Source organism: Achromobacter anxifer (assembly GCF_903652925.1).
Lineage (GTDB): Bacteria > Pseudomonadota > Gammaproteobacteria > Burkholderiales > Burkholderiaceae_B > Achromobacter > Achromobacter anxifer.
The window spans coordinates 1-56590 of sequence record NZ_CAHLAR010000003.1 but is presented as its reverse complement, the minus strand read 5'-3'; the positions used below and the strand labels follow the sequence as shown (position 1 = coordinate 56590).

General features: G+C 66.0%; 50 protein-coding genes, 1 other RNA gene and 2 pseudogenes (1 of these 53 cut by a window edge). 43 read left to right on the top strand and 10 right to left on the bottom strand.

Annotation, left to right across the window (positions count from 1 at the left end; all coding sequences use genetic code 11):
• Positions 1-423: the 5' portion of a 3-oxoacyl-ACP reductase FabG gene (gene fabG / locus HWY37_RS09575; protein ID WP_176088522.1), read on the bottom strand. 330 nt of this gene lie to the left of the window's left edge; only the first 423 of its 753 coding nucleotides appear in the window; it begins with the start codon at positions 421-423; its stop codon lies off the left edge, out of view.
• A gap of 226 nt (positions 424-649) precedes the next feature.
• On the opposite strand from fabG, the gene HWY37_RS09570 reads away from it, so the two are divergent.
• From HWY37_RS09570 to HWY37_RS09540, 7 genes are all read left to right on the top strand, one after another.
• Positions 650-1615 (top strand): Bug family tripartite tricarboxylate transporter substrate binding protein, encoded by a 966-nt coding sequence (locus tag HWY37_RS09570; RefSeq protein WP_176088521.1) that lies wholly within the window; start codon positions 650-652, stop codon positions 1613-1615.
• A gap of 81 nt (positions 1616-1696) precedes the next feature.
• On the top strand, positions 1697-2680 hold the full coding sequence (locus HWY37_RS09565) for a Bug family tripartite tricarboxylate transporter substrate binding protein (protein ID WP_176088520.1): 984 nt from the start codon (positions 1697-1699) through the stop codon (positions 2678-2680).
• A 51-nt stretch (positions 2681-2731) separates the two neighbouring features.
• Positions 2732-3592: a MaoC family dehydratase gene (locus tag HWY37_RS09560; protein ID WP_176088519.1), complete on the top strand. Its 861-nt coding sequence runs from the start codon at positions 2732-2734 to the stop codon at positions 3590-3592.
• 17 nt (positions 3593-3609) lie between these two features.
• Positions 3610-5139 (top strand): AMP-binding protein, encoded by a 1530-nt coding sequence (locus tag HWY37_RS09555; protein ID WP_176088518.1) that lies wholly within the window; start codon positions 3610-3612, stop codon positions 5137-5139.
• A 30-nt stretch (positions 5140-5169) separates the two neighbouring features.
• Positions 5170-6309, top strand: a complete 1140-nt coding sequence (locus tag HWY37_RS09550; RefSeq protein WP_175206392.1) for an acyl-CoA dehydrogenase family protein — start codon at positions 5170-5172, stop codon at positions 6307-6309.
• A 37-nt stretch (positions 6310-6346) separates the two neighbouring features.
• Positions 6347-7504, top strand: coding sequence for an acetyl-CoA acetyltransferase (locus HWY37_RS09545; protein WP_175206393.1), 1158 nt, complete (start codon positions 6347-6349; stop codon positions 7502-7504).
• A 2-nt stretch (positions 7505-7506) separates the two neighbouring features.
• Positions 7507-7917 (top strand): Zn-ribbon domain-containing OB-fold protein, encoded by a 411-nt coding sequence (locus HWY37_RS09540; RefSeq protein WP_176088517.1) that lies wholly within the window; start codon positions 7507-7509, stop codon positions 7915-7917.
• Positions 7918-7953: 36 nt separating this feature from the next.
• Here the strand turns inward: HWY37_RS09540 and HWY37_RS09535 are convergent, their stop codons facing one another.
• Complete coding sequence (locus HWY37_RS09535; RefSeq protein WP_175206395.1) at positions 7954-8889, bottom strand: alpha/beta hydrolase; 936 nt, start codon at positions 8887-8889, stop codon at positions 7954-7956.
• A 36-nt stretch (positions 8890-8925) separates the two neighbouring features.
• Positions 8926-9108, bottom strand: a complete 183-nt coding sequence (locus tag HWY37_RS09530; protein WP_175206297.1) for an alpha/beta hydrolase — start codon at positions 9106-9108, stop codon at positions 8926-8928.
• Between the two features lie 100 nt (positions 9109-9208).
• Here HWY37_RS09530 and HWY37_RS34885 point away from each other — a divergent pair.
• Positions 9209-10164 (top strand): annotated as a pseudogene (locus HWY37_RS34885) (LysR family transcriptional regulator).
• A gap of 73 nt (positions 10165-10237) precedes the next feature.
• On the opposite strand, the gene ssrA reads toward HWY37_RS34885, so the two are convergent.
• The 5 genes from ssrA to ompA all read right to left on the bottom strand — a co-directional run bounded on the left by ssrA (position 10238) and on the right by ompA (position 14418).
• Positions 10238-10626, bottom strand: a transfer-messenger RNA (tmRNA) gene (gene ssrA / locus HWY37_RS09520).
• Positions 10627-10755: 129 nt separating this feature from the next.
• A complete protein-coding gene (locus HWY37_RS09515) occupies positions 10756-11934 on the bottom strand; it encodes an MFS transporter (RefSeq protein WP_175206397.1) in 1179 nt (392 codons plus the stop codon).
• A gap of 345 nt (positions 11935-12279) precedes the next feature.
• Positions 12280-12954, bottom strand: a complete 675-nt coding sequence (locus HWY37_RS09510; RefSeq protein WP_176088516.1) for an HAD-IA family hydrolase — start codon at positions 12952-12954, stop codon at positions 12280-12282.
• Entirely contained in the window at positions 12951-13679 is a 729-nt protein-coding gene (gene ubiG, locus HWY37_RS09505; protein ID WP_176088515.1) for a bifunctional 2-polyprenyl-6-hydroxyphenol methylase/3-demethylubiquinol 3-O-methyltransferase UbiG, read from the bottom strand. The genes HWY37_RS09510 and ubiG overlap by 4 nt, the downstream gene beginning before the upstream one ends.
• A gap of 157 nt (positions 13680-13836) precedes the next feature.
• Positions 13837-14418, bottom strand: coding sequence for an outer membrane protein OmpA (ompA, locus tag HWY37_RS09500; protein ID WP_175206400.1), 582 nt, complete (start codon positions 14416-14418; stop codon positions 13837-13839).
• Positions 14419-14832: 414 nt separating this feature from the next.
• On the opposite strand from ompA, the gene gyrA reads away from it, so the two are divergent.
• From gyrA to cysM, 15 genes are all read left to right on the top strand, one after another.
• The gene (gene gyrA, locus HWY37_RS09495; RefSeq protein WP_175206401.1) at positions 14833-17502 is read left to right on the top strand and encodes a DNA gyrase subunit A; all 2670 of its coding nucleotides are present in this window, start codon (positions 14833-14835) and stop codon (positions 17500-17502) included.
• Entirely contained in the window at positions 17502-18632 is a 1131-nt protein-coding gene (gene serC / locus HWY37_RS09490; RefSeq protein ID WP_176088514.1) for a 3-phosphoserine/phosphohydroxythreonine transaminase, read from the top strand. Before gyrA ends, serC begins: the two co-directional genes overlap by 1 nt.
• On the top strand, positions 18625-19710 hold the full coding sequence (gene pheA, locus HWY37_RS09485) for a prephenate dehydratase (protein WP_175206403.1): 1086 nt from the start codon (positions 18625-18627) through the stop codon (positions 19708-19710). The genes serC and pheA overlap by 8 nt, the downstream gene beginning before the upstream one ends.
• 11 nt (positions 19711-19721) lie before the next feature.
• Positions 19722-20843 (top strand): histidinol-phosphate transaminase, encoded by a 1122-nt coding sequence (hisC, locus tag HWY37_RS09480; RefSeq protein WP_176088513.1) that lies wholly within the window; start codon positions 19722-19724, stop codon positions 20841-20843.
• Positions 20840-21742 (top strand): prephenate dehydrogenase, encoded by a 903-nt coding sequence (locus tag HWY37_RS09475; protein WP_176088512.1) that lies wholly within the window; start codon positions 20840-20842, stop codon positions 21740-21742. The genes hisC and HWY37_RS09475 overlap by 4 nt, the downstream gene beginning before the upstream one ends.
• 5 nt (positions 21743-21747) lie before the next feature.
• Positions 21748-23070 (top strand): 3-phosphoshikimate 1-carboxyvinyltransferase, encoded by a 1323-nt coding sequence (gene aroA, locus HWY37_RS09470; protein WP_176088511.1) that lies wholly within the window; start codon positions 21748-21750, stop codon positions 23068-23070.
• Between the two features lie 14 nt (positions 23071-23084).
• On the top strand, positions 23085-23774 hold the full coding sequence (gene cmk / locus HWY37_RS09465; RefSeq protein WP_175206407.1) for a (d)CMP kinase: 690 nt from the start codon (positions 23085-23087) through the stop codon (positions 23772-23774).
• A gap of 200 nt (positions 23775-23974) precedes the next feature.
• On the top strand, positions 23975-25687 hold the full coding sequence (rpsA, locus tag HWY37_RS09460; RefSeq protein ID WP_026382780.1) for a 30S ribosomal protein S1: 1713 nt from the start codon (positions 23975-23977) through the stop codon (positions 25685-25687).
• Between the two features lie 3 nt (positions 25688-25690).
• Positions 25691-26050: an integration host factor subunit beta gene (locus HWY37_RS09455; RefSeq protein WP_013392394.1), complete on the top strand. Its 360-nt coding sequence runs from the start codon at positions 25691-25693 to the stop codon at positions 26048-26050.
• A gap of 139 nt (positions 26051-26189) precedes the next feature.
• On the top strand, positions 26190-26504 hold the full coding sequence (locus tag HWY37_RS09450; protein WP_175206408.1) for a LapA family protein: 315 nt from the start codon (positions 26190-26192) through the stop codon (positions 26502-26504).
• Positions 26505-26561: 57 nt separating this feature from the next.
• Entirely contained in the window at positions 26562-27776 is a 1215-nt protein-coding gene (lapB, locus tag HWY37_RS09445; RefSeq protein ID WP_175206409.1) for a lipopolysaccharide assembly protein LapB, read from the top strand.
• Positions 27773-28714 carry a D-glycero-beta-D-manno-heptose-7-phosphate kinase gene (rfaE1, locus tag HWY37_RS09440; protein WP_175206410.1) on the top strand — a complete coding sequence of 314 codons (942 nt, stop codon included), beginning with the start codon at positions 27773-27775 and terminating at the stop codon, positions 28712-28714. Before lapB ends, rfaE1 begins: the two co-directional genes overlap by 4 nt.
• Entirely contained in the window at positions 28711-29700 is a 990-nt protein-coding gene (gene rfaD, locus HWY37_RS09435) for an ADP-glyceromanno-heptose 6-epimerase (RefSeq protein ID WP_175206411.1), read from the top strand. The genes rfaE1 and rfaD overlap by 4 nt, the downstream gene beginning before the upstream one ends.
• Before the next feature lie 191 nt (positions 29701-29891).
• Positions 29892-30386, top strand: a complete 495-nt coding sequence (locus HWY37_RS09430; RefSeq protein WP_176088510.1) for a ComEA family DNA-binding protein — start codon at positions 29892-29894, stop codon at positions 30384-30386.
• A gap of 85 nt (positions 30387-30471) precedes the next feature.
• Positions 30472-31380, top strand: a complete 909-nt coding sequence (gene cysM, locus HWY37_RS09425; protein ID WP_175210912.1) for a cysteine synthase CysM — start codon at positions 30472-30474, stop codon at positions 31378-31380.
• Positions 31381-31429: 49 nt separating this feature from the next.
• Here the strand turns inward: cysM and mltB are convergent, their stop codons facing one another.
• Positions 31430-32584, bottom strand: coding sequence for a lytic murein transglycosylase B (gene mltB / locus HWY37_RS09420; RefSeq protein ID WP_176088509.1), 1155 nt, complete (start codon positions 32582-32584; stop codon positions 31430-31432).
• Between the two features lie 10 nt (positions 32585-32594).
• Here mltB and HWY37_RS09415 point away from each other — a divergent pair, with 10 nt between their 5' ends.
• From HWY37_RS09415 to aspT (HWY37_RS09390), 6 genes are all read left to right on the top strand, one after another.
• The gene (locus tag HWY37_RS09415) at positions 32595-33518 is read left to right on the top strand and encodes a histone deacetylase family protein (protein ID WP_176088508.1); all 924 of its coding nucleotides are present in this window, start codon (positions 32595-32597) and stop codon (positions 33516-33518) included.
• Between the two features lie 70 nt (positions 33519-33588).
• Positions 33589-34338: an electron transfer flavoprotein subunit beta/FixA family protein gene (locus HWY37_RS09410; RefSeq protein ID WP_042792533.1), complete on the top strand. Its 750-nt coding sequence runs from the start codon at positions 33589-33591 to the stop codon at positions 34336-34338.
• Between the two features lie 2 nt (positions 34339-34340).
• Positions 34341-35270 carry an electron transfer flavoprotein subunit alpha/FixB family protein gene (locus HWY37_RS09405; protein ID WP_176088507.1) on the top strand — a complete coding sequence of 310 codons (930 nt, stop codon included), beginning with the start codon at positions 34341-34343 and terminating at the stop codon, positions 35268-35270.
• A gap of 197 nt (positions 35271-35467) precedes the next feature.
• The gene (aspT, locus tag HWY37_RS09400; protein ID WP_176088506.1) at positions 35468-37159 is read left to right on the top strand and encodes an aspartate-alanine antiporter; all 1692 of its coding nucleotides are present in this window, start codon (positions 35468-35470) and stop codon (positions 37157-37159) included.
• A 109-nt stretch (positions 37160-37268) separates the two neighbouring features.
• A complete protein-coding gene (locus HWY37_RS09395) occupies positions 37269-39086 on the top strand; it encodes a bifunctional aspartate transaminase/aspartate 4-decarboxylase (RefSeq protein WP_175210902.1) in 1818 nt (605 codons plus the stop codon).
• Positions 39087-39123: 37 nt separating this feature from the next.
• The gene (aspT, locus tag HWY37_RS09390; protein WP_175210900.1) at positions 39124-40824 is read left to right on the top strand and encodes an aspartate-alanine antiporter; all 1701 of its coding nucleotides are present in this window, start codon (positions 39124-39126) and stop codon (positions 40822-40824) included.
• On the opposite strand, the gene HWY37_RS09385 is transcribed toward aspT (HWY37_RS09390), so the two are convergent.
• Complete coding sequence (locus tag HWY37_RS09385) at positions 40821-41756, bottom strand: LysR substrate-binding domain-containing protein (protein ID WP_175210898.1); 936 nt, start codon at positions 41754-41756, stop codon at positions 40821-40823. The two genes, aspT (HWY37_RS09390) and HWY37_RS09385, sit on opposite strands and share 4 nt — an antisense overlap.
• 95 nt (positions 41757-41851) lie before the next feature.
• On the opposite strand from HWY37_RS09385, the gene HWY37_RS09380 reads away from it, so the two are divergent.
• The 14 genes and pseudogenes from HWY37_RS09380 to HWY37_RS09315 all read left to right on the top strand — a co-directional run.
• The gene (locus tag HWY37_RS09380; protein ID WP_175210896.1) at positions 41852-43057 is read left to right on the top strand and encodes a CaiB/BaiF CoA transferase family protein; all 1206 of its coding nucleotides are present in this window, start codon (positions 41852-41854) and stop codon (positions 43055-43057) included.
• Positions 43054-43821 carry an enoyl-CoA hydratase/isomerase family protein gene (locus tag HWY37_RS09375; RefSeq protein ID WP_175210894.1) on the top strand — a complete coding sequence of 256 codons (768 nt, stop codon included), beginning with the start codon at positions 43054-43056 and terminating at the stop codon, positions 43819-43821. Before HWY37_RS09380 ends, HWY37_RS09375 begins: the two co-directional genes overlap by 4 nt.
• 65 nt (positions 43822-43886) lie before the next feature.
• On the top strand, positions 43887-44861 hold the full coding sequence (locus HWY37_RS09370; protein WP_175210892.1) for a tripartite tricarboxylate transporter substrate-binding protein: 975 nt from the start codon (positions 43887-43889) through the stop codon (positions 44859-44861).
• 10 nt (positions 44862-44871) lie between these two features.
• The gene (locus HWY37_RS09365) at positions 44872-46698 is read left to right on the top strand and encodes an acyl-CoA dehydrogenase (RefSeq protein ID WP_175210890.1); all 1827 of its coding nucleotides are present in this window, start codon (positions 44872-44874) and stop codon (positions 46696-46698) included.
• A gap of 148 nt (positions 46699-46846) precedes the next feature.
• Positions 46847-47488 carry a peroxiredoxin gene (locus tag HWY37_RS09360; protein ID WP_176088505.1) on the top strand — a complete coding sequence of 214 codons (642 nt, stop codon included), beginning with the start codon at positions 46847-46849 and terminating at the stop codon, positions 47486-47488.
• A 284-nt stretch (positions 47489-47772) separates the two neighbouring features.
• The gene (locus tag HWY37_RS09355; RefSeq protein ID WP_246302247.1) at positions 47773-48753 is read left to right on the top strand and encodes a sulfate ABC transporter substrate-binding protein; all 981 of its coding nucleotides are present in this window, start codon (positions 47773-47775) and stop codon (positions 48751-48753) included.
• A gap of 24 nt (positions 48754-48777) precedes the next feature.
• Positions 48778-49668 carry a sulfate ABC transporter permease subunit CysT gene (gene cysT / locus HWY37_RS09350; RefSeq protein WP_175210886.1) on the top strand — a complete coding sequence of 297 codons (891 nt, stop codon included), beginning with the start codon at positions 48778-48780 and terminating at the stop codon, positions 49666-49668.
• Positions 49665-50564, top strand: a complete 900-nt coding sequence (gene cysW, locus HWY37_RS09345) for a sulfate ABC transporter permease subunit CysW (RefSeq protein ID WP_175210884.1) — start codon at positions 49665-49667, stop codon at positions 50562-50564. Before cysT ends, cysW begins: the two co-directional genes overlap by 4 nt.
• A 25-nt stretch (positions 50565-50589) precedes the next feature.
• On the top strand, positions 50590-51654 hold the full coding sequence (locus HWY37_RS09340; protein WP_175210882.1) for a sulfate/molybdate ABC transporter ATP-binding protein: 1065 nt from the start codon (positions 50590-50592) through the stop codon (positions 51652-51654).
• A complete protein-coding gene (locus HWY37_RS09335; RefSeq protein ID WP_175210880.1) occupies positions 51651-52394 on the top strand; it encodes a phosphoadenylyl-sulfate reductase in 744 nt (247 codons plus the stop codon). Before HWY37_RS09340 ends, HWY37_RS09335 begins: the two co-directional genes overlap by 4 nt.
• Before the next feature lie 41 nt (positions 52395-52435).
• Positions 52436-53344, top strand: a complete 909-nt coding sequence (gene cysD, locus HWY37_RS09330; protein WP_175210878.1) for a sulfate adenylyltransferase subunit CysD — start codon at positions 52436-52438, stop codon at positions 53342-53344.
• A 41-nt stretch (positions 53345-53385) separates the two neighbouring features.
• Positions 53386-54684: a sulfate adenylyltransferase subunit 1 gene (locus HWY37_RS09325; protein ID WP_175210876.1), complete on the top strand. Its 1299-nt coding sequence runs from the start codon at positions 53386-53388 to the stop codon at positions 54682-54684.
• A 211-nt stretch (positions 54685-54895) separates the two neighbouring features.
• Positions 54896-56245, top strand: coding sequence for a PA0069 family radical SAM protein (locus HWY37_RS09320; RefSeq protein WP_176088504.1), 1350 nt, complete (start codon positions 54896-54898; stop codon positions 56243-56245).
• A 72-nt stretch (positions 56246-56317) separates the two neighbouring features.
• Positions 56318-56590 (top strand): annotated as a pseudogene (locus HWY37_RS09315) (hypothetical protein); the annotation flags it as partial.

Below are 56590 nucleotides of genomic sequence, written 5' to 3'. Positions count from 1 at the left end.
GATGTTGATGACGCGGCCCCACTTCCTTTCCATCATCGAGGGCAGGGCGGCCTTGGTGCAGTAGTAGGCGCCCTTCAGGATGGTGTCCACCACCGAATCCCAGTCTTCCACCGGCATCTTGAGCAGGTACTTGTCGCGCGTGAAGCCGGCGTTGTTGACCAGGATGTCGATGCCGCCGAACGCGTGCGCGGCCAGTTCGGCCATGGTTTGGACCTGCTCGGCGTCGCAGACGTCGAGCACGGCGCCGATGGCGTCGTGGCCCGCCTGCTTCAGGCCGGCGACCGCCTGTTCCACCGATTCCGGGTTGATGTCCGTGATGACGATCCTGGCGCCTTCCTGCGCCAGGGCCAGGGCCGAGGCATAGCCGATGCCGCGGCCGGAACCCGTGATGACAGCGACTTTGCCGGTGAGTTGCAGGTCCATCTCCATTCCCCTTCTGTAGCTGATGGGTGCCCGGCGCCCTGGGCCCGAAATCCGATATCCCGGGATGACGCCTGACGGTTCAAATTTATTCCGAGGTTCCGAACAAATATACACATCACCGGAAATATTGACAATTATTATCGGCAAGTCGTTATACTGTTCGGTATGTCGGAATAAGTTGGCCCGACATTCCCATATCTCTAAAAAAACGGAAGGAGATCGACTCATGGCAATGTTGAAGGGATTGTTGGCCGCTGTACTGAGCCTGGCTGCCGTCGGTGCAGCCAGCGGGGCCGACGCTTATCCGGACAAACCGGTACGGGTGTACGTCGGCTTCGCGCCGGGCGGCGCCACCGACCTGCTGGCCCGCCTGTACGCCAAGAAGCTGGGCGAGCGTTTCAACCAGACGTTCATCGTGGAAAACCGCCCGGGCGCCGGCGGCAACATCGCGATCCAGGCGCTGACCCTGGCGCCGGCCGACGGCTACACCATCGCGATGGCGGCCAACTACGTGGCGGCCAATGCCGCCATGAAGCGCAACCCCTATGACTGGGAGCGCGACCTGATGCCCATAGGCATGGTGGCGTCCACGCCCAACATCCTGGTGGTGCCGCCGGGTTCCAGCATCCAGAGCGTCGACGACCTGATCCGCAAGGCCAAGGCGCCAGGCAGCAAGCTGACCTTCGGCTCGGCCGGCATGGGCTCGTCCATCCATCTGGCGGGCGAACTGTTCAAGGTCATGGCCGGGGTCGACATGACCCACGTGCCCTACAAGGGCGTGACGCCGGCGGAGGTGGACCTGATGTCGGGCACGGTCGACATGATGTTCGGCAGCGTGTCCACCGCGATTCCGCTGGTGCAGTCCGGCAAGCTGAAGGCGCTGGCCGTGACCGGGCGCGAACGCATGAAGGCGATGCCGGACCTGCCCACCATCGAGGAGGCCGGCCTCAAGGGCTATGACGTGGAGGCGGTGTATTTCATGGCGGCGCCCGCCAAGCTGCCGGCGCCGGTCCTGAAGACCCTGGCCGACGCCGTCGCCGACATCAACAAGCAACCCGATGTGCAGGAGTTCATGGACCGGATCTATGCCCGGCCCCTGACTGGCGGTCCGGAAGAGGGCCGGGCCTTCCTGAAGGCCGAAGTGAAGAAGTGGCAGGGCGTGGTCGACGCCACCGGCATGAAGGTGGATTGACGCGCGGCAGCGGATCCGGTCGCCGGATTCGTCACAGCGGGCGCCACAAGCCCGCGGACACAGAACTATCAGGAGACATACATGAACACACGCAGGCGATACACGCTGGCAGTGCTGGCCGGCCTGATGACTGCAATGGCCCTGCCGCCGATGGCGCGCGCGGCCGACGATTATCCGAACAAGCCCCTGCGCCTGATCGCGCCCAGTTCGCCCGGCGGGATCCTGGACATCACCAGCCGGGTGATAGGCAAGAAGCTGTCCGAGCGGCTGGGGCAGCCGGTGGTGGTGGAAAACATGGCCGGCGCGGCCGGCATTCTGGGCATGCAAGGCCTGCTGCGCGCCGAACCCGACGGCTACACCATGGTCATGGGCAGCAGCGGGCCGAATGCGGTCAATTACACGCTGTACAGCAAGCTGCCCTACGCGATGTCCGACTTCGCCCCGGTGATCCGCATCATCACCATGCCGAACGCGCTGGTCGTCAACGCCAACGCGCCGGTCAAGACGCTGGCGGAGTTCCGCGACTATGCGCGCAAGAAGCAGGGCAACCTGTCCATGGCCGTTTCCATGATCGGCACCTCCGGCCACCTGGGCGGCGAGCTGCTGAAAAACCGGCTGGACTTCACCGCGGTCACTGTGCCGTACAAGGGCGCCGCGCCCGCGACCAACGACCTGGTGGCGGGCCAGGTCGATTTCACGGTCGAAAACGTCATCACCGTGGCGCCGCTGGTCAAGGCCGGCAGGTTGCGGGCGCTGGCCGTCACCACCCGCGAACGCAGCCAGATCCTGCCCGACGTGCCCACGCTGGCCGAACAGGGCTATCCCGACGTGGACGTCGGCGCCTGGCTGGGCGTGCTGGTCGCGGCTCGCACGCCGCCGGCCGTGGTCGCGCGGCTGAACACCGAGCTCAACGCGGTGCTGGCGGACGAGGAAGTGAGAAAGCAGCTGGCGCAGCAGGGCGGTATTCCGTTGGGCGGCACACCGGCCGAGTTCGACAGCTTCATCCGGTCGGAAAAGGACCGCTGGGAAAAAATCATCAAGGCCGCCGGTATCAAGGCGGAGTGACCCGCATGCGGGCGGCAAGGCGCCGTCCGCATGCGTAGGGAGGCATGATCCATGGCAATCGATTATCAAAACCTGCGCAACTGGAAGTTCGAAGACCGCGTCGACCGCTACGACGCGCGCGACTGCATGATCTACGCGCTGGGCCTGGGCTACGGCAGCGACCCGGCCAATGAAGCGGAGCTGCGCTACGTGCATGAGGACGGCACGGCGGTGGTGCCGACGTTCCTGGCCACCATCGGGGCGCCCAACGGCTGGGCCGCCGATCCGGCCACCGGCATCGACTGGGTGAAGATCCTGCACGGCGAGCACCGCATGACCTTCCACGCGCCGCTGGCCGCGGCCGGCGCGGTGCGCAGCCAGACCCGCGTCACGCGGGTGGTGGACAAGGGCGCCAGCAAGGGGGCGCTGGTGGTGACGGTGCGCGACATCTCGGACGCCGATAGCGGCGCGCCGCTGGCCACCGTGGAGCACGTGTCGTTCTGCCGCGCCGATGGCGGCTTCGGCCAGGGCGACGAGCCGCCGCAGGCCTTGCCGGCCACGCCAGAGCGCGCGCCGGACCAGGTGGTGCTGCTGTCGACCTTGCCGCAGCAGGCCCTGCTGTATCGGCTGAACGGCGACCTGAATCCGGTGCACGCGCTGCCGCACATGGCGCGCGCCGCCGGCTTCGACCGGCCCATCCTGCATGGCCTGTGCACCTACGGCATGGCGGCGCGCGCCTTGCTGCAAGCCTGCGCGCCCGACGCCACGCAAAGGCTGGGCGCGATCGCCGCGCGCTTTTCCTCGCCGTTCTTTCCTGGCGAGACGTTGCGCGTGGAGATCTGGCGCGACGGCGCCAGCCTGCAATTCCGCGCGCTGGCCCATGAGCGCGGCACGGTGGTGTTGAGCAACGGCGTCGCCAGCCTGGCGCATTGAGCAAACTGGAGGTCCCTATGTCCGCACTAGAAGCCCATGCCCGGGAGATGCCGGATGGCATCGCCTACCGCATGATTCCTTCCGGCATCGCCGTCACCTGGCGCGAGCTGGAGCTGCGCAGCCGCAAATGCGCGGCGTCCCTGCTGGATGCCGGCCTGCAGCCCGGCGATGTGATCGCGGTGTTCCTGGAGAACCACCCGCGCTTTTTCGAGCTGCTGTGGGCCGCGCACCGCGTCGGCCTGTACTACACCACCATCAGCCGCCACCTCAAACGCGAGGAAGCGCGCTACATCATTGAAAACTGCGACGCCCGGGTCCTGTTCTATTCGGGCCACACCCAGGCCGAAACCGATACGGCGAGCCTGGATGCGCGCGGCGTGCTGCGCGTGAGCATGGACGGCGCGGACGCCGCCGCGATGCCGTACGAGGCTTGGATCGGCCGCCACGGCGACGGCGTGGCCTTGCCTGAAACGCCGGAAGGCACGGACTTCCTGTATTCCTCCGGCACCACCGGCCTGCCCAAGGGCATCAAGCGGCCGCTGTCGGTCGCCAACCGCTATTTCCGCGTCGGCGACGCGCCCAGCAGCGCATGGAAGGCATTCGACCGGGACACGGTCTATCTGTCCACCGCGCCGTTCTATCACGCCGCGCCGGTGCGCTGGAACATGGCTGCGCTGCGCGCCGGCGGCAGCTGCGTCATGATGGAAAAATTCGACGCGGCCGCGGCGCTGGAGGCGATCGCCACCTACGGCGTCACCCATTCGCAATGGGTGCCGACCATGTTCATCCGCCTGCTGCGGCTGCCGCAGGAGGAGCGCGCGCGCCACGACCTGTCCACGCTGCGCTATGCCGTGCATGCGGCCGCGCCGTGTCCGGTCGACGTCAAGGAGGCGATGATCGCCTGGTGGGGGCCGATCCTGTACGAGTACTACAGCGGCACCGAACTGGTCGGCCGCACTTCGCTGGGCTCGGGCGAATGGCTGGCGCACCGCGGCTCGGTCGGCCGGCCGGAGTTCGGCCAGGCCCACATCATGAGCGAGGACGGACTGAACGAGTTGCCCGCGGGGCAGCCCGGCGTCATCTACTTCTCGGGCGGCGGCTCCTTCGAATACCACAAGGATCCGGGCAAGACGCGCGGCGCCTACAACGAGCGCGGCTGGGCCACCTACGGCGACATCGGCTACCTGGACCAGGACGGCTATCTCTACCTGACCGACCGCCTGTCCAACATGATCGTGTCGGGCGGGGTCAACATCTATCCCCAGGAAGCGGAGAACCTGCTGAGCACGCATCCCGCGGTGGCCGACGTGGCGGTGGTCGGCGTGCCCAACGCGGAGTTCGGCGAGGAGGTCAAGGCCGTCGTGCAGTTGCGCGACCCGGCCGCCGCCAGCCCGGACCTGGCGCAGCAGTTGATCGCCTATTGCCGCGACCGCATCTCGCCCGTCAAGTGCCCGAAGAGCGTGGACTTTTCTGTCGACATGCCGCGCACCGAGACCGGCAAGCTGCTCAAGCGCCTGGTCAAGCAGCGCTACTGGCCGCAGGCATAGGCGGCGCACCATGACAGACCAGGAGGCAACATGAACCGGCAGCGCAAGCTTTTTTCGGCGGACCATGAACTGTTCCGCGACACCGTGGCGCGCTTCATCGCGGACGAGATCACCCCCCATCACCAGCAATGGGAACACGAGGGCATGGTGCCGCGCGAGCTGTGGCGCAAGGCCGGCGCGGCCGGCATCCTGCTGCCCAGCACGCCCGATGAATACGGCGGCGGCGGCGGGGACTTCCTGCACACCATCATCGTGGTGGAGGAAATCGCCCGCGCGCTGGCCACCGGCGTCACCGGCTTCACCACGCATTCCGACATCGTCGCGCCTTACCTGCTCAACTTCGGCACCGAAAGCCAGAAGCTGCGCCACCTGCCCGGCATGGCGCGGGGCGACATCGTGGCTTCCATCGCCATGACCGAGCCGGGCGCCGGCAGCGACGTCAAGGCGATACGCACGGCGGCGGCCAGGGCGCAGGGCGGCTACGTCATCAATGGCCAGAAGACCTTCATCACCAATGGCTTTCACGCCGACCGCGTGCTGGTGGTGGCCAAGACCGACCCCGGCGCCGGCGCGCGCGGCATCAGCCTGTTCTGGGTCGACGCAACGACGCCCGGATTCACGCGCGGACGCCTGCTGGACAAGGTCGGGCAGAAGGCGCAGGACACGGCCGAACTGTTCTTCCAGGACATGTTCGTGCCGGACGAGGACATGCTGGGCGAACCGGGGCAGGGCTTCGGCTACCTGATGAAGGAACTGGTGCGCGAGCGCCTGATGATCGCGGTGCGCTGCGCCATGGCGCTGGAGAGCGCGCTGCAATGGACCGTCGACTACACCAAGGAGCGGCGCGCCTTCGACCGTGCCTTGATCGACAACCAGCACATCCGCTTCAAGCTGGCCGACATCAAGACCCTGGCCGCCGCCACCCGCGCCTTCGTCGACGGCTGCGTGCAGCAGTACCTGGACGGCGAACTGGACGCCGGCGGCGCCGCCATGGCCAAGCTGTGGGCATCGGAAGCCACCAGCGCCATCGACGACCTGCTGCAGTTCCATGGCGGCTACGGCTACATGCGCGAATACCCCATCGCCCGCGCCTACACCGACGTGCGGCCCAACCGGATCTACGGCGGCGCTTCGGAAGTCATGCGCGAGCTGATCGCCCGCACGCTTTGAACCTTTATCTTCGACTGCCACAGGAGCAGATTCCTACATGACCAAGCATCTTTCGAAATCGGTCGCCATCGTCGGCGCCGCCGAATCCGACCTGGGGAAAGTGCCCGGGATGACCTCGCTGGACCTGCAGGCGCAGGCGGCGGCCCGCGCCCTGCGCGATGCCGGACTGACGCTCAAGGACGTCGACGGCGTGTTCGCGCACGTGGACGACAAGTTCGCCGGCCTGCATCTGGCCGAGTACCTGGGCATACGGCCGCGCTATGTGGATTCGACCAGCGTCGGCGGCATGTCCAGCGTCATGCACATCCGCCACGCCATGGCCGCGATCGAGGCCGGCATGTGCGAGGTGGCGCTGGTGGCCTACGGCAGCACTCAGCTGTCCGACGGCACGCGCAAGGTGGGCGGCACGCCTGAAGACATGCGCATGCCGCGCGGGCAATTCATCACGCCCTATGGACAGCTGAGCCCCATCGGCTATTACGCGATGGTGGCGCAGCTGCACATGCAGCGCTACGGCACCACCCACAAGGACCTGGCTGAAGTGGCGGTGGCGGCGCGCAGATGGGCGCAGCTCAACCCCAAGGCCTACCGGCGCGAGGAAACCTCCATCGAGGAGGTCATGGCTTCCAAGATGATTGCCGACCCCTTGCGCCAGCGCGACTGCTGCCTGGTGACCGACGCCGGCGGCGCGGTCATCATCACGTCCGCGGCGCGCGCCCGCGAGCTCAAGCGGCCGCCGGTCTACGTCATGGGGATTGCCGAATCGTTCTCGCACCATTACACGCCGTTCAATACCGCGGACTGGTTGGACACCAATGTGGCGCAGACGGCGGACGCCGCGCTGGCCATGGCCGGCGTCACGCGCGCGGATATTGATGTGGTGCAGATCTATGACCACTTCACCATCGGCGTGATCCAGTCGCTGGAGGAACTGGGCTTCTGCAAGCGCGGGGAGGGCGGCGCTTTCGTGGCCGACGGGCGTCTGGCGCCGGGCGGGGACTTTCCCATCAATACCTCGGGCGGCGGCCTTTCATACAACCACCCCGGCCAGTTCGGCATGCTGCTGCTGCTCGAAGCCGTGCATCAATTGCGCAAGGAATGCGGCGAGCGCCAATTGCCCAAGGCGGAGCTGGCCCTGGTGCACGCGCCCGGCCTGGTTTTTTCCTGCAACACCACCCTGATCCTCGGAGTCTGACCATGGACCAAGTTCAACGCCCGCTGCCGCAACCGACCCGGATCACCCAGCCGTACTGGGACGCGGCCAAGGAGCATCGCCTGGTCGTCCAGCAATGCGCTTGCTGCAAGACGCGCCAGTTCTATCCGCGCGAGTTCTGCGCGGCCTGCCTGTCGGACGACATCGAGTGGATCGAATGCGGCGGCCTGGGCACCGTCTATACCTACACCGTCAACCGTCGGCCGAGCAATGCGGCGCTGAGCGGGAAGGTGCCTTATGTCGTCGCCATGATCGACCTGGACGAAGGCGTGCGCATGATGGCCAACATCGTCGAAAGCCCGCCCGAGGCGGTCAGGATAGGCAGCCGCGTGCGGGTGTGCTTCGAGCGGGCGTCGGACGAGATCACCTTGCCGCAGTTCAGGCTGGAGGCCTGAGTATCGCGCCGGCCAGTGGCCGGCGCTGCCGGGCGGCTACAGGTGCTGCTTGAAGAAGGGCGTCAGTTCGGCCATGGCCAGGGCCACGGGTTCGGGCTTGTCATAGAGGTCGTAGTGCGACCAGCCTTCGGCCAGGACCATGCGCTTGTCCTTGGAGCCGGCGCGGCCATAGATTTCCCAGCCGTCGCGGTAGGCGCCGAAGCCGCCCGGCTTGCTGCCCATCACCACCATCAGCGGCTGGGTCAGCAGGACCTCGGCATTGATGAAGGCATCCCAGCCCATGGCCGCGCTATTGAAGGAGAACAGGCCACTGCTGGCGCCATTGGGCTGTTGGCCGCGCGGCGTCTTGTAGTACTCGGTGGCTTCCAGCACGTCGATGTCGCTGATGCCGGCCTGCTTGCCTGCTTCCACCGAGTCCGGCAGGTAGCTGATGACGTGCCGCGCGGCGCCCGCGGCTTCCGCCGTGCGCTGCTTGGCCATGGCTTCGATCGCGGCCACCGGATCGAAATTGGAGAAGCCTTCCCGCATCAGGCGGCCGAAGTTCACGCCGGTGATCGAGGCCAGGGCCTTGATGCGATGGTCGGTGATGGCGGCATGGATCGTATAGGCGCCGCCGCCGCAGATGCCGATGGCGCCGATGCGCTCCGCGTCGACGTAGGGCAGCGACTGCAGGTAGTCGATGGCGTAGCGGATGTCCGACACGCGGATGGCCGGGTCTTCCATGTAGCGGGGCTCGCCGCCGCTGGCGCCCTGGAAGCTCGCGTCGAAGGCGAGGACGATGAAGCCCTCTTTCGCGAGTCCGGCGCCGTAGACGTTGCCGCTGGTCTGTTCCTTGCAGCTGCCGATGGGATGGGTGCTGACGATGGCGGGATATTTTTTCTTTTCGTCGAAGCCCGGCGGCAGGTAGAGGTCGGCGGCGCTGTCCCAGCCCAGGTTCCTGTAGCTGACGTGCTTGATCGTGGTCGAGGTCATGATGGATTCCTTGCGGTGTTGTTGCGTGTAGGGGGATTACTTCAGGACGCGGGCATCCTGCACCGTGTTCTCCCTGCCGTTGGGGAACACACCGCCGCCAGGATGCGATACGACGATGGCCGGGTACTTCGCGCCGGCGTCGAAGCCTGCCGGGAAGTGGATGACGGCGGCCAGGGTGATGTCTTGGCCGTTCAGGTTCTTGATGCTGACTTTTTCCATGACGGGACTCCAGGGGGGGCGGTGGCTGAGTGCTGATGGAGCCATCTTAGGAGCCTCATTGATTCAGATAAATACGCATTAAAGACATGAGAGTTAAGCTATGCTTACCAATATGCCCATGTCGCCCACCTTACTTCCCGCGCTTGCCTGGTTCGCGCACATTGCCCGCCATCGCAGCTTCACCAAGGCAGCCTCGGAAATGGAGGTGTCGCGCGCGGCCTTGTCGCAACAGCTGAAGGCGCTGGAACAGCACCTGAACGTGCGTCTGCTGCATCGGACGACGCGCGACGTGTCCTTGACCGAGGAAGGGCAGCGGCTGTTCGATGCCCTGGGACCGGCGCTCACTTCCATCGAACGGGCGGTCGGAGAACTGGGCGAGGCCTGCGCCGAACCGGCGGGGCTGATCCGCATCAACACGTCCCGCCCGGCGGCGCGGCTGCTGCTGGAACCGTCCATGGACAGGTTCCTTGCGGCTTATCCCAAGCTGCGGCTGGAGCTGGTCATGGACGACGGCTTCTCCAATATCGTGGCCGAAGGGTTGGACGCCGGCATACGTCTGGGCGAAAGCCTGGCGAGCACATGGTTGCCGTGCCGGTCACGCCCATGCTGGAAATGGCCATCGTCGGCGCGCCGGCCTACTTCCAACGCCACGGCATTCCCGAAACGCCCGCCGACCTGATGCAGCACAACTGCCTGTCCTACCGCTACACCTCCAGCGGCACGATAGACCGTTGGTCCTTCTCTTCGCCGGACGCCGAGGGCCGCACCGTTGTGCTGGAGCCGCAGGGCAACGCCGTCTTCAACGACGACGACAGCATGTTGCGCGCGGCGGCGCAGGGGATAGGGCTGGTGCAGCACATCGACCTGTGCGTGCGCAGGCAACTGGCGGACGGAACGCTGGTGCGCGTGTTGCGCCCCTGGTGCAAGCCGTTTCCCGGCTTCTTCCTGTACGTGCCGTCGCGGGCGCAGATGCCCGCCAAGATACGGGCGCTGATGGACTTCCTGGTCGAACAGCGGCTGCAGCTGGACCAGGAAAAGCGCGACATTCTGGGGTAGACGGCGGATGTCTGCCGCCGGCAAATAAAAAAGGCCGGTCTGATTTTTGATCAGACCGGCCTTATGCGGTATTTGGTGGAGCCGGGGGGAATTGAACCCCCGTCCGCAAGCCCTCCGCAACCAGTTCTACATGCGTAGTCGATTTATTTGGTTTTAACCCTGGACTTAGCCAACCGACAGGCCGGACCAGAGCGATTCACGTAATTTAAATTTGAACCGTGTGACCCCAGTTCAAACCGATTCCTTGTGAATGTCGCTGCTGCGGTTCGAGGGTTACCCCCCTAGGAAGTTGCCTTCCCCCGCCTGACCCAAGGACAGATCAGTGCAGCGGCTCACCGCTTAAGCGGCGAGAGCGAAACGCTCGTCGTTGGCGTTTGTAGTGTTCCAGTGGTTTAACGAGCGTACTGGTGCTCGGCATGCCCTGAGTTGTTTCGCGACCCACGTCGAATCCGGATCGGCCCCAAGAAGATCTATTGTACTGGTAAATGTCATAGCCTGCTGTACCGCCTGCGCCGCCTTGCCCGGGCGTGGCGCGGACGATACAGGCGGGCCTCAGGCGCCGTTGGCGCCGAAGATGCAAGCCGCCGGCGATCAGGCGGCGTTGGCGCAGACAGCCTTGGGCTCGCGGCGCGGCCGCGAAGCCGCCATCAGCACGAAGGCCAGGACCACGGAAACGCCGACGATGACCGCCGCGGCCCAACCCAGGGACGCCAGCCCGTAGTTGTCGATGACGTGTCCGCCGACCACGGCGCCCAGGCCGATGCCGATATTAGCGCCCGAGATATTCAGGGACGCGGCAAAGGCTGGCGCTTCCGGCGCGGATTTCATCAGGCGCACGTGGCAGACGATGAACAGCGCGGCCTGCGCGATGCCCCAAATGCCCAACGCCACGGCCAGCAGCCCATGCGATTGCATGACGGGGGCGATGACCGCCAATCCGGCCGCCATCAGCGCCGAAAAAAGCGCGGTCGCGCCCAAGGGGCTGCGGTCCACCATGCGGCCGCCCAAAGTATTGCCGACCAGGCCGACCGCGCCGAACGCCATCATCGTCCAGCCCACGATCTGGCCATTGAAACCTGCCAGCCGCTCCAGCATGTCGGCCAGGTAGGTGTAGGCCGTGAACATTCCGGTGAAGACCAGCAGCGACAACAGCACGTGGCCGACCACGATGGGATTGCGCAGGATGCGCAGCTGTGTGACGAGCTTGACGCTGTCGGCGCGGATGCGAGTGCTGGGGAAGGCGAACAGCAGGAGCAGCGCCTTGGCGAACGCCACCACCGAGAGCACGGCAAAGGCGGCGCGCCAGCCGAAGGCGTCCGAGATCAGCACGCCGATGGGAATGCCGAACACCGTGGCCGCCACGATGCCGAAGGCAACCATGGAGATGGCGCGGCCGGCGCGGGCAGGGCCGACAAGTTCCACCGCCGTGGCGCTGGCCAGCGACCAGAACACCGGCAGGGCCAGGGCAGGGACGAAACGGGCCACGGCCATGATCCAGATGTTGGGCGCGACGGCGGCGAGGGCGTTGGACAGGCCGAACAGCACCAGCACGCTGATGAACAGGCGCTTGCGCTCGATGTTGGCCATCAGCGCAGTGAGCAGCGGGCCGGTGGCCGCCACCGTGAAGGCGAACAGCGTGACCAGCAGGCCGGCCTGGGACACGGTGACGTTCAGGTCGCGGGCCAGGCCGGGCAACAAGCCGACGATCAGGAACTCGGTGGTCAGGATGGTGAAGCCGGCGGCGGAAAGTAACAGGATGGGCAATAGCATAGGCATTCCTCTGGCGCAGCGCCGGATGGCGGCGCGCGTGGGCGTTGTGGGCGGTCTAAAAAAGGTCTGAGGTGCGCCGGGTCGGAGCGCCGGGCAATGCTCCGGGGCCGTAGGGCGCCGGGGCGTTGGATCAGTGGTGGTGGACGATGTTGTCCGCAACCTCCGGACTAAGCCGGAAAAGGCAATCGGGAAGCACCCGAATGCCGTGCATGAGCCACACTGTAAGTGACTTTGGTTTCAGGATAAAGGCTCTGAATCCGGAAAGATTATTCGATGGATTCAACTAATTCGCTCTAACAACTGCAAGAGCCGCGGCGAGCCGTCAGACGGCCCGCCGGGGTCAGCCTAGCGCAGGTCGCTGGGCAGCAGCGGCTGGATGGCGGGCCAGAGTTCCGCGGGGGTATTGGCGCAGGTTTCCGCTTCCCAGGTCGTGATGTTCTCGTCTTCGCCGACGTAGCCGTAGGCGGCCGCCACGGCCGGCATGCCCGCCGCGTGCGCGGCCTGGATGTCGCGCAGGTCGTCGCCGACATAGACGCAGCGGTCGATGGCGAAGCCCGCCTCACGGGCGGCATGCTGCAGCGGCAGCGGGTGCGGCTTGGCGTGCGCGGTGGTGTCGCCGCAGACCAGGACCGCGCTGTCGCGGGTGAGGTCCAGGTATTCGACGATGGGGAGGGTCAGGTAGGTGACCTTGTTGGTCACGATGCCCCACGACAATCCACGGTTGCGGATGTCCGCCAGCAATGCTTCGATGCCCGGGAACAGCTTGCTGTGGACGGTGGAGCCGGCGGCGTAGTCTTCCAGGAATTGCAGCCGGGTCGGTTCGTATTCCGCATCGCCGGGCTTCAGGTCCAACGCAACGCGCAACAGGCCACGCGCGCCCTGGGACGCGACCGGGCGCAGCGCCTCGTAAGGCATTGGTTCCAGGCCCCGGCGGGTGCGCTGGCGGTTGGCCGCTGCGGCCAGGTCGGGGGCGGTGTCGGCCAGCGTGCCGTCGAAATCGAACAGGATCAGGGCGCTCATTTGCGGGTAGCCATCAGGTAATTGACCGAGGTGTCGGACGACAGGGTGTAGATCTGGGTGATCGGGTTGTATTCCATGCCGCGCATGCTCACCGGTTCCAGGGCGGCGCCGCGCACGGCGGCCGACAGCTCGCTGGGCTTGATGAACTGGTCATAGCTGTGCGTGCCGCGCGGCAACAAGCGCAGGACATATTCCGCGCCGACGATGGCGAACAGGAAGGACTTGGGATTGCGGTTCAGCGTCGAAAAGAACACCCAGCCGCCCGGTTTGACCAGGGTCGAGCAGGCGCGCACGATCGAGGCCGGGTCCGGCACGTGTTCCAGCATTTCCATGCAGGTCACCACGTCGTACTGACCGGGCTGTTCGGCGGCAAGTTCCTCAACGGGGACCTTGCGATATTCCACCTTCACGCCCGATTCCAGGCCGTGCAGGCGAGCTACTTTCAGGGATTTGTCCGCCAAGTCGATCCCGGTGACCTCGGCTCCGCCGCGCGCCATCGCCTCGGACAGGATGCCGCCGCCGCAACCCACGTCCAGCACCTTCTTGCCCGCCAGGCTGCCCGCGCACTCCTGGATCCATTCCAGCCGCAGCGGGTTGATGGCGTGCAGGGGCTTGAACTCGCTTTCGGGGTCCCACCAGCGGCTGGCCAGGGCGCCGAACTTGTCCAGTTCGGCCTGGTCGGCGTTGATGGCGGGGCGGGCGGTGTCGTGAGTTTGCGTAGTCATGGGCAGGTTCAGCTTAAGGCGACTCTATGACTCTATATATAGAGGGGTCCGTCGCGCGAGGCGAGGGAGGGGCGCGGCCTTGCACCGGTTTGGTGCGTGGCTGGCGAAAAAAAGGGCCTCGCTATGCGAGGCCCCCTTATTGTAGCTAGTCCGGCAATTACTTGCGGCTACCCACGATTTCGATCTCAACGCGACGGTTCTGGGCGCGGCCTTCCTTCGTCTTGTTGGAAGCGATCGGGTTCTTCTTGCCCTTGCCTTCCGTGTAGATACGGTTCGGGTCGATACCCTTGCTGACCAGGTAGGCCTTGACCGAAGCGGCGCGGCGCTCGGACAGCTTCTGGTTGTAGGCGTCAGTACCGATCGAGTCGGTGTGGCCAACAGCAATGATGGTTTCGAGGTCGATACCGCGAGCTTGCTGGGCGACTTGGTCCAGCAGCTGACGGCCTTCGGGCTTCAGGTTCGACTTGTCGAAGTCGAAGAACGTGTCAGCATTGAACACGACCTTTGCCGCCATCGGGGCCGGCTTCGCCTTCTGTTGTGCAACCGGAACGCCGTCGCAACCGGGGATACCGGTGGCCGGGGTCCAGAATGCATCGCGCCAGCACAGTTCGTTCGTGCCGTTCTTCCAAACGTCACCGAACGGGTTGCGCCAGTTGTCCACGGTTTGCGCGGAAGCTACACCAGAGGCCGTGACGGCGGCGAAGGCGAGCGCCAGAGCGAATTTGGAGGGTTTGTTCATGTTTCTCCTCGTTGAGCTTGAAGCTGGATAAGTGACTCGCAGCGAACCCCCGCCGCATATCAGGAAAACGGGGCCAGTATAGCAACGCCAAGAGCTGGTTCAAAGGAATAGCTACTGGGTTTCCTGCGTGCTGGAAACAATCTTAAGGCATTTGGGGGGCTTTGGCTTCCCTGGAGAGGCGCATTGGTGCTGGATATGACGTTTTCGGCGCTCCATCCGTTTTCCATGTTGGTTTTTGACAACAGGCCCGCAGGACGCGGGCTGGTGCGCGGTCGAACCTGTCCATATGTCTTGCGGTCCGCTTGCCCGGCGAGCGACTTCAGGCAGCCCTTCTGACCGCTCCAGTAATCGGATGATAGAATTTCCTGTTTACCCGGCCCGGGTTCCTCCTTACACGATTCTGTCGTTATATATATGGATTCCTTTGCCAAGGAGACGCTTCCGGTATCGCTGGAAGAAGAGATGCGCCGCAGTTACCTCGATTACGCGATGAGCGTGATCGTCGGTCGGGCGCTACCGGATGTGCGGGACGGGCTCAAGCCTGTCCACCGGCGCGTGCTCTACGCGATGCACGAACTGAACAACGACTGGAACCGCGCCTATAAGAAGTCGGCGCGTATCGTCGGGGACGTCATCGGTAAGTACCACCCCCACGGCGACCAGTCCGTCTATGACACCATCGTCCGCATGGCGCAGGATTTCTCCATGCGCTACATGCTGGTCGACGGCCAGGGCAACTTCGGCTCGATCGACGGCGACAACGCCGCGGCGATGCGTTACACCGAAATCCGCCTGGCCAAGATCGCCCACGAACTGCTGGCCGACATCGACCAGGAAACCGTGGACTTCGGCCCCAATTACGATGGCAGCGAACAAGAACCGCTGCTGTTGCCGTCGCGCCTGCCCAACCTGCTGGTCAACGGCAGCTCGGGCATCGCCGTGGGCATGGCCACCAACATCCCGCCCCACAACCTCCAGGAAGTGGTCGACGGCTGCCTGTACTGCCTGCGCAATCCGGGCTGCTCGGTCGATGAGCTCATGGAGCTCATCCCGGCCCCGGATTTCCCCACCGGCGGCGTCATCTACGGCATGTCCGGCGTGCGCGAAGGCTACCGCACCGGTCGCGGCCGCGTCATCATGCGCGCCAAGACCCACTTCGAGGACATGGAAAAGGGCAACCGCCAGGCCATCGTGGTCGACGCGATCCCCTACCAGGTCAACAAGAAGACGCTGCAGGAACGCATTGCCGAGCTCGTCAACGACAAGAAGATCGAAGGCATCTCGGATATCCGCGACGAGTCCGACAAGGACGGGATGCGCCTGGTCATCGAGCTCAAGCGCGGCGAGGTTCCCGAGGTCGTCCTGAACAACCTCTACAAGAACACGCAGCTGCAAGACACCTTCGGGATGAACCTGGTGGCGCTGGTCGACGGCCAGCCCCGCCTGCTCAACCTGAAGCAGATGATCGACTACTTCCTGCAGCATCGCCGCGAAGTGGTCACGCGCCGCACCGTGTTCCAGCTGCGCAAGGCCCGCGAACGCGGCCACGTGCTGGAAGGTTTGGCCGTCGCGCTGGCTAATATCGACGACTTCATCGCCATCATCAAGGCGGCGCCGACTCCTCCGGTCGCCCGCCAGGAACTGATGGCGAAGTCGTGGGATTCCTCGCTGGTGCGCGAGATGCTGTCGCGCGCCGACGGCGATACGCCGGGAGGCCGCGCGGCCTTCCGTCCGGACGACCTGGGCGCCGAGTTCGGCCTCCAGGGCGACGGCATGTACCGCCTGAGCGACACGCAGGCCCAGGAAATCCTGAACATGCGCCTGCAACGCCTGACCGGGCTGGAGCAGGACAAGATCGTCGGCGAATACAAGGACATCATGTCCACCATCGCCGACCTGCTGGACATCCTGGCGCGCCCCGAGCGCATCACCACGATCATCGGTGAAGAGCTGCAGGCCATCAAGGCGGAGTTCTCGACCGGCGCGAAGGATACGCGCCGCTCGGAGATCGAACTGAACGCCACAGAGCTCGACACCGAAGACCTGATCACGCCGACCGACATGGTCGTGACCTTGTCGCACGGCGGCTACATCAAGAGCCAGCCGCTGTCCGAGTACCGCTCGCAAAAGCGCGGCGGACGCGGCAAGCAGGCCACGGCCATGAAGGAAAACGACTGGATCGACCAGTTGTTCATTGCCAATACGCACGACTTCCTGCTGTGCTTCTCCAACCGCGGCCGCGTGTACTGGCTGAAGGTCTGGGAAGTGCCGCAAGGCACGCGCAACTCGCGCGGCAAGCCCATCGTCAACATGTTCCCGTTGGCCGAAGGTGAGAAGGTCACGGTGGTGCTGCCGGTCAAGGAATTCAGCGAAGACCACTACGTCTTCATGGCGACCTCGCGCGGCACGGTCAAGAAGACCCCGCTGTCCGACTTCTCCAACCCGCGCAAGGCCGGCATCATTGCCGTGGACCTGGACGATGGCGACTACCTGATCGGCGCCGACCTGACCGATGGCAAGCATGACGTCATGCTGTTCTCGGACTCCGGCAAGGCCGTGCGCTTCGACGAGAACGACGTGCGTCCGATGGGCCGCAACGCCCGCGGCGTGCGCGGCATGATGCTGGAAGACACCCAGACCGTCATCGCGTTGCTCGTGGCCGGCGACGAAACGCAAAGCGTGCTGACCGCCACCGAAAACGGCTACGGCAAGCGCACGCCGATCACCGAGTACACGCGCCATGGCCGCGGCACCAAGGGCATGATCGCCATCCAGACCAGCTCGCGCAATGGCAAGGTCGTGGGCGCGGTGCTGGTGATGCCTTCGGACGAGATCATGCTGATCACGACCGGCGGCGTGCTGGTGCGCACCCGCGTCTCCGAAATCCGCGAAATGGGCCGCGCGACGCAAGGCGTCACGCTCATCAACGTCGATGACGGCAGCTCGCTGTCCGGCGTGCGCCGCGTCGTCGAAAGCGATGCGGACGATGATGGCGACCTGGGCGAAGATGGCCAGGACACGGATGGCGGCGACGACAACGGCGCTGCGGACTCGACGGATTCGACGGAACCTACGGAGCAATAATGGCCCGCCCCTGGAACTTCTCGGCAGGCCCCTCGGCCTTGCCCGAGGTGGTGCTGCAGCAAGCCGCTGCGGAAATGCTGGACTGGCACGGCAGCGGCATGTCCGTGATGGAAATGAGCCATCGCGGCAAGCACTTCGTGCAGATCTGCGATGAAGCAGAGTCCGATCTGCGCGACCTGCTCGGACTGCCGGCGGATTACGCCGTCATGTTCATGCAGGGCGGCGGTTCCGGGGAAAATGCCATCGTTCCCATGAACCTCATGGGACGCCGCGGCACGCCGGCGGCCGACTTCGTCGTGACGGGCCATTGGTCCAAGCGTTCGTACAAGGAAGCCGGCCGCTACGGCAGCACTCATGTGGCAGCAAGCAGCGACCAGTCCATCCAGCTGGATGGCCGCGAGCAGGCACCGCTGACCTGGGTGCCGCCGGTCGATACCTGGACAGTGCGTCCGGATTCGGCCTATCTGCACCTGTGCAGCAATGAAACCATCGGCGGCGTCGAGTTCATGGACTGGCCCGACACCGCCGCGCTGGGCGCGCCCGACGTGCCGCTGGTCGTCGACGCGTCCTCGCATTTCCTGTCGCGTCCGATGGACGTGACGCGCTGCGGCATGCTGTATGCCGGCGCGCAGAAGAACGCCGGTCCGGCGGGCGTGACCATGGTCATCGCGCGCCGCGATCTCATCGGCCACGCCTTGCCGATCTGCCCGTCCGCGTTCGACTACGCCAACGTGGCAGCCGAACACTCGCGCTACAACACCCCGCCCACCTTCGCCATCTACGTTGCCGGCCTGGTGTTCAAGTGGGTCAAGGCCAACGGCGGCGTCGCCGGCATGGAAGCCGCGAACAAGGCCAAGGCCGAGCTGCTGTACGGCTACCTGGACAGCACCAGCTTCTACCGCAATCCGATTCACGCGCCCGTGCGTTCGCGCATGAACGTGCCCTTCGTGTTGCGCGATGAGTCGCTCAACGACGCCTTCCTGCAAGGCGCGGAAGCCGCCGGCCTGACGCAGCTCAAGGGCCACAAGAGCGTGGGCGGCATGCGTGCCTCCATCTACAACGCCGTTCCCCTGGCCGGGGTGACGGCGCTGGTCGAGTACCTCAAGGAATTCGAGCGCCGTTATGGATGACGATCTGCAGCGCAAGCTGCTCCCCCTGCGTCAGCGCATCGACGCGTTGGACGCCCAGATCCTCGACCTCCTGACGCAGCGCGCGAGCGCCGCGCTGGAAGTGGGCGAGGTCAAGCATGCCGCCAATGCCGATGGCCCGGTGCTGCGCCCCGAGCGCGAAGCCGACGTCATCCGCCGCCTGCAGCAGACCAATCCCGGCCCGTTTCCGAACGCCGGCGTGGCGGCCGTCTGGACCGAGATCATCTCGGCCTGTCGCGGCCTGGAGCGCGGCATGACGGTCGCCTTCCTGGGGCCGCAAGGCTCGTTCTCGGAACAGGCGGCGCAGGAGCATTTCGGCCACGCCGTGCAGAAGCTGCCTTGCGCATCGTTTGACGAGGTGTTCCGCGCGGTCGAGGCGGGGCAAGCCGACGTCGGCATGGTTCCGGTCGAGAACTCCACCGAAGGCGCGGTCAACCGCAGCCTGGACCTGCTGCTGAACACGCCCCTGAAGATCCTGGGCGAGCGTTCGCTGGTCATCCGCCATTGCCTGATGTCGCAGTCCGGCAACATGGACGGCATCAAGACGATTTCCGCGCACCCGCAGGCGCTGGCCCAGTGCCAGGGCTGGCTGACGCGCAACTATCCCGACGTGGCCCGCGTGGCCGCGTCCAGCAATTCCGAGGCCGCGCGCGCGGCCGCGGGCGACCCCAGCATCGCGGCCATCGCTGGCGAAGTGGCCGCGCCCGCCTGGAACCTGCAGATCGTCGCCGCCGGCATCCAGGACGATCCGCACAACCGTACGCGTTTCCTGGCCATCGGCAATATCGAACCGCTGGTCAGCGGCAAGGACAAGACCAGTCTGATCCTGGCGGTGCCGAACCGCGCGGGCGCCGTCTACGAAATGCTGGCGCCGCTGGCGGCCAACGGCGTGTCCATGACGCGTTTCGAATCCCGGCCCGCCCGCACCGGCCAGTGGGAATACTATTTTTATGTGGACGTGCTGGGGCACCGCAATGACCCCAACGTCGAACGCGCCCTGGCCGCCTTGCAGGCGCAGGTTGCCTACCTGAAAGTGCTGGGTTCCTACCCGGCGCCGTGAGCCCCTCCGACATGACCACCGCATCCAAGCCCCTAGTTGCTCCCGCGCACGTCAGCGCCATCGCGCCTTACCAGGCCGGCAAGCCCATTGAAGAACTGGCCCGCGAGTTCGGCCTGGATCCGGCTGGCATCGTCAAGCTGGCGTCCAATGAAAACCCGCTGGGCATGCCCAAGTCGGCCCGCGCGGCCATGCTGGCCGCGGCCGAGTCGCTGGCGCGCTATCCCGATCCCAATGGCTTCGACCTGAAGGCGGCGCTGGCTGAACGCTACGGCGTGCCGATGAGCTGGGTCACCCTGGGCAACGGCTCCAACGACATCCTGGAAATCGCGGCGCTGGCGCTGCTGGAGCCGGGCGTGTCGGCGGTCTACGCGCAGCATTCGTTCGCGGTCTACCGCCTGGCCACCCAGGCCCGCGGCGCGCGCCACATCGTGGTGCCGGCCAAGGACTACGGCCATGACCTGGACGCGATGTTCGACGCCATCGCCGACGACACGCGGCTGCTGTTCATCGCCAACCCGAACAACCCCACCGGCACCTTCGTGCCGGGCGACCAGATCGCCGCCTTCCTGGAACGCGTGCACGCCGCTCACGGCGATCGCGTAACGGTCGTGCTGGACGAGGCCTACAACGAGTACCTCGATCCCGAATTCCGTTTCGACAGCACCGCGTTGGTGCGCCGCTATTCGAACCTGATCGTGTCGCGCACCTTCTCCAAGGCCTATGGCCTGGCGGGGCTGCGCGTGGGCTTCGCGGTGGCGCAGCCCGCGCTGACGGATCTGCTGAACCGGGTGCGCCAGCCGTTCAACGTCAACACGCTGGCGCAGGCCGCGGCCATCGCCGCGCTGCGCGACGCGGCCTACCTGGAAGAGGCCTATGCCTCGAACAAGGCGGGCAAGGCGCAACTGTGCGCGGCGTTCGAGGGCCTGAAGCTGCGCTACGTGCCCAGCTACGGCAACTTCGTGCTGGTGCACGTGGGCGACGCTCCGCGCATCAACCTGGAGCTGCTCAAGCGCGGCGTGATCGTGCGTCCGGTGGCCGGAGACGGCTTGCCGGAGTGGCTGCGGGTGTCCATCGGGCTGCCGCAGGAAAACCAGCGCTTCATCGATGCCCTGACCGCCATCCTGTCCGCATGAACGACGCGTCACCGAATTCCGATCAGGGGGCCGCTGGCCCCCTGATTCCTGTATTGGCCGTCGTGGGCGTGGGCCTGATCGGCGGATCCTTCGCCGCGGCCTTGCGCCGGGCGGGGCTGGTGGGCCGGGTGCTGGGGGTAGGGCGCAATGCGCAATCCCTGGCCCGCGCCGTTGAATTGGGCCTGATCGACGAAGCCGCTTCCGCCGAGGAAGCAGCCGCGCGCGCCGACCTGATCCTGCTGGCGACGCCGGTGGGCGGATTGGCCGACGCGTTGTCGCGCATGCGCGCCCACCTGCGTCCCGGCACCGTGCTGACCGACGCGGGCAGCACCAAGGCTGAAGTGGTCCTGGCCGCGCGCGCCGCCCTGGGCGACCGGGTGGCGCAGTTCGTGCCCGGCCATCCCATCGCGGGCGCCGAGCGCACCGGACCGGAGGCTGCCGATGCCGACCTTTACCGCAAGCGCACCGTCATCCTGACCCCCCTGGCCGAGAACGGCGCATCCTCGCTGGACTTGGTGCGCCGCGCCTGGCAGGCTTGCGGGGCGGACGTGATCGACATGGATGCCGACGCGCATGACCGCGTGCTGGCGTCCGTCAGCCATCTGCCGCACCTGCTGGCGGCGGTCTACATGGAGCAGGTGGCCGAGGCCGCCGACGCGCCGACCCGCCTGGGCCTGGCCGGCAGCGGCTTTCGCGACTTCACGCGCATCGCGGCCGGTTCGCCGGAAATGTGGCGCGACATCTTTCTGTCCAACCGCGATGCGATGCTGGCCGAACTGGCCGATGTGCGCGCGGTGCTGGACCGTGCCGAACGCGCCATCGCCGATGGCGACGGCGCGGCTTTGCTGACGTTGCTGGAGACGGCGGCCCGCGCCCGCCGCAACTGGCGCAAGGAGTAGCTGACATGGGCGCTTTGCCTTATCTCGATCTGCCGCGCGTGCGGCAAGCGCGAGGCGTGATCGCCTTGCCGGGTTCCAAGAGCATTTCCAACCGCGTGCTGCTGCTGTCGGCCATCGCCGAGGGCAGCACGGTCATTACCGGATTGCTGGATTCCGACGACACCCGCGTCATGCTGGCTGCCTTGCGCCAACTGGGCGTGCAGGTGTCCGAGCTGGACGCGGGCAGCGTCACGGTGCAGGGCGTGCGCCGCTTTCCCGTGGAAAGCGCGGACCTGTTCATGGGCAACGCCGGCACCGCGATCCGGCCGCTGACCGCCGCGCTGGCGCTGATGGGCGGCGACTATCGCCTGTCGGGCGTGCCGCGCATGCACGAGCGTCCCATCGGCGATCTGGTCGATGCGCTCAAGGGCCTGGGCGCCAGCATCGACTACCTGGGCCAGCCCGGCTATCCGCCCCTGCATATCGGCCGCGGCGATATCGCGGCGGACGCGGTCACGCGCGTGCAGGGCTCGGTGTCGAGCCAGTTCCTGACGGCCTTGCTGATGGCCGCGCCGCTGCAGGCCGGCCGCAGCGGCAAGCCGGTGACCATCGAGGTCCTGGGCGAACTCATTTCCAAGCCCTACATCGAGATCACGCTGAACCTGATGGCGCGCTTTGGCGTGCAGGTGCGGCGCGAAGGCTGGAGCCGCTTCGTCATCGACGGCGGGGCGGCCTACCGCAGCCCGGGCCGGATCGCGGTTGAAGGCGACGCCTCCACCGCGTCCTATTTCCTGGCGCTGGGCGCCATCGGCGGCGGACCGCTGCGCGTCACCGGCGTGGGCGCCGACAGCATCCAGGGCGACGTCGCCTTTGCCGCCACGCTGGCCGACATGGGCGCCGCCGTGAGCTACGGCCCCGACTGGATCGAGGTGTCCGGCGCGCGCGTGGCCCAAGGCGAACGCCTCAAGGCCTTCGATACCGATTTCAACCTGATTCCCGATGCCGCCATGACCGCGGCCGCCCTGGCGCTGTACGCCGACGGGCCTTGCCGCCTGCGCAATATCGGCAGCTGGCGGGTCAAGGAAACCGACCGCATCCACGCCATGCAGACCGAACTGGAAAAGCTGGGCGCAAAGGTGGAATCGGGGCCGGATTGGCTGAGCGTGACGCCGCCGGCGCAGGACGCCTGGCGCGACGCGCACATCGGCACCTGGGACGACCACCGCATGGCCATGTGCTTCTCGCTGGCGGCCTTCGGGCCGGCGGCCGTCCGTATTCTGGACCCGGGCTGCGTCAGCAAGACCTTCCCGGGTTACTTTGATGTTTACGCGGGCCTGGTTACGGCCTAGCGAAAGAATTGCCCATGACTTCGATTTCCTCCGCCAACTCTTCTTCCGTCCCCGTCATCACCATCGACGGCCCCACCGCGTCCGGCAAGGGCACGGTGGCGCATCGTGTCGCCAAGGCCCTGGGTTGGGCGGTGCTCGACAGCGGCGCGCTGTACCGCCTGACCGCCTTGGCGGCGCTCAATCGCGGTTTGCCTCCCGAAGACGAGGCCGGGGTCGCGCGCGTCGCTGAAACGCTGGACGTGCGTTTCGAGGGGCCCCACGTCTACCTTGAGGGCTTGGAGGTCGGCCACGAAATCCGCCGCGAGGAAGTCGGCAATTTCGCCTCCCGCGTGGCGGCTTTCCCGGGCGTTCGGCAGGCGCTGCTCGAGCGCCAGCGCGCTTTCCGGCTGGCGCCGGGCCTGGTGGCGGACGGCCGCGACATGGGCACGGTGGTGTTTCCCGACGCCCCGCTGAAGGTGTTTCTGGTCGCCGACGTGGTCGCGCGGGCGCAGAGGCGCTGTAAGCAGTTGATCGAAAAGGGAATTTCTGCTAATCTAGATGACCTTCTGCGGGATATGCGCGAACGGGACGCCCGCGATATGGGCCGAACCACCGCGCCCTTGGCTCCCGCAGCTGATGCGCACGTACTGGATTCGTCGGATCTGACGATTGCGGAAACGGTGCAGGCAATACTGGATTTCTGGAAGAACGCCACCGCGGATTGAAGCACTGGTCCCGGGCTTTCCTTCAAGAGTCCTTCCGCAGGTTTTCTGTTTTTTTTATCGGCCCTGTTCAGGCCAGGCGCAACCCCCACGGGCCACCCCGCAAGGGCGAACCGGCGAACAGGCATTTTGACTCCACTGTGGCGGGCAATCCGCTGCGGTGTGTTTTTAACGGCCATTTCGGCCCAATGGATTTCAACCCCATGTCTTCCGTTTCCACTACCGCCACCGGCGGCGAAAGCTTCGCCGACCTTTTCGCACAAAGCCTCAAGAGCCAGGACATGAAGTCCGGCGAGGTCATCAGCGCCGAAGTCGTGCGCGTCGACCACAACTTCGTCGTCGTCAACGCCGGCCTGAAGTCCGAAGCGCTGATCCCCCTGGAAGAGTTCCTGAACGACCAGGGCGAGCTCGAAGTGCAACCCGGCGATTTCGTCTCGGTGGCCATCGATTCCCTGGAAAACGGCTACGGCGACACCATCCTGTCGCGTGACCGCGCCAAGCGCCTGTCGGCCTGGCTGCAACTGGAAAAGGCCCTGGAAAACGGCGAGCTGGTTACCGGCACCATCACCGGCAAGGTGAAGGGCGGCCTGACCGTCATGACCAACGGCATCCGCGCGTTCCTGCCGGGTTCGCTGGTGGACCTGCGTCCGGTCAAGGACACCACCCCGTACGAAGGCAAGACCCTCGAATTCAAGGTCATCAAGCTCGACCGCAAGCGCAACAACGTCGTTCTGTCGCGTCGCCAGGTGCTGGAAGCCAGCATGGGCGAAGAGCGTCAGAAGCTGCTCGAAACCCTGCACGAAGGTGCTGTGGTCAAGGGCGTGGTCAAGAACATCACCGACTACGGCGCGTTCGTGGACCTGGGCGGCATCGACGGCCTGCTGCACATCACCGACATGGCCTGGCGCCGTGTGCGTCACCCCTCCGAAGTCCTGCAAGTGGGTCAGGAAGTCGAAGCCAAGGTGCTCAAGTTCGACCAGGAAAAGAGCCGCGTCTCCCTGGGCGTCAAGCAACTGGGCGAAGATCCGTGGGTGGGCCTGGCTCGCCGCTACCCGCAAGGCACCCGCCTGTTCGGCAAGGTCACGAACCTGACCGACTACGGCGCGTTCGTTGAAGTCGAAGCCGGCATCGAAGGCCTGGTGCACGTCTCCGAAATGGACTGGACCAACAAGAACGTCGATCCGCGCAAGGTCGTGACCCTGGGCGAAGAAGTCGAAGTCATGGTCCTGGAAATCGACGAAGACCGTCGTCGCATCTCGCTGGGCATGAAGCAGTGCCGCCAGAACCCGTGGGAAGAGTTCGCCACCAACTTCAAGCGTGGTGACAAGGTCCGCGGCGCCATCAAGTCGATCACCGACTTCGGCGTGTTCGTCGGTCTGCCCGGCGGCATCGACGGCCTGGTTCACCTGTCCGACCTGTCGTGGACGGAAACCGGCGAAGAAGCCGTGCGCAACTTCAAGAAGGGCGACGAGATCGAAGCCGTGGTTCTGGGCATCGATACCGACAAGGAACGCATCTCGCTGGGCATCAAGCAGCTGGAAGGCGACCCCTTCAACAACTTCGTTGCCACCTTCGACAAGGGCGCCGTGGTTCCGGGCACCATCAAGTCGGTTGAAGCCAAGGGCGCCGTCGTCACGCTGTCCGTGGACGTTGAAGGCTACCTGCGCGCTTCCGAGATCTCCTCGGGCCGCGTTGAAGACGCCACCACCGTTCTGACCGCTGGCGAGAACATCGAAGCCATGATCGTCAACATCGACCGCAAGACGCGTTCGATCCAGCTGTCGATCAAGGCCCGCGACAACGCCGAAACCGCCGAAACGATCCAGCGCATGTCCGACGCCAGCGCTTCGTCCGGCACCACCAACCTCGGCGCGCTGCTGAAGGCCAAGCTGGACCAACAGCGCAACGACGGTTAATTCGTGACCAAGTCGGAGCTGATCGCCGCCTTGGCGGCCCGCTATCCTCAGCTGGCCGCCCGCGACACCGATTACGCGGTCAAGACCGTGCTCGACGCAATGACCCAGGCCCTGGCCTCGGGTCAGCGCATCGAGATCCGCGGTTTTGGCAGCTTCTCGTTGTCGCAGCGGTCTCCCCGAATCGGTCGCAATCCCAAGTCCGGCGAGCAGGTGCTGGTGCCTGGCAAACAGGTGCCGCACTTCAAGGCGGGCAAGGAATTGCGCGAACGGGTGGACTTGGCCGGCGGCAATGACGAGGACGCTCAATCCTCTGGATCGAGTGAACCGATGCCGTCGATGGTGAGTCTGCACGCCATGCATTGACGGCACGGCAGTAAGGCCGCCTTCGGGCGGATCGGACCGAGAACCTAGCCCCTTGAGCAATCAAGGGGCTTTGTTTTTTGGCGCCAGGCGGGATCCGTCGCTTACAATTGATAGTCTTGAATTCTTTGGAGCATGCGCCATGCGCTACCTTGTCTGGGCCCTGCGATTGCTCGTGTTTGTTGCGGTACTGATGTTCGCGTTGAAAAACACGGATCCGGTCGCCGTGAAGTTCTACGCCGATTACGTGGTACAGGATGTTCCGCTCATCGTCGTCATGCTGGTGGTGTTCGTGCTGGGCGCCTTGTTCGGCTTGCTGCTGACCGTGCCCGCCGCCATGCGGCGCCGCCGCGAGGCCGTGCGCCTGCGCCGCGAATTGGACCGCGTCCAGGCCGCCGTGAACGGCACCACGCCCGCCGTGCCGCCGGAAGCCGTCGCTCCGATGTCGCCGCTGTAAGCCAGCGCGCCATTCGTCCATCCCTCTACGCACTACATAGCCGCAAGAGCCCGAATAGTGGATTTTGAACCTTGGTGGTTGATTTTCGTGCCGGTATTGTTCGCGCTTGGCTGGTTGGCCGCGCGCTTCGATGTCCGGCAAATGCTGCGGGAGACCCGCAGCTTGCCCGATTCGTATTTTCGCGGCTTGAACTTCCTGCTCAACGAGGAACCGGACCGCGCCATCGACGCCTTCGTCGAAGTGGCCAAGCTGGACCCCGAGACCACCGAACTGCACTTTGCGCTGGGCAGCCTGTTCCGTCGCCGCGGCGAGATGGAGCGCGCCATCCGCGTGCACCAAAGCCTGCTGAACCGTTCCGATCTGCCCGCCGCCGAACGCGAGCATGCGCAGCACGAACTGGCGCAGGATTTCCTCAAGGCCGGCATGCTGGACCGCGCCGAAAGCGGTTTCGAGCAGTTGAAGGACACCCGTTACGCCTTGCCGGCGCTGCGGTCGCTGATCCGCATCTATGAATCGGAGCACGATTGGCCGCGCGCCATCGAAGCCGTGAAGACGCTGCAAGGCCTGGTCGACGAGCCGGTGCCGCAGATCGTGCACTACTACTGCGAGCAGGCGCAGTCGGCGCTGGCGGCCAAGCCCGCCGACGTCGACGCCGCCCACAAGGCGCTGGACGCCGCCGATCACGCCTTGTCCACCATGGATGCCGGCTCGACCAAGGGCGCCCACGTGCGCACGGCGATGCTGCGCGCGCGCCTGGCCCTGATTGAACAGGATCCGAAGCGCGAAAGGCTGTATCTGGAATCGGTCATGACCGACGTGCCGGAATACGCCGGCCTGGTCGCCGAGCAGGTGCTGGCCAACTACCGCGCCGCCAACCAGGAAGCGGCCGGGCTCGATCTGCTGCAGAAGCAGTATGCGCGCCATGCCTCGCTGGACCTGTTCAACGTGCTGTTCCGCGAATTGCGCGTGCAGCAGGGCGCGGCGCCGTCGTGGGCCTTCGCCCGCAATGCGCTGCGCAGCCATCCGTCCCTGCTGGGGCTGGATCGCCTGCTGGAAGCCGAATTGGCCAATTCCGAAGGCAACGCCGATCAGGGGCCGGTGCCGGGCGCCGACCTGACGCTGTTGCGCAGCCTGATCCACAAGCATACGCAGCGGCTCGACCGCTACGCGTGCCGCAGTTGCGGTTTTCAGGCGCGTCGCTTTTACTGGCAATGTCCCGGCTGCAACGCCTGGGAAACCTACGCGCCGCGCCGCTTGGAAGAACTTGAATGAACTCTTTTCCCGCCGAAGCCATTTCGCATAGCCGCGTCCTCGTGGTCGGCGATGTGATGCTGGACCGGTACTGGTTCGGCGAAGTGGAACGCATCTCGCCGGAAGCGCCTGTGCCCGTGGTGCGCGTGGCGCGCCGCGAAGACCGCCTGGGTGGCGCCGCCAACGTCGCGCGCAACGTGGCGGCCCTGGGCGGCCATGTGACCCTGGTGGGCGTGCTGGGCGAGGACGAAGCGGGCGACAGCGTTCGCCGCCTGTCCGCCGAGGCCGGCATACAGGGCGAGCTGATCGCCGATCCGACCTTGCACACCACGCTGAAGATGCGGGTGCTGGGACGCCAGCAACAACTGCTGCGCGTGGACTTCGAGCAGCACCCCGGACAGGCCGCGCTGGATGGCGTGGACGCCGCCTTCGCCCGCCATTTGGCCAATCACGACATCGTCGTGCTGTCGGACTACGCCAAGGGCGTGCTGACGCGGGTCGAATCGCTGATCGCCCTGGCCCGCAACGCAGGCGTGCCCGTGCTGGTGGACCCCAAGGGCCACGACTACAGTCGCTATCGCGGCGCGACCCTGGTCACGCCCAACCGCTCGGAAATGCAGGAGGCCGTGGGCCGCTGGAATTCCGAGGCCGAACTTACCGATCGGGCGCAGCGCCTGCGCGCCGATCTGGACCTGGAAGCCTTGCTCGTGACGCGTTCCGAGCAGGGCATGACTTTGTTTACCGATGCGGGACGCGACCATACCGACGCGCAGGCGCACGAAGTGTTCGACGTGTCGGGCGCCGGCGATACCGTGCTGGCCACGCTGGCGGTGTCGCGCGCCATCGACCTGCCGTGGGTCGACGCGATGGGCTGGGCCAACAAGGCCGGCGGCATCGCCGTGGGCAAGCTCGGCACGTCCATCGTCACCGCCGCGGAATTGGCAGGAGAACCCTCATGATCGTCGTTACCGGAGCCGCTGGCTTCATAGGCAGCAACCTGGTGCGCGGGCTCAACCGCCGCGGCATCACGGACATCATCGCGGTCGATGACCTGACCGAAGGCGACAAGTTCGTCAATCTGGTCGATTGCCAGATCGCGGACTACCTGGACAAGGACGACTTCCGCCGCCGCGTGCTCGACGGCAGCCTGCGCGAGGTGCGCGCCGTGCTGCACCAGGGCGCATGCTCGGACACGACCGAGCGCAACGGCCGCTACATGCTCGACAACAACTACCGCGTCACGCTGGAACTGTTCGAGCTGTGCCAGGAACGCCGCATTCCGTTCCTGTACGCCTCGTCGGCGGCGGTCTACGGCGGTTCGTCGGTCTACGTGGAAGATCCCGCCAACGAAGGTCCGCTGAACGTCTACGGCTACTCCAAGCTGCTGTTCGACCAGGTCCTGCGCCAGCGCATGGACAGCCTCACGGCGCAGGTCGTGGGACTGCGCTATTTCAACGTCTACGGTCCGCATGAACAGCACAAGGGCCGCATGGCCTCGGTGGCCTTCCACAACATGAACCAGTTCCTGGAGCATGGCCATGTGCGCCTGTTCGCCGGCTGGGACGGTTACGTGGACGGCGGCCAGAGCCGCGACTTCATCTCCGTCGAGGACGTGGTCGCGGTCAATCTGCATTTCCTGGATCACCCCGAGCAGTCCGGCATCTTCAATTGCGGCACCGGCCGGGCGCAGCCCTTCAATGATGTGGCGGCCGGCGTGGTGAACGCGCTGCGCGCGGAACGCGGCGAAGCCGAGCTGACGCTGGCGCAGCTGGTCGAGCTGGATCTGATCCGCTACATCCCGTTCCCGGACGACCTCAAAGGCCGTTATCAGAGCTACACGCAGGCGGACGTCACGCGTCTGCGCGCGGCGGGATTCCAGGCGCCCATGCGCGATGTGCAGACTGGCGTGTCCGAGTACGTGCGCTACTGGCGCGCCCGCAAGTAAGGGCCATTGGACTGGCGCCGGCAGGGTTGCGGCGCCCTGGCAGATAAACCACCGGCGACGGTGGTTTTTTTTCGCCCGGGGATTTGCCGGGGTGGATGCTTCCATTCACTGGGCGGGCGCGGGAAGGAGGCGGGCGGCATGATCGGTGCGTGGCGTGACAGCCGTCGCGCCAGACTCCAAGGAGACCTTGCATGAATCCATTTCTTCAGTCCGCCGCCGCCCGGCCAGCCCCGTTCGCGCGGTGGCGCAGACAACGAACGGCCGTCGTCCCGGGGGCAGGAAAGTACCCTTTGCGGCGGGCGCTGGGTGCATTGCTGGTGACGGCGGGCCTGGGTCTGGCTGCGCCGGCGGCGCATGCGCTCGACGTCAACCAGGCCAACGCGCAGCAGCTGGAGGGCATCCGGGGCATAGGCCCGCGCATGGCGGAGATCATCGTGAAGGAGCGCGAGCGTAGCGGCAAGTTCGAGTCCCTCAGCGATCTGGCTGAGCGCGTGCGCGGCATCGGTCCGAAAAAGGCCCAGGCCCTGCAGGAGGCCGGCTTGCAGATAGGCGGCACGGAGCCGCAGGCCGGGGCGGGCGAGACGGCGGGCGGCACGTCGGCCAAACCGGCGGCGGGCAGGGCGGCTGCGGCCAAGCCCGTGGCCAGACCGGCGGCGTCCCAAGCGCCCGCTGGCGCTCGTCCCTGACGCGGCCGGCCCGCGTCGCGGGTAGCCCTGGCGGGAGCGCGGCTTTTGCCGGCGCGCGCCGCCGGGGGGAGTTATTATCGTCCGCATGACTACTACCTATCCCACTATCGAGCAAACCGTCGGCAACACGCCGCTGGTGCGCCTGCAGCGCATTCCCGGGGCCGCGGGCGCAGCCCGGGGCAATGTCATCCTGGCCAAGCTGGAGGGCAACAACCCCGCCGGCTCCGTGAAGGACCGTCCCGCCCTGTCGATGATCGCGCGCGCGGAAGAGCGCGGCGACATCAAGCCCGGCGACACCCTCATCGAGGCCACCAGCGGCAACACCGGCATTGCGCTGGCCATGGCGGCGGCCATGCGCGGCTACCGCATGATCCTGATCATGCCGGACAACCTGTCGGTGGAACGCCGCGCGGCCATGACGGCCTATGGCGCTGAGCTGATCCTGACGCCGGCGGACAAGGGCGGCATGGAATATGCCCGCGACCTGGCCTCGGCGATGCAGGCGGACGGTAGGGGGATGGTGCTGGACCAGTTCGCCAATCCCGACAATCCGCGCGCCCATATCGAGAGCACCGGGCCCGAAATCTGGAACCAGACCGACGGCCGCGTCACCCATTTCGTGAGCGCCATGGGCACCACGGGCACGATCATGGGCGTGTCGACCTACCTGAAGTCGCGCAATCCCGCGGTGCAGGTGGTAGGCGCGCAGCCTGCCGAGGGTTCGTCCATCCCCGGCATCCGCAAGTGGCCCGAAGCCTATCTGCCCAAGATCTTCGACCGCAGCCGCGTGGACGCCTACGAATCCATCGAACAGGCCGAGGCCGAGCAGATGGCGCGCCGGCTGGCCGCTGAAGAGGGCATCTTCGGCGGGATTTCGTCGGCGGGCGCGCTGGTCGCGGCCCTGCGCGTGGCGGAACGCGTGAATGACGCCACCATCGTCTTCATCGTGTGCGACCGCGGCGACCGCTACCTGTCCACGGGCGTGTTCAACTGAGCGCGCTGCACGGAAAGAAAAGCCCGGGTCTTGTGCCCGGGCTTTTCTTTTAGCGGCCCACGCGGGCTTCGATCTCGCTGGCCAGGTCGGCCACGGACGTGGCGTAGAAGTAGCTGCGGTTGTACTTCGTCAGCGCGAAGAAGTTGGGCGTGCCCACGCGGTACTGCGCGGTGCCCCGGGCTTCCTCGACCAGATCGACGACGCCCAGCGGCTGGCTGCCCCAGCCCGTGGCGGAGGCGCCTGGCTGCAGGCGGGCGCCGGCAGCGGTGAGCGAGCCCCAGCTTTGCTTGGGCTCAAGCCCGCCGTCGACCAGCGCCGTGGGATCGGTTGGCAGCACCACGGGCGCGAACACCGGCAGGCCGCGCTGCCAGCCATGCTGCGCCAGGAAGCTGCCCACCGACATGATCGCGTCGCGGGTGCTGTTGGTCAGGTCGATGTGGCCGCTGTCGTCGCCGTCCACGGCGTAATGCATGACGCTGGTGGGCATGAACTGGGGCATGCCGATGGCGCCGGCATAGGAGCCGCGCGTTTCCAGGTCCAGCTTGTCTTTCATGACCAGGGTCAGGAAATCCGCCAGTTGGCCACGGAACATGGTGGCTCGTTCGGGCTTGGCGGGATCCGGGTAGTCGAAGGCCAGCGTGGTCAGCGCGTCCAGCACTCGGAAATTGCCCATATTGCGGCCATACAGCGTTTCCACGCCGATGATCGAGGCGATCACGGGCGCAGGAACGCCAAAGCGTTGCGCCGCCTGGTTGAGCAGGTCGCGGTTCTCGTTGTAGAACTCCACGCCCCAGCCGATGCGCTTGGGCTCGACGAAGCGCGAACGGTAGGTGAGCCAGCTGCGCCAGATCTTCTTGCCCGGGGGCGCCGGCGCGATCAGGCGCGCCACGGTCGCGTTGTAGCGTGAGCTGGCCAGCGCCGCGACCATCGGATCCAGCGGCAGTTGGCGTTCGGTGGCCAGGCTCTCCACGAAAGTACGGACTTCGGGCCGCAGCGCGCCGTTGGCGCCCAGGGCGGCGGGCGCGTCGTCCGACAGTTCGGAGCCAGGTGTCGGCGCACTGGGTCCGATGCGGATGGGGGCCGGGGTTGATTCGGCGGCCGGTTGGCCGGCGAGCGTGTTGGGAGCAGTGGGAGCGGTGGTGGAGCAGCCCGCCAGCAGGGCGGAGAGCGTGCCGAGTTGCAGTAATCGCCGACAGATGAACATAATCTTCCTTATGGAGACCATGTATCTTACCCACCCGGCATGCCGCTTGCATGAAATGGGCAGTTGGCATCCCGAAAGCCCCCAGAGGCTGGACGCCATTTCAGACCAGTTGTTGGCAAGCGGATTGATGCCCTACCTGGACGACCGTCAGGCGCCACAGGCATCCCGCCATGACATATTGCGGGTGCACACTGTCCAGTATCTGAACAGTTTGCAGGAACATGTGCCGGAGCAAGGGTATTTCCCTATCGATCCGGATACCTTGATGAATCCCCACACCTACGAAGCCGCGCTCTACGCGGCAGGCGCGGGCGTGGCGGCGGTCGACGCGGTGCTGGGCGGCGAAGCCCGCACGGCGTTCTGCGCGGTGCGGCCGCCCGGGCATCACGCCTGCCGTTCCCAGGCCATGGGATTCTGCTTCCTGAACAACGTGGCTATTGCGGCGCAGCATGCGATCGACTTCCACGGCCTGTCGCGCGTGGCCATCGTCGACTTCGACGTGCACCACGGCAACGGCACCGAGGATATCTTCGCCGGCGACGACCGGGTGCTGATGTGCAGCTTCTTCCAGCATCCGTTCTTCCCCAACAGCGGCACGGAAAACCCAGCCACCAACATGCTGAATGTTCCCGTCGCAGCCTATACCGGAGGAGCCGCCGTCAGGACCATCGTGACCGATACCTGGCTGCCGGCCCTGGAAGCGCACCGTCCCGAGCTGATCCTGGTGTCGGCCGGTTTCGACGCGCACCGCGAGGACGACATGGGCCAGATGGGCCTGGTCGAGGCCGATTACGCCTGGATCACCGAACAGCTCGTGGAGGTGGCCGAGCGCCACTGCCAGGGGCGCATCGTCAGTACGCTTGAGGGCGGTTACAACTTGTCAGCCCTGGGCCGCAGCGTGGTTGCGCATATACGAGCGCTGGCGAAGCTGTAGAATCAAGAAAAAATTGTGCAATGCGATCCCGGCGCATGCCGGGTAATTATTTCCATTTGGAGGCAGCGGGATGAAGGTGTTGGTACCTGTCAAGCGCGTCGTTGACTACAACGTCAAGGTGCGCGTCAAGTCTGATCAAACCGGCGTGGACATCGCCAACGTGAAGATGTCCATGAACCCCTTTGACGAGATCGCCGTCGAGGAAGCGACCCGCCTGAAGGAAAAGGGCGCCGTGGCTGAAGTCGTGGCGGTTTCTTGCGGCGTTGCGCAATGCCAGGAAACGCTGCGCACTGCCATGGCCATCGGCGCCGACCGCGGCGTGCTGGTCCAGACCGATGCCGAACTGCAGCCGCTGGCCGTGGCCAAGTTGCTCAAGGCGCTGGTCGACAAGGAACAGCCGCAACTGGTGATCCTGGGCAAGCAAGCCATCGACGACGATGCCAACCAGACCGGCCAGATGCTGGCCGCGCTGCTGGACTGGCCGCAAGCCACGTTCGCCAGCAAGGTCGAGCTGGCCGACGGCAAGGCTACGGTCACGCGTGAAGTGGACGGCGGCCTGGAAACGCTGACGCTCAAGCTGCCCGCCATCGTCACCACCGACCTGCGCCTGAACGAGCCGCGCTACGTCACGCTGCCGAACATCATGAAGGCCAAGAAGAAGCAGCTGGACACCGTCACGCCTGAAGAGCTGGGCGTCGATCCGGCTCCCCGCCTGAAGACGCTGAAGGTCAGCGAGCCGCCCGCCCGCAAGGCCGGCATCAAGGTGGCCGATGTCGCGGCTCTGGTGGATAAACTCAAGAACGAAGCGAAGGTGGTCTGAACATGACGACGCTGGTTATTGCCGAACACGATAACGCCCAGCTCAAGGGCGCAACCCTGAACGCCGTCGCCGCCGCCGCCAAGATCGGAGGCGACGTGCACGTGCTGGTCGCCGGCGCCAACGCGCGCGCCGTGGCCGACCAGGCCGCCGCCGCCGCGGGCGTCGCCAAGGTCCTGCTGGCCGACGCGCCGCAACTGGCCGACGGCCTGGCCGAAAACGTCGCCGCCCAGGTGCTGGCCGTGGCCTCGGGCTACAGCCACATCCTGTTCCCCGCGACCGCCTCGGGCAAGAACGTGGCGCCGCGCGTGGCCGCCAAGCTGGACGTGGCTCAGATTTCCGACATCATCGGCGTGGAATCGGCCGACACCTTCCAGCGCCCGATCTATGCCGGCAACGCCATTGCCACCGTGCAGTCGGCCGACGCCGTCAAGGTCATCACCGTGCGCACCACCGGCTTTGACGCCGTTGCGGCGCAGGGCGGTTCGGGTTCGGTGGAAGAAATCGCCGCCGTGGCCGATTCGGGCCTGTCCACCTTCGTGAGCCGCGAAGTCGCCAAGAGCGACCGTCCGGAACTGGCCGGCGCGCGCGTCGTCGTCTCCGGCGGCCGTGGCCTGGGCAGCGCCGAGAACTTCAAGATCCTGGACCCGCTGGCTGACAAGCTGGGCGCGGCGCTCGGCGCCTCGCGCGCCGCGGTCGACGCCGGCTACGCGCCTAACGACTGGCAAGTCGGTCAGACCGGCAAGATCGTCGCGCCGCAGCTGTACGTGGCGGTTGGTATCTCGGGTGCCATCCAGCATCTGGCCGGCATGAAGGACTCGAAGGTCATCGTCGCCATCAACAAGGATCCGGAAGCGCCGATCTTCGGCGTGGCGGATTATGGCCTGGTGGGCGATCTGTTCCAGGTCGTGCCCGAACTGACCAGCGCGCTGTAAACGCAGACGCAGCGCCAAATCCAAAAGCCCGTCAGCTCAATGCTGACGGGCTTTTTTATTTTCCGACGCCGGCAACCAGCGCCGTCAGATTTTGACATCACAAAATTTTTGATTTCACGACATATTCTGATAATGTGTTCCGCGCGCAGCTAGATACGCGCAAGTGCTCGACCTGTACAGAACGAAGGAGATTCGGGATGGAATGGTTCTTTGACACTCTGCGAAAATATCCGGAACTTGCGATTTTCCTTACCCTGGGTCTCGGGTACTGGATCGGCTCCAAGAAAATTTTCGGATTCAATCTGGGGGCAGTAACCGGCACGCTGCTGGTTGGCGTACTGGTAGGGCAGCTCAATATCACGATTGCCCCCGTCCTGAAGCAGGTTTTCTTCCTGCTTTTTCTCTTCGGTCTGGGTTACGGCGTCGGACCGCAGTTTTTCCGAGGTATGAAAAGCGATGGCCTTCCCCAGGTCATCTTCGCCGTCATTCTGTGCGTGATTTGCTTGCTGGTGACATGGGCCACCGCAGTCGGCTTCGGCTTTGATGCCGGCACCGGCGCAGGCTTGCTCTCCGGAGCTCAGACCATTTCCGCGGTCATGGGCGTGGCAACGGACACGATCAATGGCTTGAACATCGACGCGACCACCAAGAAGCAGTGGATCGACAGCATTCCCGTCGCCTATGCGGTCTGCTACATCTTCGGCACGGTGGGCAGCGCCTGGCTGCTGGCCTCGCTGGGGCCGAAGCTCATGCGAGTGGACATCGTCAAGGAGTGCCAGGAGTACGAGGCCAAGATGTCCGGCGGCGCCGACTCGATGGAGCTGTCGGGCTATCGCAAGTTCATCGCGCGGGCCTACAAGCTGAATCGTCCGGAGTTCGTGGGCAAGACGGTGGGAGAGCTGGAGTCCCGCTTCGTCGAGGCGCGCGTGTTCGTGGAGCGCATCCGGCGCGGCGACCAGATCATCGACAGCGACGCCAAGACCGTGCTGCAGGATGGCGACGTGCTGGGCGTGACGGGCAGGCATGATGCGCTGGTCACCCAGGCGGCCGGCATCATCGGCAATGAGGTTGAGGACCGCGACCTGATCAGCATGCCGGCCGAGGTCGTCGAGGTCGTGCTGACCAACAAGAACATTGCCGGCAAGACCGTCAAGGAAATCGCGGACAGCGAAGCGGGCCGCGAGCTGGGACGCGGCGTGTTCCTGCGCAAGGTCGTGCGCGGCGGCCACGACATGCCGGTCAATTGGGGACTCAAGCTCGACCGCGGCGACCGCCTGTTCGTGATCGGCGCAAAGCGCGACGTCGAGCGCGTGGTCGGCAGGCTGGGTTATGTGGACCGGGCCACCAGCCAGACCGACATGGTGTTCGTCGGATTTGGCATCCTGCTCGGCGGCCTGTTCGGTTCCCTGGTCATGACCGTGGGCGGGATTCCCATCACCTTGTCGACGTCCGGCGGTTCGCTGATAGCCGGCCTGATCTTCGGCTATCTGCGTTCGGTCCATCCGACCTTTGGCAGGGTGCCGGAACCGGTGCATTGGTTCCTGACATCGGTGGGGCTCACGACCTTCGTGGCCGTGGTCGGCATATCGTCCGGGCCCGGGTTCGTGCAGGGCTTCCAACAATTGGGCGCCAAGCTCTTCATCGCGGGCATCATCGCCACCAGCGTGCCGATGATCGTGGGCGTGCTCATCGCGCGGTACGTCTTCAAGTTCCATCCCGCCATCGCGCTGGGCGTCTGCGCCGGCGCCCGGACCACGACGGCGGCGATCGGGCAGATCACCGAAACGGCGAAGAGCCAGGTGCCCGCCCTGGGCTACACGGTGCCGTACGCGATCGGCAATACCCTGCTCATCATCTGGGGGATCGTCATCGTCATGCTCATGTCCTAGCAGGATGTCCCGCAAGCCACCCAGCTTGCGAGGCGGACAGCAAGCGCGCCGGCCTGGCCGGCGCCGCCCCGCAAGCGCCTGTCACCATGCAAACCAGGAGTACTGAACAATGGCTTCCACCGCGCCTCTTACCGTCAGCCTGGCTTCGGCCTTGAAAACCACCCGGTCGCGCCAGCGCGATCTCGAGCAGCTTTCTCCCTTTGAACTGAAGGACTACCTGATCTCGCTGGCCAAGGGCAACCAGCAGACCGCCGCGATCACCATGCTGAACGCGGGTCGCGGCAACCCGAACTGGATCGCCACCGAACCCCGCGACGCCTTTTTCCTGATGGGGCAGTTCGCGATGAAGGAGGCGCGCCGCGTCCGCGACGAATCCATCCTGGCGGGCATGCCGGCCAGAACGGGTTGCGCCGACCGCTTCCGCAAGTTCCTGTCCAAGCACAAGGGCGTGGACGGTTATGACTTTCTCGTCGGCGTGCTGGAGTACGGCGTCAAGGTCAAGGGCTTCGACCCCGACGCCTGGATCCACGAACTGACGGACAGCCTCATCGGCGACAACTATCCGGTGCCGCCGCGCGCGCTGGTCCACCTTGAACAGATCGTGCATGACTACCTGCTCAAGGAAATGTGCGACGGCCGGCCGCCCAAGGGCAAGTTCGACCTGTTTCCGGTCGAGGGCGGCACGGCGGCCATGTGCTACATCTTCGACTCGCTGATGCAGAACGGTCTGTTGAAGCAGGGCGACACCATCGCGCTGTTCCTGCCGACCTTTACTCCCTACATCGAGATCGCGCACCTGGAGCGCTTCCAGTTCAAGATCGTGCCGATCAACGCCAGTAGCATGCGGGCCGACGGTACGCATGACTGGCACTATCCGGCTTCCGAAATCGCCAAGCTGGAAAATCCGAAGATCAAGCTGGCGGTCACGGTCAACCCCAGCAATCCGCCGTCGGTGGCGTTCAACCCGGTCGAGATGAAGCAGATCGTGCGCCTCATCCGCAAGAATCCGGACCTGGTGCTGGTGACCGACGACGTGTATGGCACGTTCGTGCCGAATTTCCGTTCGCTGATGGCCGAGGTGCCGCACAACACCATATGCGTGTACTCGTTCTCCAAGAACTTCGGTTGCACGGGCTGGCGCCTGGGCGTGATCGCGACCCATGAAAAGAACACCATGGACCGCCGCATTGCCGAATTGCCGGCATCCTGGAAGCAGCGCCTGAACAAGCGTTACGGCGCCATGACGATGGAGCCCGAGAAGCTCAAGTTCATCGACAGGCTGGTGGCCGACAGCCGCAATGTCGCGCTCAACCATACGGCGGGCCTGTCCCTGCCGCAGCAGGTGCAGATGGGCTTTTTCGCGCTGTCGCACCTGATGGACCTGAAGGATTCCTACAAGCATCTGACGATGAAGATCGTGCGGGCGCGCCGCGATGCCTTGTGGCGCGGCCTGGGCATCCCCATGCCTCCCGAGGATCCGATGCGCGCCTGGTACTACGTCGAGCTGGATTTCATGGTCTGGGCCAAGATCACGTACGGCGACGCGTTCTGCAAGTACATGACGTCCAACTACGAGCCCGTCGACTTCCTGTTCCGCCTGGCCGAGAAATCGGGTGTGGTGCTGATGGACGGCGGCGGTTTCGGCGGGCCGCCGTGGTCGATCCGCGTGTCCTTGGCGAACCTGGACGATGGCGATTACGCCAAGATCGGCAAGCACATGGTCGAAGCCGCGACCGAGTACGTCGAAGCCTGGAAGGCCGGCGAACTGGTGCGTTCGGGTCCGAAGGCCGGCAAGGGCCAGACGGTGAAGGCGCCCGCCGCCAAGCGCCGCGCGGCAGGCAAGACGGTCGCTGCGAAGAAGGCCGTGAAGAAAGCGGTGAAGAAGGCCGCCAAGAGGACCGCCAAGAAGGCCGTGGCGCGCAAGTAGGCAGACGAGGCATCAACCTCCAGGGCGACATGACGACATGACTTGCACCGTCGGGTTTTTCAATAGCGTTCCCATCGCAGTGCTGTTCGTGACGGTGGGCTTGGGATACCTGATCGGCAAGCTGAAAGTCGGGCCGATCCAGCTGGGCGGAGTGTGCGGCACACTCATCGTCGCCCTGCTGATCGGCCAGACGGGTTGCCAGATGCGCGGCGACCTGAAGGATGTCGCATTCGCCCTGTTCATTTTCGCCATGGGGTATTCGGGCGGGCCGCAGTTCTTCGCCAACCTGAACCGCTCCAGCCTGCGGTACATCGCGCTGCCGCTGGTCGAGGCCCTGCTGGTGCTGACCATCGTGTTGACCGCGGTGCCGCTGTTCGGCCTGGATGCCGGCACCGCGGCCGGCCTGGCCGCCGGCGCGGCCACCGAGTCCGCCGTGGTCGGCACCGCCGCCGAGGCGCTCAAGCACCTGGGGCTGGCGGACGCCGAGGTCCAGCGCATGGAGGCCAATATCGCCACGGCCTACACGCTGACCTATCTGGTGGGTCTGATCAGCATCGTCTTCTTTACCAGCCAGATCGCGCCGGCGCTGCTGCGCATGAATCTGCGCGAAGCCTCCAAGGCGCTGGAGCAAAAACTGGGGGCGACGAGCGGCGACAGCGAGGAAGTGAACATGCCGACGTTGCCGCGGCTGGTCGGCCGCTCGCACGTGGTCAAGGACGCCGACGGCAAAAGCGTGGGCGAAGTGGAGGCCGAGCTGGGCGGGCGCACCGTCATCAGCCGCATCCTGCGCAATGGCGAGGCGGTGGACGCCACGCCCGAGGACAGGCTGGCCACGGGCGACATCGTGGTGGTGCTGGGCCTGCGCCGCTTCGCGCTACGCGCGGGCACGGTCATCGGACCCGAGATCCAGCTGCCGGAGGCGCATGCCGATGACCTGCAGCTGCAGGAGCTGGCGGTCATCGTCAGCAAGAAGGCCGTTAACGGCCATACCGTCGGCGAACTGGCGAAGCGGCCGAACGCGCAGCGCGCGCGCGGCGTGTTCCTGCAGTCCATCGTGCGTTCGGGCCATGCGCTGCCGATCACGCCGTCCACCGTGGTGCAGTACGGCGATCTGGTCACGTTGGTCGGCGCGGAGCCTGAACTGTCGCAGGCCGGCGCGGCGCTGGGCAATGAGTTGCGCCGCAGCGGCGTGACCGACCTGGTGTTCCTGGCGTTCGGCATCCTGGCCGGCCTGCTGATCGGCAGCCTGAGCGCACGGCTCTGGGGCATCCCCGTGTCGCTGGGCAGCGGCGGCGGGGCGCTGGTCAGCGGCCTGGTGTGCGGCTGGATCAACGCCAAGCGCCCCGCGCTGGGCCATATGCCGGACCATGCGGTGCAGTTGTTGAAGGATCTGGGGCTGGCGGTGTTCGTGGCCTGCGTCGGCCTGTCCGCGGGGCCCGAGGCCATCTCGCTGATCAAGGAGCATGGCGCGGTGCTGCCGCTGATAGGCCTGCTGGTGTCGCTGGGACCGGCCTGCCTGTCGCTATGGCTGGGCCACAAAATCCTGAAGATCGAAGGCCCCCTGCTGGTCGGCGCGATTGCCGGCCAGCACGTCAGCACGCCGGCCATCAGCGCCATCCTGACGTCCAGCGGCAGCTCCGTGCCGCTGCTGGGCTATACGGTGACCTATGCCATCGCCAACGTGCTGCTGCCGGTGCTGGGCCCCATCATTGTGTCGCTGGCGCACCATCTGGCCTAGCGCGGACCCCGCTGCAGCAGCGCGCATCCCTGCCACGCCTGATCGTCGATCAGGCGTTTTATTTCGTCCTTGCACAAGGCCATGACCTGGCTTACTGCGGGCGTCGGAGGCTGGCTCTCGCTGGCGCACAGCACCAGCTCGCGCGAGAGGCTGTCGTCCAGCGCGTGCGCCACGATCGAGCCTTCCTCGATCTCGGGCTGCGCGGCCGAGCAGGGCAGGATCGTGGCCGCCATCCCGCTGCGCACGGCGGGCACGAGGATGGCCGAGGTGCTGGCTTCGGCGAACAGATTGCAGGTCAGTCCCGCCGTCAGGAAGGCATGGTCCAGGCGCGCGCGCAGCGTATTCGGCAGGCTGGGCAGCACCAGCGGCAAGTCGGCGAAGTCGGCGATGGTCAGGCTGCGGCGCGGCAGCGCCACGCTGGAGTGGGCCAGCAGGAACAGGCTTTCGCGCAGGAATGGCGTGCGTAGCAGGCCCTGCATGGGCTGCTGGTCCGGCGACAGGGAGAAATCGATGCGGCCCTGCAGGACCAGTTTGGTCAGGTCGGCGCTGGGCACGTCGACGATTTCCAGCACCACCGACGGCAGCTCCGCCTTGGCGCGGCGCATCAGCGGCAGGGCCAGGATGCGGGCGGTGCTGGAGGCCAGCCCGATCGACACGGTGCCGGTGACCTGATCCGCGGTCTTGGACAGCAGGCTGCGGGTGCTGTCGACCTGGCGCAGGATGGTTTGCGCATGCCGGTACAGCAGCAGGCCTTCCGCGGTGGGCTGCGCGCCCTTGACGCCCCGCACCAGCAATGACACCCCCAGGCTTTCCTCCAGCAGCGCCATCTGCTGGCTGAGCGCCGGCTGCGCCACGTGCAGGCTTTCGGCGGCGCGGGTCATGTTGCGCATTTCGACGACGCGGACGAAGTACTTGAGTTGGCGCAGATTCATGGAATAAGAAAATCTTATGAATGGATCGGAAAATAGTATTTTCGGTGCTCTTGGTGCACTGCCTAGAATGGGCCTCGCATCAAGGGAGAACGAACATGAGTCTGCCGCTGGCAGGGCTGAAGGTGCTGGATTTGACCCGCGCGTTGTCCGGGCCCTTCTGCACAATGATTCTTGGGGACCTGGGCGCCGAGGTCGTCAAGGTGGAACCCATGCCTGCGGGCGAGATGGCGCGGCAGTGGGGCCCTTTCGATAAAGACATAAGTGTTTATTATCTTAGTGCCAACCGCAGCAAGCAAGGCATAGGCGTGGACTTCCGCAAGCCTGAAGGGCTGGCACTGCTGCGCAAGCTGGCCCTGGCGTCCGACATCGTGGTCGAGAACTTCAAGGTCGGCACGATGGACAGCATGGGCCTGGGATACGAGTCGCTGGCGGCAGAACACCCGGGCCTGATCATGGCGTCGATTTCCGGCTTCGGCAGCAAGGGGCCGGCGCGGGACTGGGCCGGGTTCGACCAGGTTGCGCAAGGCTATTCCGGCTTCATGAGCCTTACGGGCACGCCGGAGTCGGGACCGACGCGGGTGGGCGTGGCCGTTGGCGACCTGACCGCGGGCATGTGGCTGACGATCGGCATCCTGTCCGCCGTCGCGCAGCGCGCCTCGACCGGACTCGGACAGCATGTGGAAACCTCGCTGCTGGCGGGCCTCATGGCGCTGCTCAGCGTCCAGGGCCAGCGCTATCTCAGCAAGGGAGAGGTCCCCGAACCCTGCGGCAACGTGCACCCGGTCATCGCGCCCTACGGCACCTTCGAGACCGCGGACGGCCCGCTCAACCTGGCGCCCGCGACCCAGGCGATGTGGGTCAGGCTGTGCAACATACTCGGGCTCCCGCACCTCGCGTCCGACGAGCGCTTCCTCACCAATGCCGAGCGCATGCAGCATCGCTATGCCTTGAAGCAGGAGCTGGAGGCTGGGCTCAAGCGCAAGACGCGCATGGAGTGGACCGCGCTGATGATCGACGGCGGCATTCCGGCAGGGCCCATCAACACCCTTGAAGACGTGTTCGCCGATGCCCAGGTGCAGGCTTGCGGACTGGTGCGCACCCTGGGCCACCCGCTGCTGGGCGAATTGCGGCAGGTGGATCTGCCCCTGGGCCTGAGCGGCGCGCAGGCGGCCAGCCGCCGCGCTCCGCCCGTCTTCGGCCAGCACACGCGCGAGGTCTTCGCGCGCTACGGGATGGCGCAGGCCGAGATCGATCGTTTGCTGGCCGAGGGCGTGGCGCATCAGGCAGAGGTTCCGGCATGACCGCGCCGGCCGATACGCCCAGCCTGTCCGTCGACGGACACGTCGCGACGATCCTCTTGCGCCGGCCCGGCCACGCCAACCGGCTGGCCCCGCAGGATCTGGCCGTGCTCAGGGAGCATCTGGACAGGGTCAATGAGGACGACGCGGTACGGGTGCTGCGCTTCCAGTCCGAGGGCAAGTACTTCTGCAGCGGCTATGACATATCGTCGCTGGCTTCGGACAACGCGCCCAGCTCCCTCTACTTCGGCCAGACCATGGACCTGATCGAGGCGGCGCGGCCCGTGACGATCGCTGCGGTGCAGGGCGGGGCCTATGGCGGCGGCACCGATCTGTGCCTGGCCTGCGATTTCCGCATCGGCACGCCGCAGGCCGACATGTTCATGCCGGCCACGCGGCTGGGACTGCACTTCTATCCGGGGGGCATGTCGCGCTACGTGACGCGGTTGGGCCTGGACCAGGCCAAGCGACTGTTCCTCACAGCGGAAAAACTCAAGGCTGACGAAATGCTGCGCATCGGATTCCTGACCGAACTGGTGCCGGAGGAACAGTTGCACGCCCGGCTGGATGCCTTGAGCGCGCAGATCGCGGCGATGGCGCCGATCCCGCTGTTCGGCGTGAAAGCGCACTTGAACCGCATCGCGCGGGGCGAACTCGACCTGGCCGGCATCGAGCAGGCGGTATTGCGTTCCGAGCAATCCCAGGATCTGGCCGAAGGCGCGAAGGCGTGGAAGGAAAAGCGCGCGCCGAATTTCACCGGCTGCTGAAGCGGCCGGCGCATGACCGGAGAGCCGCGCCAAAAGCGGCTCCGATTCCACCAAAGGAGACAAATATGAAATCCGCTATTGCTGCCTGCGGCGCCGCGCTTGTCGCCGCTGCCACCCTGTCCGCGATGCCCTGGGCGCATGCCGCAGCCCCGTACCCCGCCAAGCCCTTGACGTTGGTGATCGGATTTCCGCCCGGTGGCGGGGCGGATCAGGTGGGCCGCGTTTACGCGAATGCGCTTGCCAGGCAGCTGAAGCAGCCTGTCGTCGTCGAAAACCGCCCAGGCGCGGGGTCGACGATTGGCGCCAGCCTTGCCGCGCGCGCCGCGCCCGACGGCTACACGCTGTACCTGGGAAATTCCAGCGTCATGGGCAGCGACAGCGCGCTGTACAAGGTGGACTACACGCCGGACAGCTTCGTGCCCGTGGCGCAGCTCACCACCGGCCCCATGGTGTTGATCGCGAACGCGAAGCTGGGGCTGAAAAGCGTGCAGGACTTGATCGACCGCGCCAAGAGCAGGCCGGGATCCATCAATGTCGCCTCGTCCGGCAACGGCGTCATCACGCACCTGGCGGCGGTCGAGTTCATGACGCTTGCCGGCGTGAAGCTGATGCATATCCCCTTCAAGGGAGGCGCCGCGGCGGCGCAATCGGTGGCGGCCGGCGACACCGACATCTCGTTCGCCACGGCGCCTTCGGCCAAGTCGGTGATCGATACCGGCAAGGTGGTGGCGCTGGCGGTCACGTCCGGCCAGCCCTCGCGGCTGTTGCCCTATCCGCCCATCGCACGGACGGTGCCCGGCTACGATGTTTCAAACTGGTGGGGCATCTATGCTCCCAAGGGCACGCCGCCGGAAGTGCTGGATACGCTGTTCAAGGCCAGCAACGAGGTGCTGGCGCTGTCCGACGTGCAGCAGGGCATGGCGGCAGGCTATGAGGAAGTGACGCCGTCCGCATCGTTGGCCGCGTTCGGGGACTACGCCCGCAAGGAGGGAAGCAAGGGTTTAAGATTGGCCAGAGAAAGCCTAGAGACTGCCAATTGACGGAGACAACATGCCCTACGTAACCCCGCTGCAGGACTTCCGCTTTGCCTTGAAGGAGCTGGCCGGGCTCGATGAGGTCCTGAAGCTGCCCGGCTTCGAGGAGGTGACGCCGGACCTGGTGGACGCCATCCTGGAAGAGAACGGCCGCTTCGTCGAACAGGCCGTGGCGCCGCTGAACGTGGCCGGGGATACGCATCCGCCGGTGTGGCGGGACGGCCAGGTCACCACGACGCCGGGTTACGCGCAGGGGTTCAAGGACTACGCGGCGGGCGGCTGGCAGGGCTTGCAGCACCCCGCGGCCTGGGGCGGACAGGGACTGCCCAAGCTGGTCGCGGCGGCGCCGGGCGAGAACATCCAGGCGGCCAGCCTGGCGTTTTCCTTGTGCCCGATGCTGACGGACGGCGTGATCGAGGCCTTGCTGACCGTGGGATCGGAGGCGCAGCGCAAGCAGTACGTGCCCCAGCTGATAGGCGGCAAGTGGACCGGCACCATGAATCTCACCGAGCCGCAGGCCGGTTCGGACCTGGCGCTGGTGACGACGCGCGCGGTGAAGCAGGACGACGGCAGCTACCGGCTGAGCGGCCAGAAGATCTTCATCACGTATGGAGACCACGACCTGGCCGAGAACATCATCCACCTGGTGCTGGCGCGCACGCCGGATGCGCCAGCCGGCGTGAAGGGCATTTCGCTTTTCATCGTGCCCAAGTTCCTGGTGCAGCCCGACGGCAGCCTGGGCAAGCGCAACGACGTGTGGTGCGCGTCGCTGGAGCACAAGCTGGGCATACATGGCAGCCCCACCGCCGTGCTGTTGTACGGATCGGGCAAGGGCGAGGTGGGCGAGGGCGCCATCGGCTATCTGGTCGGGGAGCAGAACCGCGGCCTGGAATACATGTTCGTCATGATGAACGCCGCCCGCTACTCGGTGGGGCAGCAGGGCATCGCGGTGTCCGAACGCGCCTACCAGCACGCCCTGGCCTACGCGCAGGAGCGGGTGCAGGGGCGGGCCGTCGAAGGATCGGCCGGCCCGGTGGCTATCGTGCGCCATCCCGACGTGCAGCGCATGCTGTTGACCATGAAGGCGCTGACCGAGGCGGCTCGCGCCGTGTCCTATGTGGCCGCGGCCGCGCACGACAAGGGCACGCATCATCCGGATCCGGAGCAGCGGGCGCGCAACCGCGCCTTTTATGAATACATGGTTCCCATCGTCAAGGGCTTCTCGACCGAGACCGCGGTCGAGGTCGCGTCGCTGGGCGTGCAGGTCCATGGCGGCATGGGCTACATCGAGGAAACCGGCGCGGCGCAGTACTACCGCGACGCGCGCATCCTGCCTATCTACGAAGGCACGACCGCCATCCAGGCCAACGACCTGGTCAGCCGCAAGACGCAGCGCGACGGCGGCGCCACCGCCCATGCGGCCATCGCGGCGATGCGCGAGACGCTGCGCGCGGTCGAGGCAGAGGCCGCGCGCGCAAGCGCCGGCGACCGCGACGGGCTGCGCCTGCTGCGCGACAACCTGGACAGCGCCATCCAGGCCTACGAGGCCGGCGTGGCATTCATCCTGGAGCAGTCCCCGAGCAATATCCGGGCCGTCTATTCCAGCAGCGTGCCCTATCTGATGCTGGCCGGCGTGGTGCATGGCGGCTGGCAGATGGCGCGCGCCGTGCTGGCCTGCCGCCGTCTCCAGGCCACCGGGTCCACCGACCCGTTCCATGCGGCCAAGCTGGCGACCGGATTGTTCTATGCCGCGCATATCCTGCCGCGCGCGTTGGCGCTGTCCGCCGCCGTGCGCGCAGGCGTCGTGGCGGACGCCTGCGGCGCCGGTTTGAATATTGCATAAGGTTATATGACTTGCGTATTTCCCCGGCTAAAGGTTTGATGGAAGAATCGTTTCCCAGGCGCTAGCTTTCGCCACGAAACGCAGTTCCTGCGCCGCCCGCCGCGACGGGCGGCCAGCCCCCAACCTGAATCCGCACACAGGAGACATCATGAGTCATCTACGCCTGGGCGACACCGCCCCTGATTTCGAACAGGAATCCTCGGCCGGCCCGATCCGCTTCCATGAGTATCTGGGCAACAGCTGGGGTGTTCTTTTCTCGCACCCGGCCGATTTCACGCCCGTCTGCACCACCGAACTGGGCTACACCGCCAAGCTGGCCGACGAGTTCGCCAAGCGCAACGTGAAGGTGCTGGCCCTGTCGGTCGACGGCGCCGATTCGCATACCAAGTGGATCGAGGACATCAACGACACGCAGTCCACCAAGGTCAATTTCCCGATCCTGGCGGACAAGGACCGCAAGGTGTCCGAGCTCTACGACATGATCCACCCGAACGCCAACGCCACGCTGACCGTGCGCTCGGTGTTCATCATCGATCCCAACAAGAAGGTGCGCCTGACCATCACCTATCCGGCCAACACCGGCCGCAACTTCAACGAGATCCTGCGCGTCATCGATTCGCTGCAGCTGACCGACAGCCACAGCGTGGCCACGCCGGTCAACTGGGAGGACGGCGACGACGTGATCATTGTCCCGTCGCTGCAGGACGAGGCCGTGATCAAGCAGAAGTTCCCGAAGGGCTACAAGGCCGTGCGCCCCTACCTGCGCATCACGCCGCAACCGAATAAGTAAATTCGGAAACCGTGGGGCCGAGCCCCGCGTACAACCGCCGTCTTTCCCATGGGGAGGGCGGCGGTTTTTCTTTGAGGCGCGTGCGGCAGGGCGCGCACGGGAAGGAGCGCATACACATTGTTGGGATGCCTGTCCTATATGCCTGCGGGCGATGAGCAACCAAATAATGATTCGTTCCGTTCAGAACGCCCAGCCAGCACACTTGCTTCCACATTGCCGAACACAGGGAGCAAGGGATGTCTTTCAGGAAAGCCGGTTGGTTGGCCGCCTTGGCCGCAGTAACGATGTCGTTTGCCGCGATGGCGCCGGCGCAGGCGCAGCAAAAGCAGACGCTGCTGAATGTCTCTTATGACCCGACGCGCGAGCTGTACCGCGCGATAGACGACGCCTTCATCAAGCAATACAAGGAAAAGGCCAACGTCGACCTGACCATCCGCCAATCGCACGGCGGCTCCGGCCGCCAGGCGCGCTCGGTCATCGACGGCCTGGAAGCCGACGTGGTGACCCTGGCGCTGGCCTACGACATCGACGCCGTGGCCGACCGCGGGCTGCTGCCGGCCGACTGGCAGGCCCGCCTGCCGCAGAACAGCTCGCCCTACACCTCCACCATCGTGTTCCTGGTGCGCAAGGGCAACCCCAAGCAGATCAAGGACTGGGACGACCTGGTCAAGGACGGCGTGCAGGTCATCACCCCCAATCCCAAGACCTCGGGCGGGGCGCGCTGGAACTACCTGGCCGCCTGGGCCTACGCGCTGGAGAAGAACGGCGGCAGCGAAGACAAGGCCCGCGCTTTCGTGGGCGACCTGCTCAAGCACGTGCCGGTGCTGGACACCGGCGCGCGCGGCGCCACCACCACCTTCGTGGAACGCGGCGTGGGCGACGTGCTGCTGGCCTGGGAGAACGAGGCCTTCCTGGCGCTCGAAGAGCTGGGTCCGGACAAGTTCGACATCGTGGTGCCGTCGCTGTCCATCCTGGCCGAGCCCCCGGTCGCCGTGGTCGACAAGGTCGTGGACAAGAAGGGAACCCGCGCCGCGGCGCAGGCCTACCTGGAATTCCTCTACACGCCCACCGCGCAGGAAATCATCGCCAAGAACTACTACCGGCCCATCGACAAGACCGTGGCCGCCAAGTACGAAAGCAAGTTCCCCAAGGTCAAGCTCGTGACCATCGACGACAAGATCTTCGGCGGCTGGCGCAAGGCGCAGAAGGATCACTTCAGCGATGGCGGCACCTTCGACCAGATCTATCTGCCGCAAAAGAAATAAGCCCATAGAACTCGGACGACGGCCATGACTACAGCCTCGAACCCGGCGGCAAGCGGCGCGCAAGCGCCTTTTGCCTTTCGGCGCAACAGCCCGGGCGTGCTGCCCGGATTCGGCATCTCGATGGGCTACGCGGTGCTGTACCTGAGCGTGCTCGTGCTCATTCCGCTGGCGGCCCTGCCGATCAAGAGCGCGGGACTGGGCTGGCAGGGGTTCTGGGAAGCAGTGACCGCGCCGCGGGTGCTCGCTTCATACAAGCTGACCTTCGGCGCGTCGCTGATCGCGGCGCTGGTGAACCTGGTGTTCGGCACGGTGGTGGCCTGGGTGCTGGTGCGCTACCGCTTCCCGGGCAAGAAGATCCTGGACGCGCTGGTCGACCTGCCGTTCGCGCTGCCCACGGCGGTGGCGGGCATCGCGCTGACCTCGCTGTATTCGCAGAAGGGCTGGCTGGGCGGGCCGCTGGCCGACTGGTTCGGCTGGAAGGTGGCGTTCACGCCGCTGGGCATCGTCATCGCGCTGATCTTCATCGGCGTGCCGTTCGTGGTGCGCACGGTGCAGCCGGTGCTGGAAGACGTGGAGCGCGAGATCGAGGAGGCCGCGGCCAGCCTGGGCGCCAACCGCTGGCAGACCATACGCCGGGTGCTGCTGCCCATCATCATGCCGGCCTTGATGACCGGCTTTGCGCTGGCCTTCGCGCGCGCGGTGGGCGAGTACGGCTCGGTGGTGTTCATCGCGGGCAACATGCCCATGGTGTCGGAGATCACGCCGCTGCTGATCATCGCCAAGCTGGAGGCATTCGATTACGCCGGCGCCGCGGCTATCGCCACGGTGATGCTGGTGCTGTCGTTCGCATTATTGCTCGTCATCAACCTGCTGCAGGGCTGGCAGGCCCGCCGCAACCTCGGGAGGCTGGCATGAGCGCCGCGGACCGTCCCGCCCATCTCACCGAGCCGCGCTGGGTGCGCGGCGCGCTGCTGTTCATCGCGTTGGGATTCCTGACGCTGTTCCTGCTGGTGCCGCTGGCGGCCGTGTTCGCAGAGGCCTTCAGGAAGGGCTGGCAACTGTACCTGGATGCCATCGTCGAGCCGGACGCGCTGGCCGCCATTCGCCTCACGCTGCTGGTTGCGGCCATCGCGCTGCCGGTGAACCTGGTGTTCGGCGTGGCGGCGGCCTGGGCGATCACCAAGTTCCAGTTCCGCGGCAAGCAGTTCCTGATCACCCTGATCGACCTGCCGTTCTCGGTGTCGCCGGTGGTGGCCGGCCTGGTGTTTGTGTTGTTGTTCGGCACCCAGGGCTGGTTCGGCGGTTGGCTGCAGGAGCATGACATCAAGATCGTCTACGCCGTGCCGGGCATTGTGCTGGCGACGCTCTTCGTGACGTTTCCCTTCGTCGCGCGCGAGCTGATTCCGCTGATGCAGGCGCAGGGCAGCGAGGAAGAACAGGCCGCGCTGACCCTGGGCGCCAGCGGCTGGCAGATCTTCTGGCGCGTGACGCTGCCGAACATCAAGTGGGGCCTGCTGTACGGCGCCATCCTGTGCAATGCGCGGGCCATGGGCGAGTTCGGCGCGGTGTCGGTGGTGTCCGGGCAGATCCGCGGACTGACCAACACCATGACCCTGCACGTCGAGATTCTCTACAACGAATACCAGTATTCCGCGGCGTTCGCGGTGGCGTCGCTGCTGGCCCTGCTGGCGCTGGTGACGCTGGTGGCCAAGAACGTCGTCGAGTGGCGCAACGCGCGCTTTCTGCAAGCCGCCGACCTGCCGGTCGAGTATCCCGGCCAGGCGGCCGCCATCAAGCCGGCCCTAGCCTGACGCGGCGGCCCGGAAGGAGACACGCATGAGTATCGAAGTCCGCAATCTATCCAAGCGTTTCGGCCAGTTCCGCGCGCTGAACGACGTCTCGCTGCATATCGAGACGGGCGAGCTGGTCGCGTTGCTGGGCCCGTCGGGCTGTGGCAAGACGACATTGCTGCGCATCATCGCGGGATTGGAGTCGGCCGATTCCGGCAGCGTGCTGTTCGCGGGCGAAGACGCCACCGCGGTGGACGTGCGCCAGCGCCAGGTCGGATTCGTGTTCCAGCACTATGCGCTGTTCAAGCACATGACGGTGTTCGAGAACGTGGCCTTCGGCCTGCGCGTCAAGCACCGTTCGCAGCGCCCCTCCGAAGACGTGATTCAGCGCAAGGTGCATGACCTGCTGGGACTGGTGCAGCTGGACTGGCTGGCGGACCGCTATCCGGCGCAGCTGTCCGGCGGCCAGCGCCAGCGCATCGCCCTGGCGCGAGCCCTGGCCGTGGAGCCGCGGGTGCTGCTGCTGGACGAGCCCTTCGGTGCGCTGGACGCCAAGGTGCGCAAGGAATTGCGGCGCTGGCTGCGCCGCCTGCACGACGAGCTGAACGTGGCCAGCGTGTTCGTCACCCATGACCAGGAGGAAGCGCTGGAAGTGTCGGACCGCGTGGTGCTGATGAATGCGGGCCGCATCGAGCAGGTCGGCACGCCGCGCGAAGTCTGGGAAGAGCCGGCCACGCCTTTCGTCTACGGTTTCCTGGGCGACGTGAACCAGCTGCAGGGGTTTGCCACGCGCGGCGTCTGGAGCGGCGCGGGACTTTCGCTGCCGGCGCCGGACCTGGCGCAGGCTGAAGCCCAGCGCGCCACGGCCTACGTGCGGCCGCACGAGTTCGACGTCGAGCGCTACCGCGCCGGCGCGGACGGCATTCCCGTGCGCCTGGCGCACGCCTTCCTCGCCGGTCCCAGCGCCTACCTGGAACTGGCCAGCGAGGATTCCGACGCCATCATCGAGGCCGAGGTGCCCGAGTCCCTGTACCGGGAGCTCGGCCTGCGCGATGGCGAAGTACTGTTGGCGCGACCCCGGCGGGCGCGCATTTTCGCGACGCAATCATGAGCACCTCCGAACTCTCCATTGAACTCGAGGCGGGCCTGGCGGCGCGCTGGCGCGATCTGGGCGCGCGTCTGGCCGACATCCAGCGGCGCTATCCGGACGCCGCGCTGGCGTCCTCGCTGGCGGCCGAGGACATGCTGTTGACGCACGCCATCTACAGCGCCGGCCTGGACCTGGAGGTCTTCACGCTGGATACGGGACGCCTGCATGCTGAAACGCTGGGCGTGCTGGACGCCGTGCGCGAGCACTACGGCCGCGAGGTCTCCGTGTACCGGCCGGTGGCTGCATCGGTCGAGCAGCACGTCGCCGCGCATGGCGCCTACGCCTTCTATGAAAGCGTGGACCTGCGCAAGGCCTGTTGTCAGATCCGCAAGGTCGAGCCGCTCAAGCGCGCGCTGGCCGGACGCGGCGCCTGGCTCACCGGGCAGCGGCGGGCGCAATCCACCACCCGCGGCGAACTGCCGCTGGAAGAAGACGACCTGACCTTCGGCCTCCACAAGTTCAATCCGCTGGCCGAGTGGAGCGAAGAGGAGGTCTGGTCGGTCATCCGCGCCCTGGGCATCCCCTACAACCCGCTGCACGACCAGGGCTACCCGTCCATCGGCTGCGAACCCTGTACCCGCGCCATCCGGCCCGGCGAGGACCTGAGGGCAGGGCGCTGGTGGTGGGAGTCGTCGGACTCCAAGGAATGCGGCCTGCATGCGGGCAACCGGGTCATCAACATCGCGGCGCGCGCCGACTGACGCGGCCCACGAATTCAAAATCTGTCTTAGGGGAAGTGCATATGTCTGCAGTGATCCAACGCAGCCACCTGGATTGGCTGGAATCGGAAGCAATATTCATCCTGCGCGAGGTCGCCGCCGAAAGCGAGAAGCCCGTGCTGCTGTTCTCGGGCGGCAAGGATTCTGTGGTGCTGCTGCGCCTGGCCGAAAAGGCCTTCCGGCCGGGGCGTTTTCCGTTCCCGCTGATGCACATCGATACCGGCCACAACTTCGACGAGGTCATCGCCTTCCGCGATGCGCGCGCGGCCGAGCTGGGCGAGACCCTGATCGTGCGCAGCGTCGAGGACTCCATCGCGCGCGGCAGCGTGGTGCTGCGCCGCGAGACCGATTCGCGCAATGCGGCACAGGCGGTGACGCTGCTGGAGGCGATCGAGGAATTCGGCTTCGACGCCTGCATAGGCGGCGCGCGCCGCGACGAGGAAAAGGCTCGGGCCAAGGAGCGCATCTTCTCGTTTCGCGACGAGTTCGGAAAATGGGATCCCAAGGCCCAGCGCCCGGAACTGTGGAACCTGTTCAACACCCGCGTGCATCGCGGCGAGAACATGCGGGTGTTCCCGATCTCGAACTGGACCGAGCTGGATGTCTGGCAATACATCCAGCGCGAGCAGCTGGCGCTGCCGTCCATCTATTACAGCCACGAGCGCGAGGTGGTGCGCCGCAAGGGCCTGCTGGTGCCGGTCACGCGGCTGACCCCGCCGCAGGACGGCGAACAGGTCGAACGCCTGCAGGTGCGCTTCCGCACAGTGGGCGACATTTCCTGCACCTGCCCGGTGGCGTCCGACGCGGCCGATACCCGCGCCATCATCGCCGAAACCGCGGTGACCGACATTACCGAGCGCGGCGCCACGCGCATGGACGACCAGACTTCCGAGGCCTCGATGGAGCGCCGCAAGAAGGAAGGCTATTTCTGATTGCACGCAACGCCGGCTGAGGCCGGCGACCAGGGACGCATATGAACGCACTAAACGATTCTTTTCTTTCCGGCGCCGATACGGGCGTGCTGCGCCTGATCACGGCGGGTTCGGTGGATGACGGCAAGTCCACGCTGATCGGTCGCCTGCTGTACGACAGCAAGGGCGTGTTCGCCGACCAGCTGGACGCTATCTCGCGCGCCAAGCACAAGCGGGTGGCGGGCGACGGCATCGATTTTTCGCTGCTGACCGATGGCCTGGAGGCCGAGCGCGAGCAGGGCATCACCATCGACGTGGCCTACCGCTACTTCTCCACGCCCGCGCGCAAGTTCATCATCGCCGACGCGCCGGGGCACGAGCAGTACACGCGCAACATGGTCACGGGCGCGTCGACGGCGGACGTCGCCGTCATCCTGATCGACGCCACCCGCGCGGCCGACGGCGTGCTGCTGCCGCAGACCAAGCGCCACAGCACCATCGCCCGCCTCTTGGGCATCCGCCACATCGTGGTGGCCGTCAACAAGATGGATCTGGTGGACTGGGACCGCGCCGTGTTCGAGCGCATCCGCAATGCCTATGCTGACCTCGCCAACAAGCTGGGCATCGAGCACTTCGACGCGCTGCCCTTGTCGGCGCTGAACGGCGACAACGTCGTCACGCTGTCGCCTCAGACGCCCTGGTATGACGGGCAGCCCCTGCTGGCATTGCTGGAGTCGCTGGACCTGGCGGGCGACGGCCGCGCCTTGCCCTTGCGCTTTCCCGTGCAGTGGGTGGCGCGCCACGACGGCAACCGCAAGGACGATTTCCGCGGCTACGCCGGCCGCGTGGCGAGCGGCGTGTTGCGGCCGGGCGACGAGATCGCGGTGCAGCCTTCGGGCGTGACCGCGGTGGTGCGCGAAGTGCGCGCCTTCGATCGCGCGCTGGACGAAGCCGTGGCGGGCGATTCGATCACGCTGGTGCTGGACCGCGACGTGGACGTGTCGCGCGGCGACGTGATCGTACATGCGTCCGCGCCTGCGCAGGTCACGCGCGAATTCGAAGCCGAGTTGTGCTGGCTCGATGCGCAGGCCTTGAATCCGGCGCGCAAGTATCTGCTGAAGTCCGGCACGCGTTTGACCTCCGCGAAGATTCGCGCGGTGCTGTCGCATCGCGACATCCACGAACTGCAGGAAGTGGAGAACACGGAAGGCTCCTTGCGCATGAACGATATCGGACGCGTGACGCTCACCACGCGCGAGGCGCTGGCGGTCGATCGCTATGCCGATGTGCCTGCCACGGGCGCCTTTATCCTGATCGACGAGGCCACGCATCAGACCGCCGCGGCCGGCATGTTGCGGTAGCCGCAAAGAGGCCGGAAAACAACGGATTTCCGGCCCTCCAGGAGCTGTTGTTTTTCTGCTAGATCCAGCATTGGTGCGGCTTTCCGGGCGATCTCGCCTGGTGAAATCGAATTCTCCGGACGTCGCCCGCGTCTTGCGGTAAAGTGGGGTTGTCTTACGAAAAGGCTTTTGGTGCTTGTCAAAACCACTGTGTTTTTGTACAGTAGTTTTCATGGCACGCACCGATCATTCTTTTCTCGCCGGTTCTGGGTCCCCGGCTGCCGCCCCCGCCGCCTTGCGCGGTCGGGGTGCGGTTACTAATGTTCGGCATCGCTTTCAGCGCGATGACCGCGTGCAGGTCGACGACGGCTGGTCTTCCTCTGGTCTGCCGGCCGACTTCGTAGATTCCGTCCCCGATAATACCCCCGAAGAATCCTCCGGCGCACAGGCTGGCTCGCGGGTCATTCCCATCCTGCCGGACGCGCGCCTCGAGCGTGCCGCTCCCACGACCACGGTCACCGCCGAAGAAGCGCGCAAGATGCTGTCGCGCAATGACTCGCCCGACATTCCCTTCGACGTGGCGGTCAATCCGTACCGGGGCTGCGAGCATGGCTGCGTGTATTGCTACGCCCGGCCCACCCATTCCTACCTGGGCCTGTCGCCCGGCCTGGATTTCGAAACCCGTCTGGTGGCCAAGGCCAATGCGGTGGATGCCCTGCGCGCGGAACTCAGCCGGCCCGGCTACAAGCCATCGCCCATCAACATCGGGTCCGCCACCGACGCCTATCAGCCCATCGAGCGCGAATGGCGCCTGACCCGCGGGTTGCTGGAGCTGATGCTCGAAACCCGCCATCCGCTCACCATCGTCACCAAGAACGCGCTGGTCGCCCGCGACCTGGACCTGCTGGCCGCGCTGGCCGAGCAGAAGCTGGTGGTGGTCTACATGAGCATCACCACGCTGGACGCCGGCATGGCCCGCACGCTGGAGCCGCGCGCCGCCGCGCCGTGGCGCCGCCTGGAAGCTGTGCGCAGCCTGACGGACGCCGGCGTGCCGGTGGGCGTGCTGGTGGCGCCCATCATTCCGTTCATCAACGACGAGTCCATGGAACACATCCTCCAGGAGTCCAAGGCGGCTGGCGCGCACTACGCCAGCTACACCGTCTTGCGTCTGCCCTGGGAGGTCAAGACCCTGTTCGAGGACTGGCTCAACGCCCATTTCCCGGACCGCGCCCAGCGCGTCCTGCATCGCATCGAAGACCTGCGCAACGGCCGCCGCAACGATCCCAATTTTGGGTCCCGCATGCGCGGAACCGGCGTCTGGGCCGATCTGCTGCGCCAGCGTTTCTCCATCGCCACGCGCAAGCTGGGCCTGAACCGCCATCGCCTGGCGCTGGACTGCGACCGTTTCCTGCCTCCCGCCGCCTCTGCGGCGGGGACGGCCGATTTCCTATCCCCGGCTGGCGCGCAAGCGTCTTCAGGGGTCCCTTTTCCTGCCGTATCGCCCGCAGCCGGCGGCGCGCACGGGCGCGCAGCGCGCCAGTTGCAAGCCATGGCCGCAGGCCAGTTGTCATTGTTCGATTGACCGCCGGCTGCGGCCGCGGATGCCTGCCCGGGCGTTTGGCCTGGCGCTCGACCGTCTTTCCAAGGAGTTCCCATGAACACCGCTGATATTTCCGTCTTGTCGGATGAACTCGTTGTCACGCTGAATCCGCTGCGCCGCGGCGCGCAGCACGCCCGTGCCTGGTGCGCCAGGGTGGCCGGCATGGCGATGCCCTGGAGCACGGCCGCGGCCGACGTCGAGCCGCGCCGCCGCGCGCGGCCCGGTTCCGCGCCCGCTCGTTGGCCGTTCCCGCCGGCGCCCGCCGATGCGGACGCGCTGGCTGGCCAAGCTGTTGCCGCGCCCATGCCGATGCCTGCGCCCGCGGCG

Excerpts from the sequence above, each read along its gene's own strand:
- mltB (WP_176088509.1), bottom strand. The coding sequence starts at position 32,584 with ATGTTCATCTGTCGGCGATTACTGCAACTCGGCACGCTCTCCGCCCTG.
- HWY37_RS09380 (WP_175210896.1), top strand. The coding sequence starts at position 41,852 with ATGAGTCTGCCGCTGGCAGGGCTGAAGGTGCTGGATTTGACCCGCGCG.
- HWY37_RS09515 (WP_175206397.1), bottom strand. The coding sequence starts at position 11,934 with ATGCTATTGCCCATCCTGTTACTTTCCGCCGCCGGCTTCACCATCCTG.
- aspT (WP_176088506.1), top strand. The coding sequence starts at position 35,468 with ATGGAATGGTTCTTTGACACTCTGCGAAAATATCCGGAACTTGCGATT.
- HWY37_RS09555 (WP_176088518.1), top strand. The coding sequence starts at position 3,610 with ATGTCCGCACTAGAAGCCCATGCCCGGGAGATGCCGGATGGCATCGCC.
- HWY37_RS09320 (WP_176088504.1), top strand. The coding sequence starts at position 54,896 with ATGGCACGCACCGATCATTCTTTTCTCGCCGGTTCTGGGTCCCCGGCT.
- rfaE1 (WP_175206410.1), top strand. The coding sequence starts at position 27,773 with ATGAACTCTTTTCCCGCCGAAGCCATTTCGCATAGCCGCGTCCTCGTG.
- cysT (WP_175210886.1), top strand. The coding sequence starts at position 48,778 with ATGACTACAGCCTCGAACCCGGCGGCAAGCGGCGCGCAAGCGCCTTTT.
- HWY37_RS09565 (WP_176088520.1), top strand. The coding sequence starts at position 1,697 with ATGAACACACGCAGGCGATACACGCTGGCAGTGCTGGCCGGCCTGATG.
- HWY37_RS09360 (WP_176088505.1), top strand. The coding sequence starts at position 46,847 with ATGAGTCATCTACGCCTGGGCGACACCGCCCCTGATTTCGAACAGGAA.
- HWY37_RS09510 (WP_176088516.1), bottom strand. The coding sequence starts at position 12,954 with ATGAGCGCCCTGATCCTGTTCGATTTCGACGGCACGCTGGCCGACACC.
- pheA (WP_175206403.1), top strand. The coding sequence starts at position 18,625 with ATGGATGACGATCTGCAGCGCAAGCTGCTCCCCCTGCGTCAGCGCATC.
- HWY37_RS09560 (WP_176088519.1), top strand. The coding sequence starts at position 2,732 with ATGGCAATCGATTATCAAAACCTGCGCAACTGGAAGTTCGAAGACCGC.
- HWY37_RS09430 (WP_176088510.1), top strand. The coding sequence starts at position 29,892 with ATGAATCCATTTCTTCAGTCCGCCGCCGCCCGGCCAGCCCCGTTCGCG.
- HWY37_RS09355 (WP_246302247.1), top strand. The coding sequence starts at position 47,773 with ATGTCGTTTGCCGCGATGGCGCCGGCGCAGGCGCAGCAAAAGCAGACG.
- HWY37_RS09570 (WP_176088521.1), top strand. The coding sequence starts at position 650 with ATGGCAATGTTGAAGGGATTGTTGGCCGCTGTACTGAGCCTGGCTGCC.
- HWY37_RS09415 (WP_176088508.1), top strand. The coding sequence starts at position 32,595 with ATGGAGACCATGTATCTTACCCACCCGGCATGCCGCTTGCATGAAATG.
- HWY37_RS09365 (WP_175210890.1), top strand. The coding sequence starts at position 44,872 with ATGCCCTACGTAACCCCGCTGCAGGACTTCCGCTTTGCCTTGAAGGAG.
- cysD (WP_175210878.1), top strand. The coding sequence starts at position 52,436 with ATGTCTGCAGTGATCCAACGCAGCCACCTGGATTGGCTGGAATCGGAA.
- ubiG (WP_176088515.1), bottom strand. The coding sequence starts at position 13,679 with ATGACTACGCAAACTCACGACACCGCCCGCCCCGCCATCAACGCCGAC.
- cysM (WP_175210912.1), top strand. The coding sequence starts at position 30,472 with ATGACTACTACCTATCCCACTATCGAGCAAACCGTCGGCAACACGCCG.
- HWY37_RS09335 (WP_175210880.1), top strand. The coding sequence starts at position 51,651 with ATGAGCACCTCCGAACTCTCCATTGAACTCGAGGCGGGCCTGGCGGCG.
- aroA (WP_176088511.1), top strand. The coding sequence starts at position 21,748 with ATGGGCGCTTTGCCTTATCTCGATCTGCCGCGCGTGCGGCAAGCGCGA.
- HWY37_RS09475 (WP_176088512.1), top strand. The coding sequence starts at position 20,840 with ATGAACGACGCGTCACCGAATTCCGATCAGGGGGCCGCTGGCCCCCTG.
- HWY37_RS09550 (WP_175206392.1), top strand. The coding sequence starts at position 5,170 with ATGAACCGGCAGCGCAAGCTTTTTTCGGCGGACCATGAACTGTTCCGC.
- HWY37_RS09375 (WP_175210894.1), top strand. The coding sequence starts at position 43,054 with ATGACCGCGCCGGCCGATACGCCCAGCCTGTCCGTCGACGGACACGTC.
- aspT (WP_175210900.1), top strand. The coding sequence starts at position 39,124 with ATGACTTGCACCGTCGGGTTTTTCAATAGCGTTCCCATCGCAGTGCTG.
- HWY37_RS09340 (WP_175210882.1), top strand. The coding sequence starts at position 50,590 with ATGAGTATCGAAGTCCGCAATCTATCCAAGCGTTTCGGCCAGTTCCGC.
- rpsA (WP_026382780.1), top strand. The coding sequence starts at position 23,975 with ATGTCTTCCGTTTCCACTACCGCCACCGGCGGCGAAAGCTTCGCCGAC.
- HWY37_RS09410 (WP_042792533.1), top strand. The coding sequence starts at position 33,589 with ATGAAGGTGTTGGTACCTGTCAAGCGCGTCGTTGACTACAACGTCAAG.
- HWY37_RS09530 (WP_175206297.1), bottom strand. The coding sequence starts at position 9,108 with ATGGAAAAAGTCAGCATCAAGAACCTGAACGGCCAAGACATCACCCTG.
- cmk (WP_175206407.1), top strand. The coding sequence starts at position 23,085 with ATGACTTCGATTTCCTCCGCCAACTCTTCTTCCGTCCCCGTCATCACC.
- cysW (WP_175210884.1), top strand. The coding sequence starts at position 49,665 with ATGAGCGCCGCGGACCGTCCCGCCCATCTCACCGAGCCGCGCTGGGTG.
- hisC (WP_176088513.1), top strand. The coding sequence starts at position 19,722 with ATGACCACCGCATCCAAGCCCCTAGTTGCTCCCGCGCACGTCAGCGCC.
- serC (WP_176088514.1), top strand. The coding sequence starts at position 17,502 with ATGGCCCGCCCCTGGAACTTCTCGGCAGGCCCCTCGGCCTTGCCCGAG.
- HWY37_RS09325 (WP_175210876.1), top strand. The coding sequence starts at position 53,386 with ATGAACGCACTAAACGATTCTTTTCTTTCCGGCGCCGATACGGGCGTG.
- HWY37_RS09545 (WP_175206393.1), top strand. The coding sequence starts at position 6,347 with ATGACCAAGCATCTTTCGAAATCGGTCGCCATCGTCGGCGCCGCCGAA.
- HWY37_RS09385 (WP_175210898.1), bottom strand. The coding sequence starts at position 41,756 with ATGAATCTGCGCCAACTCAAGTACTTCGTCCGCGTCGTCGAAATGCGC.
- HWY37_RS09395 (WP_175210902.1), top strand. The coding sequence starts at position 37,269 with ATGGCTTCCACCGCGCCTCTTACCGTCAGCCTGGCTTCGGCCTTGAAA.
- HWY37_RS09535 (WP_175206395.1), bottom strand. The coding sequence starts at position 8,889 with ATGACCTCGACCACGATCAAGCACGTCAGCTACAGGAACCTGGGCTGG.
- HWY37_RS09540 (WP_176088517.1), top strand. The coding sequence starts at position 7,507 with ATGGACCAAGTTCAACGCCCGCTGCCGCAACCGACCCGGATCACCCAG.
- HWY37_RS09370 (WP_175210892.1), top strand. The coding sequence starts at position 43,887 with ATGAAATCCGCTATTGCTGCCTGCGGCGCCGCGCTTGTCGCCGCTGCC.
- rfaD (WP_175206411.1), top strand. The coding sequence starts at position 28,711 with ATGATCGTCGTTACCGGAGCCGCTGGCTTCATAGGCAGCAACCTGGTG.
- HWY37_RS09450 (WP_175206408.1), top strand. The coding sequence starts at position 26,190 with ATGCGCTACCTTGTCTGGGCCCTGCGATTGCTCGTGTTTGTTGCGGTA.
- gyrA (WP_175206401.1), top strand. The coding sequence starts at position 14,833 with ATGGATTCCTTTGCCAAGGAGACGCTTCCGGTATCGCTGGAAGAAGAG.
- HWY37_RS09405 (WP_176088507.1), top strand. The coding sequence starts at position 34,341 with ATGACGACGCTGGTTATTGCCGAACACGATAACGCCCAGCTCAAGGGC.
- ompA (WP_175206400.1), bottom strand. The coding sequence starts at position 14,418 with ATGAACAAACCCTCCAAATTCGCTCTGGCGCTCGCCTTCGCCGCCGTC.